The sequence below is a fragment of the Bradyrhizobium sp. 137 genome (genome assembly GCF_023074095.1).
In the GTDB taxonomy this organism is placed as follows: Bacteria; Pseudomonadota; Alphaproteobacteria; order Rhizobiales; family Xanthobacteraceae; genus Bradyrhizobium.
Window position 1 is genome coordinate 1 of sequence record NZ_JADPKU010000102.1, and the last position, 53594, is coordinate 53594.

68 protein-coding genes (1 of these 68 running past the window's edge) are annotated in these 53594 nt (G+C 63.1%); 32 read left to right on the forward strand and 36 right to left on the reverse strand.

Features of this window, described 5'->3' with window-relative positions:
• Positions 1–548: 548 nt before the first annotated feature.
• On the forward strand, positions 549–3011 hold the full coding sequence (locus IVA78_RS27205) for an EAL domain-containing protein (protein ID WP_247280870.1): 2463 nt from the start codon (positions 549–551) through the stop codon (positions 3009–3011).
• Here the strand turns inward: IVA78_RS27205 and IVA78_RS27210 are convergent.
• The 3 genes from IVA78_RS27210 to thrS all read right to left on the reverse strand — a co-directional run bounded on the left by IVA78_RS27210 (position 2997) and on the right by thrS (position 7028).
• Complete coding sequence (locus IVA78_RS27210; RefSeq protein WP_247280871.1) at positions 2997–4265, reverse strand: serine hydrolase domain-containing protein; 1269 nt, start codon at positions 4263–4265, stop codon at positions 2997–2999. The genes IVA78_RS27205 and IVA78_RS27210 overlap by 15 nt on opposite strands.
• A gap of 63 nt (positions 4266–4328) precedes the next feature.
• A complete protein-coding gene (locus IVA78_RS27215) occupies positions 4329–4892 on the reverse strand; it encodes a nitroreductase (RefSeq protein ID WP_247280872.1) in 564 nt (187 codons plus the stop codon).
• Positions 4893–4985: 93 nt separating this feature from the next.
• On the reverse strand, positions 4986–7028 hold the full coding sequence (gene thrS / locus IVA78_RS27220; protein ID WP_247280873.1) for a threonine--tRNA ligase: 2043 nt from the start codon (positions 7026–7028) through the stop codon (positions 4986–4988).
• 186 nt (positions 7029–7214) lie between these two features.
• On the opposite strand from thrS, the gene IVA78_RS27225 reads away from it, so the two are divergent.
• Both IVA78_RS27225 and IVA78_RS27230 read left to right on the forward strand, forming a co-directional pair.
• Complete coding sequence (locus IVA78_RS27225; RefSeq protein WP_247280874.1) at positions 7215–8390, forward strand: MFS transporter; 1176 nt, start codon at positions 7215–7217, stop codon at positions 8388–8390.
• A gap of 91 nt (positions 8391–8481) precedes the next feature.
• On the forward strand, positions 8482–8859 hold the full coding sequence (locus IVA78_RS27230; protein WP_091889385.1) for a hypothetical protein: 378 nt from the start codon (positions 8482–8484) through the stop codon (positions 8857–8859).
• A 41-nt stretch (positions 8860–8900) separates the two neighbouring features.
• Here IVA78_RS27230 and IVA78_RS27235 read toward each other — a convergent pair whose 3' ends face one another.
• Positions 8901–10220, reverse strand: a complete 1320-nt coding sequence (locus IVA78_RS27235) for an alpha/beta hydrolase (protein ID WP_247280875.1) — start codon at positions 10218–10220, stop codon at positions 8901–8903.
• 321 nt (positions 10221–10541) lie between these two features.
• On the opposite strand from IVA78_RS27235, the gene IVA78_RS27240 reads away from it, so the two are divergent.
• Entirely contained in the window at positions 10542–11915 is a 1374-nt protein-coding gene (locus IVA78_RS27240; RefSeq protein WP_247280876.1) for an amino acid permease, read from the forward strand.
• Positions 11912–13123, forward strand: a complete 1212-nt coding sequence (locus IVA78_RS27245; RefSeq protein ID WP_247418122.1) for a hypothetical protein — start codon at positions 11912–11914, stop codon at positions 13121–13123. The genes IVA78_RS27240 and IVA78_RS27245 overlap by 4 nt, the downstream gene beginning before the upstream one ends.
• Here IVA78_RS27245 and IVA78_RS27250 read toward each other — a convergent pair whose 3' ends face one another.
• Positions 13124–13333: a hypothetical protein gene (locus IVA78_RS27250; protein ID WP_247280878.1), complete on the reverse strand. Its 210-nt coding sequence runs from the start codon at positions 13331–13333 to the stop codon at positions 13124–13126.
• An 83-nt stretch (positions 13334–13416) separates the two neighbouring features.
• Positions 13417–13755, reverse strand: coding sequence for a membrane protein insertion efficiency factor YidD (yidD, locus tag IVA78_RS27255; RefSeq protein ID WP_247280879.1), 339 nt, complete (start codon positions 13753–13755; stop codon positions 13417–13419).
• Between the two features lie 249 nt (positions 13756–14004).
• Here yidD and IVA78_RS27260 point away from each other — a divergent pair, with 249 nt between their 5' ends.
• Positions 14005–14916 (forward strand): hypothetical protein, encoded by a 912-nt coding sequence (locus tag IVA78_RS27260; RefSeq protein ID WP_247468743.1) that lies wholly within the window; start codon positions 14005–14007, stop codon positions 14914–14916.
• Positions 14917–15066: 150 nt separating this feature from the next.
• Here IVA78_RS27260 and IVA78_RS27265 read toward each other — a convergent pair whose 3' ends face one another.
• Positions 15067–15522, reverse strand: a complete 456-nt coding sequence (locus IVA78_RS27265) for an iron-sulfur cluster assembly scaffold protein (RefSeq protein ID WP_247280880.1) — start codon at positions 15520–15522, stop codon at positions 15067–15069.
• A 241-nt stretch (positions 15523–15763) separates the two neighbouring features.
• Here IVA78_RS27265 and folE point away from each other — a divergent pair, with 241 nt between their 5' ends.
• From folE to IVA78_RS27285, 4 genes are all read left to right on the forward strand, one after another.
• Positions 15764–16456 (forward strand): GTP cyclohydrolase I FolE, encoded by a 693-nt coding sequence (gene folE / locus IVA78_RS27270; RefSeq protein ID WP_247280881.1) that lies wholly within the window; start codon positions 15764–15766, stop codon positions 16454–16456.
• A 29-nt stretch (positions 16457–16485) separates the two neighbouring features.
• Complete coding sequence (gene hisI, locus IVA78_RS27275; protein ID WP_247280882.1) at positions 16486–16908, forward strand: phosphoribosyl-AMP cyclohydrolase; 423 nt, start codon at positions 16486–16488, stop codon at positions 16906–16908.
• 187 nt (positions 16909–17095) lie between these two features.
• Positions 17096–18157, forward strand: coding sequence for a lytic transglycosylase domain-containing protein (locus tag IVA78_RS27280; protein ID WP_247280957.1), 1062 nt, complete (start codon positions 17096–17098; stop codon positions 18155–18157).
• Between the two features lie 288 nt (positions 18158–18445).
• A complete protein-coding gene (locus tag IVA78_RS27285) occupies positions 18446–19621 on the forward strand; it encodes a DUF2336 domain-containing protein (RefSeq protein ID WP_247280883.1) in 1176 nt (391 codons plus the stop codon).
• Positions 19622–19736: 115 nt separating this feature from the next.
• On the opposite strand, the gene IVA78_RS27290 is transcribed toward IVA78_RS27285, so the two are convergent.
• The 3 genes from IVA78_RS27290 to IVA78_RS27300 all read right to left on the reverse strand — a co-directional run bounded on the left by IVA78_RS27290 (position 19737) and on the right by IVA78_RS27300 (position 21765).
• Positions 19737–20315 (reverse strand): Hpt domain-containing protein, encoded by a 579-nt coding sequence (locus IVA78_RS27290; protein WP_247280884.1) that lies wholly within the window; start codon positions 20313–20315, stop codon positions 19737–19739.
• 27 nt (positions 20316–20342) lie between these two features.
• A complete protein-coding gene (locus IVA78_RS27295) occupies positions 20343–20888 on the reverse strand; it encodes a response regulator (protein WP_008549760.1) in 546 nt (181 codons plus the stop codon).
• Between the two features lie 97 nt (positions 20889–20985).
• On the reverse strand, positions 20986–21765 hold the full coding sequence (locus tag IVA78_RS27300; RefSeq protein ID WP_247280885.1) for an NAD kinase: 780 nt from the start codon (positions 21763–21765) through the stop codon (positions 20986–20988).
• A gap of 257 nt (positions 21766–22022) precedes the next feature.
• Between IVA78_RS27300 and IVA78_RS27305 the strand changes: the two genes are divergently transcribed.
• A complete protein-coding gene (locus IVA78_RS27305; RefSeq protein ID WP_247280886.1) occupies positions 22023–23591 on the forward strand; it encodes a peptidase S10 in 1569 nt (522 codons plus the stop codon).
• Here IVA78_RS27305 and IVA78_RS27310 read toward each other — a convergent pair.
• Both IVA78_RS27310 and IVA78_RS27315 read right to left on the reverse strand, forming a co-directional pair.
• Positions 23578–24966, reverse strand: coding sequence for a serine hydrolase domain-containing protein (locus IVA78_RS27310; protein ID WP_247468717.1), 1389 nt, complete (start codon positions 24964–24966; stop codon positions 23578–23580). The genes IVA78_RS27305 and IVA78_RS27310 overlap by 14 nt on opposite strands.
• Positions 24967–25067: 101 nt before the next feature.
• Positions 25068–25610: a tetratricopeptide repeat protein gene (locus IVA78_RS27315; protein ID WP_247280888.1), complete on the reverse strand. Its 543-nt coding sequence runs from the start codon at positions 25608–25610 to the stop codon at positions 25068–25070.
• A gap of 251 nt (positions 25611–25861) precedes the next feature.
• Between IVA78_RS27315 and IVA78_RS27320 the strand changes: the two genes are divergently transcribed.
• The 4 genes from IVA78_RS27320 to IVA78_RS34655 all read left to right on the forward strand — a co-directional run bounded on the left by IVA78_RS27320 (position 25862) and on the right by IVA78_RS34655 (position 28376).
• A complete protein-coding gene (locus IVA78_RS27320; RefSeq protein WP_247280889.1) occupies positions 25862–26230 on the forward strand; it encodes a hypothetical protein in 369 nt (122 codons plus the stop codon).
• Positions 26231–26493: 263 nt separating this feature from the next.
• Entirely contained in the window at positions 26494–26889 is a 396-nt protein-coding gene (locus IVA78_RS27325) for a hypothetical protein (protein WP_247280958.1), read from the forward strand.
• Positions 26890–27174: 285 nt separating this feature from the next.
• Positions 27175–27882 (forward strand): outer membrane protein, encoded by a 708-nt coding sequence (locus IVA78_RS27330; protein ID WP_247280890.1) that lies wholly within the window; start codon positions 27175–27177, stop codon positions 27880–27882.
• Between the two features lie 251 nt (positions 27883–28133).
• Positions 28134–28376, forward strand: a complete 243-nt coding sequence (locus IVA78_RS34655; RefSeq protein ID WP_346015482.1) for a hypothetical protein — start codon at positions 28134–28136, stop codon at positions 28374–28376.
• A 37-nt stretch (positions 28377–28413) separates the two neighbouring features.
• Here IVA78_RS34655 and IVA78_RS27340 read toward each other — a convergent pair whose 3' ends face one another.
• Both IVA78_RS27340 and IVA78_RS27345 read right to left on the reverse strand, forming a co-directional pair.
• Positions 28414–28668 carry a hypothetical protein gene (locus IVA78_RS27340; RefSeq protein WP_247280891.1) on the reverse strand — a complete coding sequence of 85 codons (255 nt, stop codon included), beginning with the start codon at positions 28666–28668 and terminating at the stop codon, positions 28414–28416.
• A 303-nt stretch (positions 28669–28971) separates the two neighbouring features.
• On the reverse strand, positions 28972–29334 hold the full coding sequence (locus tag IVA78_RS27345; RefSeq protein ID WP_247280892.1) for a hypothetical protein: 363 nt from the start codon (positions 29332–29334) through the stop codon (positions 28972–28974).
• A 101-nt stretch (positions 29335–29435) separates the two neighbouring features.
• On the opposite strand from IVA78_RS27345, the gene IVA78_RS27350 reads away from it, so the two are divergent.
• The gene (locus IVA78_RS27350; RefSeq protein WP_247280893.1) at positions 29436–29600 is read left to right on the forward strand and encodes a hypothetical protein; all 165 of its coding nucleotides are present in this window, start codon (positions 29436–29438) and stop codon (positions 29598–29600) included.
• 3 nt (positions 29601–29603) lie between these two features.
• On the opposite strand, the gene IVA78_RS27355 is transcribed toward IVA78_RS27350, so the two are convergent.
• Positions 29604–29822 carry a hypothetical protein gene (locus tag IVA78_RS27355; RefSeq protein ID WP_247280894.1) on the reverse strand — a complete coding sequence of 73 codons (219 nt, stop codon included), beginning with the start codon at positions 29820–29822 and terminating at the stop codon, positions 29604–29606.
• Between the two features lie 160 nt (positions 29823–29982).
• On the opposite strand from IVA78_RS27355, the gene IVA78_RS27360 reads away from it, so the two are divergent.
• The 5 genes from IVA78_RS27360 (at position 29983) to IVA78_RS27380 (ending at position 32909) form a co-directional block, all read left to right on the forward strand.
• Complete coding sequence (locus tag IVA78_RS27360) at positions 29983–30702, forward strand: class I SAM-dependent methyltransferase (RefSeq protein ID WP_247468719.1); 720 nt, start codon at positions 29983–29985, stop codon at positions 30700–30702.
• Positions 30699–31112, forward strand: coding sequence for a GFA family protein (locus tag IVA78_RS27365; protein ID WP_247280896.1), 414 nt, complete (start codon positions 30699–30701; stop codon positions 31110–31112). Before IVA78_RS27360 ends, IVA78_RS27365 begins: the two co-directional genes overlap by 4 nt.
• A 233-nt stretch (positions 31113–31345) precedes the next feature.
• Entirely contained in the window at positions 31346–31819 is a 474-nt protein-coding gene (locus IVA78_RS27370; protein ID WP_247418139.1) for a hypothetical protein, read from the forward strand.
• A 41-nt stretch (positions 31820–31860) separates the two neighbouring features.
• A complete protein-coding gene (locus tag IVA78_RS27375; protein ID WP_247468722.1) occupies positions 31861–32700 on the forward strand; it encodes a hypothetical protein in 840 nt (279 codons plus the stop codon).
• Positions 32701–32711: 11 nt separating this feature from the next.
• The gene (locus IVA78_RS27380; protein ID WP_247280899.1) at positions 32712–32909 is read left to right on the forward strand and encodes a hypothetical protein; all 198 of its coding nucleotides are present in this window, start codon (positions 32712–32714) and stop codon (positions 32907–32909) included.
• A 304-nt stretch (positions 32910–33213) separates the two neighbouring features.
• On the opposite strand, the gene IVA78_RS27385 is transcribed toward IVA78_RS27380, so the two are convergent.
• Positions 33214–33831, reverse strand: coding sequence for a hypothetical protein (locus IVA78_RS27385; protein WP_247280900.1), 618 nt, complete (start codon positions 33829–33831; stop codon positions 33214–33216).
• Between the two features lie 56 nt (positions 33832–33887).
• Here IVA78_RS27385 and IVA78_RS27390 point away from each other — a divergent pair, with 56 nt between their 5' ends.
• From IVA78_RS27390 to IVA78_RS27410, 5 genes are read left to right on the forward strand one after another with little or no spacing between them, the layout of a single operon-like run.
• Complete coding sequence (locus tag IVA78_RS27390) at positions 33888–34352, forward strand: hypothetical protein (protein WP_247280901.1); 465 nt, start codon at positions 33888–33890, stop codon at positions 34350–34352.
• Complete coding sequence (locus tag IVA78_RS27395) at positions 34337–34762, forward strand: hypothetical protein (RefSeq protein ID WP_247280902.1); 426 nt, start codon at positions 34337–34339, stop codon at positions 34760–34762. Before IVA78_RS27390 ends, IVA78_RS27395 begins: the two co-directional genes overlap by 16 nt.
• 13 nt (positions 34763–34775) lie before the next feature.
• Positions 34776–35534 (forward strand): TIGR02391 family protein, encoded by a 759-nt coding sequence (locus IVA78_RS27400; RefSeq protein WP_247280903.1) that lies wholly within the window; start codon positions 34776–34778, stop codon positions 35532–35534.
• A 16-nt stretch (positions 35535–35550) separates the two neighbouring features.
• Positions 35551–36204, forward strand: coding sequence for a hypothetical protein (locus tag IVA78_RS27405; RefSeq protein ID WP_247280904.1), 654 nt, complete (start codon positions 35551–35553; stop codon positions 36202–36204).
• A gap of 59 nt (positions 36205–36263) precedes the next feature.
• Positions 36264–36704: a hypothetical protein gene (locus IVA78_RS27410; RefSeq protein ID WP_247468723.1), complete on the forward strand. Its 441-nt coding sequence runs from the start codon at positions 36264–36266 to the stop codon at positions 36702–36704.
• Between the two features lie 1222 nt (positions 36705–37926).
• On the opposite strand, the gene IVA78_RS27415 is transcribed toward IVA78_RS27410, so the two are convergent.
• Together IVA78_RS27415 and IVA78_RS27420 are read right to left on the reverse strand one after the other, a co-directional pair.
• On the reverse strand, positions 37927–38106 hold the full coding sequence (locus tag IVA78_RS27415) for a hypothetical protein (RefSeq protein ID WP_247280907.1): 180 nt from the start codon (positions 38104–38106) through the stop codon (positions 37927–37929).
• Positions 38107–38181: 75 nt separating this feature from the next.
• On the reverse strand, positions 38182–38478 hold the full coding sequence (locus IVA78_RS27420) for a hypothetical protein (protein ID WP_247468724.1): 297 nt from the start codon (positions 38476–38478) through the stop codon (positions 38182–38184).
• Between the two features lie 21 nt (positions 38479–38499).
• Between IVA78_RS27420 and IVA78_RS27425 the strand changes: the two genes are divergently transcribed.
• The 5 genes from IVA78_RS27425 to IVA78_RS27445 all read left to right on the forward strand — a co-directional run bounded on the left by IVA78_RS27425 (position 38500) and on the right by IVA78_RS27445 (position 41081).
• Complete coding sequence (locus IVA78_RS27425) at positions 38500–38943, forward strand: hypothetical protein (RefSeq protein ID WP_247280909.1); 444 nt, start codon at positions 38500–38502, stop codon at positions 38941–38943.
• A complete protein-coding gene (locus tag IVA78_RS27430; protein ID WP_247280910.1) occupies positions 38940–39179 on the forward strand; it encodes a hypothetical protein in 240 nt (79 codons plus the stop codon). Before IVA78_RS27425 ends, IVA78_RS27430 begins: the two co-directional genes overlap by 4 nt.
• Positions 39180–39511: 332 nt before the next feature.
• Entirely contained in the window at positions 39512–39874 is a 363-nt protein-coding gene (locus IVA78_RS27435) for a hypothetical protein (protein ID WP_247280911.1), read from the forward strand.
• 259 nt (positions 39875–40133) lie between these two features.
• Entirely contained in the window at positions 40134–40718 is a 585-nt protein-coding gene (locus IVA78_RS27440; protein ID WP_346275318.1) for an RNA ligase family protein, read from the forward strand.
• 39 nt (positions 40719–40757) lie between these two features.
• A complete protein-coding gene (locus tag IVA78_RS27445) occupies positions 40758–41081 on the forward strand; it encodes a low affinity iron permease family protein (protein WP_247280959.1) in 324 nt (107 codons plus the stop codon).
• A gap of 639 nt (positions 41082–41720) precedes the next feature.
• Here IVA78_RS27445 and IVA78_RS27450 read toward each other — a convergent pair.
• Positions 41721–41972: a hypothetical protein gene (locus tag IVA78_RS27450; protein ID WP_247280913.1), complete on the reverse strand. Its 252-nt coding sequence runs from the start codon at positions 41970–41972 to the stop codon at positions 41721–41723.
• A gap of 16 nt (positions 41973–41988) precedes the next feature.
• Here IVA78_RS27450 and IVA78_RS27455 point away from each other — a divergent pair, with 16 nt between their 5' ends.
• Positions 41989–42507: a hypothetical protein gene (locus IVA78_RS27455; protein WP_247280914.1), complete on the forward strand. Its 519-nt coding sequence runs from the start codon at positions 41989–41991 to the stop codon at positions 42505–42507.
• Positions 42508–42613: 106 nt separating this feature from the next.
• Here IVA78_RS27455 and IVA78_RS27460 read toward each other — a convergent pair whose 3' ends face one another.
• The 17 genes from IVA78_RS27460 to IVA78_RS27540 form a co-directional block, all read right to left on the reverse strand.
• Entirely contained in the window at positions 42614–43042 is a 429-nt protein-coding gene (locus tag IVA78_RS27460) for a hypothetical protein (protein WP_247468726.1), read from the reverse strand.
• Between the two features lie 120 nt (positions 43043–43162).
• Complete coding sequence (locus IVA78_RS27465) at positions 43163–43498, reverse strand: hypothetical protein (protein ID WP_247468727.1); 336 nt, start codon at positions 43496–43498, stop codon at positions 43163–43165.
• An 8-nt stretch (positions 43499–43506) separates the two neighbouring features.
• The gene (locus tag IVA78_RS27470; protein ID WP_247468729.1) at positions 43507–43869 is read right to left on the reverse strand and encodes a hypothetical protein; all 363 of its coding nucleotides are present in this window, start codon (positions 43867–43869) and stop codon (positions 43507–43509) included.
• Positions 43870–44005: 136 nt separating this feature from the next.
• The gene (locus IVA78_RS27475; protein WP_247280918.1) at positions 44006–44290 is read right to left on the reverse strand and encodes a hypothetical protein; all 285 of its coding nucleotides are present in this window, start codon (positions 44288–44290) and stop codon (positions 44006–44008) included.
• Positions 44291–44292: 2 nt separating this feature from the next.
• The gene (locus tag IVA78_RS27480; RefSeq protein WP_247468731.1) at positions 44293–46653 is read right to left on the reverse strand and encodes a phage tail tape measure protein; all 2361 of its coding nucleotides are present in this window, start codon (positions 46651–46653) and stop codon (positions 44293–44295) included.
• 154 nt (positions 46654–46807) lie between these two features.
• Positions 46808–47080, reverse strand: coding sequence for a hypothetical protein (locus tag IVA78_RS27485; RefSeq protein WP_247280920.1), 273 nt, complete (start codon positions 47078–47080; stop codon positions 46808–46810).
• A gap of 204 nt (positions 47081–47284) precedes the next feature.
• Positions 47285–48181, reverse strand: coding sequence for a hypothetical protein (locus IVA78_RS27490; RefSeq protein WP_247280921.1), 897 nt, complete (start codon positions 48179–48181; stop codon positions 47285–47287).
• Positions 48182–48520 carry a hypothetical protein gene (locus IVA78_RS27495; protein ID WP_247280922.1) on the reverse strand — a complete coding sequence of 113 codons (339 nt, stop codon included), beginning with the start codon at positions 48518–48520 and terminating at the stop codon, positions 48182–48184.
• Positions 48521–48541: 21 nt separating this feature from the next.
• Positions 48542–48736: a hypothetical protein gene (locus tag IVA78_RS27500; RefSeq protein WP_247280923.1), complete on the reverse strand. Its 195-nt coding sequence runs from the start codon at positions 48734–48736 to the stop codon at positions 48542–48544.
• A 67-nt stretch (positions 48737–48803) separates the two neighbouring features.
• Positions 48804–49247, reverse strand: a complete 444-nt coding sequence (locus IVA78_RS27505; RefSeq protein ID WP_247280924.1) for a hypothetical protein — start codon at positions 49245–49247, stop codon at positions 48804–48806.
• A 39-nt stretch (positions 49248–49286) separates the two neighbouring features.
• The gene (locus tag IVA78_RS27510) at positions 49287–49793 is read right to left on the reverse strand and encodes a hypothetical protein (RefSeq protein ID WP_247280925.1); all 507 of its coding nucleotides are present in this window, start codon (positions 49791–49793) and stop codon (positions 49287–49289) included.
• A gap of 231 nt (positions 49794–50024) precedes the next feature.
• A complete protein-coding gene (locus tag IVA78_RS27515; protein WP_247468733.1) occupies positions 50025–50195 on the reverse strand; it encodes a hypothetical protein in 171 nt (56 codons plus the stop codon).
• Positions 50196–50788: 593 nt separating this feature from the next.
• Positions 50789–51541, reverse strand: a complete 753-nt coding sequence (locus IVA78_RS27520) for a hypothetical protein (RefSeq protein ID WP_247468734.1) — start codon at positions 51539–51541, stop codon at positions 50789–50791.
• On the reverse strand, positions 51538–51897 hold the full coding sequence (locus IVA78_RS27525; protein WP_247280928.1) for a DUF6074 family protein: 360 nt from the start codon (positions 51895–51897) through the stop codon (positions 51538–51540). The genes IVA78_RS27520 and IVA78_RS27525 overlap by 4 nt, the downstream gene beginning before the upstream one ends.
• Complete coding sequence (locus IVA78_RS27530) at positions 51894–52214, reverse strand: hypothetical protein (RefSeq protein WP_247280929.1); 321 nt, start codon at positions 52212–52214, stop codon at positions 51894–51896. The genes IVA78_RS27525 and IVA78_RS27530 overlap by 4 nt, the downstream gene beginning before the upstream one ends.
• A gap of 124 nt (positions 52215–52338) precedes the next feature.
• Complete coding sequence (locus tag IVA78_RS27535) at positions 52339–52605, reverse strand: hypothetical protein (protein WP_247468736.1); 267 nt, start codon at positions 52603–52605, stop codon at positions 52339–52341.
• A gap of 636 nt (positions 52606–53241) precedes the next feature.
• On the reverse strand, positions 53242–53594 hold the 3' end of the coding sequence (locus IVA78_RS27540; protein WP_247468738.1) for an integrase arm-type DNA-binding domain-containing protein. It continues 964 nt past the right edge of the window; only the last 353 of its 1317 coding nucleotides appear in the window; its start codon lies beyond the right edge, outside the window — the gene reads right to left on this strand; the stop codon is at positions 53242–53244.

Here is a 53594-nt window from a genome sequence, read left to right on the forward strand (position 1 = left end):
TCACGGCCTTTGAGCGCGACCGGGCTCAGATCCAGCAACGGGCGGTTTTGCGAGAACCGCCCGTTTGCACATTCTGGCAGATTTCCCAGACACAAGAGCGCGACATAAGCCGTTCCAACCATCCGCGCAGGGAAGGCCGGGATGTCTCCGGTTGCCCTGTTGTCCGCTATGCATGAAGCACACGCAATCTGCTCTTGGCATGGCGGTCCATCGGAGCCAACCGGCTCCCGGTCTTCCCTGCGCCTTCTTTCATGAGAGGGCAAGGCATCGAGACAAAGCTCGGGCGAACAAGCCGCGAGGATGCGAAGATGTGTCTGCGATTGAGCTGGGCGTTAGAGGTCGCAATGCCGACGTTGATGCAGTTGCGCGACGCCGCGTCCACTTCAGCATGCGTAGAAGCGCAACCGTCATAGTCTCTAACGCCCACTAACCAACACCTGACTTAAAACTGTCATAATCACCGAACGGAACCTGCGCCTGTGCGCTCTTTACACGCCGTTAAGCGCACCTGCATTGGGATGCGCCCGCATAGTGCGTTGGGGACTGCCATGAGTGCCGCAAAGAAAGTGCCGGGAAAACCGGCCGCCGAAATGTTCGATGACATCCCGGTGCTTCAACGCAAATGGCGTGCCGCGTTGAAGCCGGGCGAACGGCTGCCGCGTTACGAGGACGTGATGCTCGGCAGCCTCGGACGACTCGCCGACCATATTGCGCTGCTGAAAGGTGACGGCGCGCTCGAACTGTCGCGCAGCGGACGTTACGTGCAGAAATGGCTCTGCGAGGAGCGCTGGGACATTCCCGTCGCGGAGCTGTCGCCCGACTGCGCCACAGCGCTGACGGAAGCGGCCGCGATCGCGCTCGCAACGGGGCGGCCGCATCACGCGAGCGCGCATTGCGTGCGCGACGGCATGGTCAGGACCTACGATCTACTGGCGCTGCCGACCGCCTCGCGCTGGAGCGCGACGCTGGTCGGCACCTACATCAACGAGCGCGGGACGCAATATAATCTCCTCGACGCAATTTTTTCCGCGACCGATGACGCGGTCGTCTCGCTGACGACGCTGCGCGACGCAAGCGGCAAGCCGTTCGATCTCCAGATCGTGCACCACAACAAGAGTGCGAGCGCGCTGCTGAAGGCCGCGACCGGAAGCCTGCTATGGCGGCGGGTCAGTGAGGCAGGCACGCTGCTGGCCGCGCCCGAGATTATGGACTTCCTGCTCAAGGCCGTCTCGGGCGGCCGCTGCGAGCAGCTCGAGATCGAGAGCGACGGACGACACCTGCGCCTCGGCACCACCGCCTTCGCCGACGTGGTCTCGTTGACGATCTCCGACGTCACCGCATTGAAGCGGCGCGACGCCTCGTTCCGCCTGCTGTTCGACAACAACCCGATGCCGATGTGGGTGTTCGACGCACAGACTAAGCAATTCCTTGGCGTCAATGACGCCGCGGTCCAGCATTACGGTTACAGTCGCGCCACCTTCCTGCGCATGAAGCTGCACGAGATCTGGCCCGAGGACGAGTGGAAGAGCCACGCCGAGGCGCTCGAGCGCGTCGGCGATGCCTATCATTCCTCGCGCAACTGGCGGCACTTACGCGCCGACGGCAGCGAGATCGAGGTGCTCACCTTCGGCCGGCGCGTCGCCTTCGACGATCGCGACGGCTATCTGGTCGCGGTGGTCGACATCACCGAACGGCGCAAGGCCGAGGCGCGGATCGCCCACATGGCCCATCACGACGGGCTCACGGACCTGCCGAACCGCGAATATTTCCAGGAGCGGCTGAAGCAGGCGCTCGACCAGGCCGGCGGAAAGCGGGTCGGCGTGCTCTACATCGATCTCGACCTGTTCAAGAACATCAACGATTCCTTCGGGCATCCGGCGGGCGACCGCCTGCTCAAGCAAGTTGCCGAACGCCTGACCAATGCGGTTCGCGGTGCCAATCTCGCGGCGAGGCTCGGTGGTGACGAGTTCGCCGTCATCCTGGCGGCCGACGTCTCGCCGAACGAGGCCAGCGCCTGCGCGACCCTGCTGATCGACATGTTGAAGGCGCCCTATGAGATCGATGGCCAGGAGATGGTGATCGGCGCCAGCATCGGGATCGCGCTGTCACCGGGGGATGGCATGACGTCCGAGGAATTGATGCGCAACGCCGACATGGCCCTGTACCGGGCGAAGTCCGACGGCGGCTGCGTGCACCATTTCTTCGAGCGCGAGATGGACCTTCAGGCGCAGAAGCGCCGCGACATGGAGCTCGACCTGCGCCGCGCCTTTGCCAATGGCGAGTTCGAGCTGCACTACCAGCCGTTGGTGTCGATCGCATCCGACCGCATCTCCGGCTTCGAGTCGCTGTTGCGCTGGCGGCACCCGGACAAGGGCATGATCTCGCCCGCCGAGTTCATTCCGGTCGCCGAGGACATCGGCCTGATCACCCAGCTTGGCGAATGGGTGTTGCGCGAGGCCTGCGCCGAAGCCGTCAAATGGCCTGGCGACGTCAAAGTCGCGGTCAATCTGTCGCCGGCGCAATTCCGCAGCCGCAATCTGGTTCAGGTCGTGATCTCCGCTCTGGCGCAGTCCGGCCTGTCGTCGAGGCGGCTCGAGCTCGAGATCACCGAGTCGATCTTCCTGGCGGAGACCGAATCCAACCTCGCCACGCTGCATCAATTGCGCGAGCTCGGCGTCGGCATCTCCATGGACGATTTCGGCACCGGCTATTCCAGCCTCAGCTATCTCCGCAGCTTCCCCTTCGACAAGATCAAGATCGACCGTTCCTTCATCAAGGATCTGGCGCAGCGGCCCGATTGCGGCGCGATCGTGCGCGCGATCTCCGGTCTTGGCCGCAGCCTCAACATCACCACCACGGCGGAAGGCGTCGAGACCGAGGATCAGCTCGACTGGCTGCGCGCCGAGGGCTGCAACGAGGTGCAGGGCTTCCTGTTCAGCGCAGCGCGGCCCGCCGCCGAGATCGCAAAGCTGCTCGCCGATTTCGGCCAGCGCGCCTCACGGGCGGCGTAGATCCGGAGGATAGCAATCGTAGACCAGTGCCTTGAAGGCGGGTGTGATGCGGCTGCGCTCGTTCTGGGTCTGCTGCATCATGAGGTAGGCCATGTCGAGCTTGGGATCGACGCCGAAATAGGTGCCGCTGCCACTGTCCCATTTCAACTCGCCGATCGAGCCCGGCGGCGGCGGTTTCGCGTTGCCGGGATCGGTGCGCACCGCAAGACCGTAGCCATAGCCGAAGCCGTCGCCCGGGAAATAGAAATAGTCGCGTCCGACGCCGGACCCTGGTCCGATGTGGTCGGTCGTCATGGCCTTGAACGCAGCCGGGCTCAGATAACGCTTGCCCTCGAACTGGCCGCCGTTGAGCAGCATCTGCGCGAAGCGCTGATAATCGGTGATGGTCGAGAGCAGCCCACCGCCGCCGGACTGCCATTCGGGATGGTCGAGGCGCTCGCGCTCGGCGGCGAGCAGGATGAAATCGTTCGGCAGCGGCCGCGCCATCCGCGCCAGCTCGTCCTCCGTCGCCAGCGCAAATTTGGTGCTGCTCATGCCGAGCGGATCGAAGATGCGTGCTTTCAGGAATTCGTACAGCGTCTGGCCCGAGATGATCTCGATGACGGCGCCGAGCACGTCGGTGGAATGACCGTAGCGCCACAACGTTCCCGGCTGCCGCGCCAGCGGCAGCTTCGCGATCCGATCGGCGAATTCCCTGTTGTTGAACTGACCTTCGAAGATATTGGCGGCCTTGTAGGCCTGCTCGACCCATTTGCCGCCAATATAATCGTAGCTGATGCCCGAGGTGTGCCGCAGCAGGTCCTCGATGTTGACGGGACGGACCGGCGGCACGAGATCGAGCTCCAGCTTGCCGTCGGGCTTGGTAATCTCGAGGCCCACCTTGGTATCGGCGAAGAGCGGGACGTATTTCGACACGGGGTCGGTGAGCGCGAGCTTGCCCTCATCGATCAGCATCATCGCGCCGAGGCATGTGATCGGCTTGGTCATCGAGTGGATGGCGAAGATCGTGTCCGGCGTCATGGCAAGGCCGGTCCGGACGTCGCGCACGCCGAACGTCTTGAAATAGACCGGCTTGCCGTGCTGCTGGACCAGGATGACGGCGCCCGGCAGCCGGCCGCTCGTTACCTCGTTGTTGAAATATGCGGTGATGCGATCGAGCCCGTCGGGCGACGGGGAAGGGATGTCGGCGGCGCGACCTCGCGCCATCGAGCCGGCGAGCACCGCGGCTCCGACCAGAAACTCACGCCGTCTCATCCGGGCTTCCTCCCTCGGCGGGATCAAAGCCGCAAGACGCCAAGGGCGTCAACAAGACATCGATTAAAAACGCGTCACGATCTCCGCAAGGAACGGTCGCGGACGGTCTTCGCTTGGCTTGGTCGGCGTGCCGATATGGACGAAGCCGGCGAGCTTTTCGTCCGGCTTGAGGCCGAGGCCGTCCAGCACGTCGCGATCGAAGGCGAACCAGCCGGTCAGCCAGCAGGCGCCGTAGCCGAGGGCGGTTGCGGCCGTGACGATGTTCATGGCGCTGGCGCCCGCCGACAATTCCTGCTCGAAGGCCGGCACCTTCGGATGCGGCTTGGTGAAGCTGACGACGCCGATCACCAGCGGCGCGTCGGTGAGGCGCTTGCGCTCGATCTCGATGTCGGCGGTGGGCGCGCCTGGATTCTTCCGGGCAAAGACTTTTGCGATCACCTCGCCGGCGCGCTGGCGGGCATCGCCCTCGAAAATGATGAAGCGCCAGGGCGCCAGCTTGCCATGATCAGGCACGCGCGCGCCGATGGTGAGGATGGTCTCGAGCTCGGCTGCGGAGGGGCCGGGCTCGGTCATTTCGCGCGGCTTCACCGAGCGGCGGGTCTTCAGGAGTTCGATGGCATCGGGCACTGCGATATCCTCTTCAGCTGGTCGGCGAACGTGCACACCCGAGATAGGCATGCACGCCCGCAACCGGAAGCGAATTTAGATCGATTTCAGGGATCAGAGGGCGCCACGCGCCCGCTGGACGTCCGGCGGCGTTGCCTCGTGGACCAGCGCGGCGATCGCCTCCTGCGTCGTCATCACCTTCTGGCCGTCGCTGCCGAGCCGGCGGACCGAGACCGAATGCGTCTCGGCTTCCTTCTTGCCGACCACGAGCAGCGCCGGGATCTTGGCCAGCGAGTGCTCGCGGACCTTGTAGTTGATCTTCTCGTTCCGCAGGTCGATCTCGACCCGAAGGCCTGCGCGCCGCGCCTGCTCAACGACCTGCTTGGCATATTCGTCGGCTTCCGAGGTGATGGTGGTGACCACCACTTGGACCGGCGAGAGCCAGAGCGGGAAGCTGCCGGCATAGTGCTCGATCAGGATGCCGATATAGCGTTCCATCGAGCCGCAAATCGCGCGGTGCACCATCACCGGCGGTTTCTTGCCGCCGTCATGGTCGATGTAGAACGCGCCGAACCGCTCGGGCAGGTTGAAGTCGACCTGGGTGGTGCCGCACTGCCAGTCGCGACCGATGGCGTCGCGCAGCACATATTCGAACTTCGGGCCGTAGAAGGCGCCTTCGCCCGGATTGATCTCGGTCTTGATGTGGTTGTTCTGCGACTGGATCTCGCGCAGCACCGTCGCCATCACACGCTCCGCGTGATCCCACATCGCGTCGGTGCCGACGCGTTTCTCCGGCCGGGTCGAGAGCTTCACGGTGAGATCGCCGGTGAAGCCGAAGTCGGCGTAGGTCGACAGGATCAGGTCGTTGATCTTCAGGCATTCCTCGGCGAGCTGATCCTCGGTGCAGAAGATGTGCGCATCGTCCTGGGTGAAGCCGCGCACGCGCATCAAGCCGTGCATGGCACCGGAGGGCTCATAGCGATGCACCACGCCGAACTCGGCAAGGCGCAAAGGCAGGTCGCGATAGCTTTTCAGGCCGTGCTTGAAGATCTGCACGTGACCGGGGCAGTTCATGGGCTTGAGCGCAAACCAGCGCTTATCCTCGGCCTCGTCGCCGGCCGACTGCGCCGCGAACATGTTCTCGCGATACCAGCCCCAATGGCCCGAGGTCTCCCACAGCACCTTGTCGAGGATCTGCGGCGCGTTGACCTCGCTGTAGTCGCCGGTCAGGCGTCGCCGCATATAGGCGATGAGCTGCTGGAAGATGGTCCAGCCCTTCGGGTGCCAGAACACGACGCCCGGACCTTCCTCCTGGAAATGGAAAAGGTCGAGCTCGCGTCCGAGCTTGCGATGGTCGCGCTTCTCGGCCTCCTCGATCTGCTTGAGGTAGGCGTCGAGGTCCTCCTGCTTGGCGAAAGCGGTGCCGTAGATGCGGGTCAGCATCGGGTTATTGCTGTCGCCGCGCCAATAGGCGCCGGCGACCTTCATCAGCTTGAAGGCATTGCCGACCTTGCCGGTCGAGGTCATGTGCGGGCCGCGGCAGAGATCGAACCAGTCGCCCTGGTAGTAGATCTTGATCGGCTCGTTGCCGGGAATGGCGTCGACCAGCTCGACCTTGAAGGCTTCGCCCTTGTCGCGGAACACCTGTTTGGTCTTTTCGCGATCCCACACCTCCTTGGTGAAAGGTTTGTCGCGCGCGATGATCTCGCGCATCTTCTTTTCGATCGCGGCAAAATCTTCCGGGGTGAACGGCTCGTTGCGGAAGAAGTCGTAGTAGAAACCGTTCTCGATCACCGGGCCGATCGTGACCTGGGTGCCCGGCCACAGCGATTGCACGGCTTCGGCCAGCACGTGCGCGCAGTCGTGGCGGATCAATTCGAGCGCGCGGGGATCATCGCGATGGACGAACTCGATCCGGGCGTCGGCCTCAATCGGGTCGTTGAGGTCGGCGAGCGTGCCGTCGAGTGCCATCGCCACAGTGCGCTTGGCCAGCGACGGCGAAATGCCCTTGGCGATATCGAGGCCGGTGATGCCCTTGTCGAACTGACGCTGGGCGCCGTCGGGGAAGATGAGGGTGACTCTGGGGGCGGGGGTCGCGGGCTTCAGATTGGAGAGGCTGTACTGGAAGCCGGACTCGGATTTGGGCTGGTCGGTCATTGCTTTACTCCTGAGGCTCACTCCTGCGAACGAGCGCAGGTAAGCGGGAACGAGCGATATATCAGCCGATTCGGCCTGCGCAATCCGGCAATTCCAAGAAAGTGGCGCGCAAAAGCCGGGACGGTGCACCAACTATTTCAGACCGTGCCCTTTAACAGACCGCAGCTCTGCTCTACATGCACTTGCATGGAAAGATCGCCTGCTGTCCGCCGCTTCGCGCCAACCGCTCTGATGCTCGGCAACATCGTCACCGGCTGCTCGGTGCTTGCGCCGGCGGGCATGCTGCCGGAATTGGCGACTGGGCTCGACGTCAGCATCCATGCGGCCGGGCTCCTGATCACCTTTGGCGCCATCACGCTGTGCATTGGTTCGCCGCTGACGGCCTGGCTCACCAGTCGCATCGAACGGCGGACGCTGCTCACGACGACGCTGGCCGTGCTTGCTCTCGGCAATCTTGCCTCGGCCTTTGCACCCGATTATGCGAGCCTCCTTGCAATCCGTCTGGTGATGCTCGCGATCGGCGCGCTCTATACGCCGCAGGCTGCCGGCACGGCGGCGCTGATCGTGCCGGTGGAGCGACGCGGCAGCACCATCGCCTACATCTTCCTCGGCTGGTCGCTCGCTGCCGCCGTCGGCCTGCCGCTGATCACCTTCATCGCCAGCCGCTATGGCTGGCGCGCCGCCTATGGCGAGATCGGCGCGCTCGGCTGCATCAGCTTCCTGTTGCTGCTGCTGCGCCTGCCGGCGGGCCTGAAGGGCGCGCCGGTGGACATCAAGACTTGGGCCGAGGTCGCCCGCAGCAGGGCCATCCTGCTCCTGCTCGCGATCACCATGCTGCAAATGTCCGGGCAGTTCGTGGTGTTCACCTTCATGGGCCCGCTGCTCAAGAAGCTCACCGGCGCCGGACCCGATGCCATCGGCATCGTGTTTGCCCTGTACGGGGTCTGCGGCTTCCTCGGCGTCGCCATCGCGACTCGCATCGTCGATACCTGGGGGCCTTATCGCACCTCGCTGCTGTTCACCTGCCTCCTGCTTGCGGGGGTCACGGGCTGGGCGCTCGGCGCCGGCACGCTTGTCTTGATGGCGGGCGCGGTCGCGGTCTGGGGCCTTGGCTTTGCCTCGACCAATTCGATGCAGCAGGTGCGGCTGGTCGCGGCCGCGCCATCACTGGCGTCGGCGACCGTCGCCCTCAACACGTCCGTCCTCTATATCGGTCAGGCGGTCGGCTCGGCCATCGGCGGATTACTGTTCGCCCGCGAGCTCCTGCACACGCTCGGCTTCGTCGCGGTCGGTTTCGTGGTGCTGGCGCTGCTGCTGGTGTTCCTGACCAGGCCCCGGCGAGCCGCCGCCGCAACAGCCTGAATCTCGCAGCTTCCTATGCGCAAGGTGCTTGGCAAACCGAGCATGAGGGCGCTAGAACGCCATGCATGGGGACCAAAGAGAGTTGACTGAAATGAGGATGATTCTGGCGGTTGCCGCGGTGCTCTATTCAGCCTCCGCATTTGCGCAAGCCGACAAGCCACCGATGGTGGGGGACAAGCCGCTGGTGCAGGTCAAGCCCAAAGGGACCAAAGAGGCTGCGGCCAAACCCGCTGCGGCGGCGAAGGGTAAGCCGCAATCGATCGCGGCGCGGCTCCAGGCCTGCCTCGAGATCGACGACGGCACCAAGGACCGCCTCAACTGCTACGACGCCGTGATCCCGCCGGCGCCGAAGCCGAAGCCGGCGAAGGCCAAGGGCTACGCAGACTGCCGTTTCTTCAAGGAAGAGGACGAGCGGCTGGCCTGCTTCAACGGCTTTGCCGAGAGCATTCCGAAGCTGCCGAAAACCTAAGCGAGAGACCGGGCCCCTCGGCGCCTTAGAGTCACGTCCGTTTAGCGGCTCGATGCGGGTGGATTGGTAGAGGCCACGCGCGTGAGCGCGGGCGTCGCCGACATCTTCACCAGCACGTCCTTGAGCGGATCCCGCGTCCAGGCCCTCGTCACGTAGTCGCGATGGGTGATGCCCTCGCCAGTCTCGACGAACACCACGCTGCCGGGCCGCAATGGCTCGTCCATGTCCTCGGAGACGCTGATGCCCTTCTGCCGCAGCAGGCTCATCAGCTCGCGGTCGCGCCGCGCGGTGTAGCGGGTGTAGGCGCTGACGAAGAAGCCGGAACGGTGGCTCTCGATCCAGGCCGCGAACTTGTCCATTTCGCCATAGACGGCGTCGAGCAGCACGACGCCGCGGACGCGGTCACTGATGCCGCCGACCTCCAGGCTCCAAGCCGTCGGCAGGAAGCCGCCGCTATAGCCGACGATCACGATCGGCATGTTGGCGAAGGCCCGCGCGCTGTTGGGATCGCCGGTCAGGCGGGCGAGGTGGTTGGCCGATTCCTCCATGAAGCGCTTGAAGCCGCCCGCCTGCCAGAATTTGCCGGCGCTGGAATCGGCGGCATCGACTGCCATCTGCGGCGCAAGCAGGACGGCATTGGCGCCGGAATCGGTGATCTGCTTCGGCACCAGCTGCCGGTCGCGCACATCGCGCTCGAGCGTGGCGCCATTGCCGTGGAAGAACACCACGATCACGCCCGGCTTGCGAACGTCGAAATGCTCTGGGACGTGCACCAGCACGCGGCTGTCGCTGTAGGTTTCGTCCTGCCAGTAGACGCGCCCCGAATAGCTGCGGTGGCCGCGGCGGTCACCCTTGGAGATGTTGAGGAAGGGTGCGTCGGAGGCGGGGTTGTTGCCGAAATAGGGAAAGGCCGACGACTTCATGCTGACGAGCGTCGTCAGGTCCTCACGGGGCGGGCGCTTGTAGGGGAGCTGCGGCTCGAGCGAAGCGACCTTGTAGGGCGCCTGCTCAGCCTGGGGCTGCTGCTGGACGGCGCGCTTGGGCGAGAAGTCCGACATCTGCCGTTGCAGCAAGCTCTCGCTCGCCGAGGGGAAACGCTCCTTGAACTGCGGGGCCGGAAAGCGATCTTCGAACGTGTCGCCGCTTGCCACCTGCGCATTTGTCTTTGCGACGACCTGCACGTTGGCCTGCGAGTTCGCCGCGAGCGCCGCCGGATTGGGGGCCTTGCCGCATTGAACCAGCGTCAGCGACAGCGGCACCAGGGCTAGAATCAAGCCGACCCGGAGCACACGACCGCGCGCGCCGGACGTCGTCCGATCGGCACGCGCGTTCGCTCTCAGTTTCGGAACGGCCCCGACCATCCACCCATGACCCCAAGTCACGTCCATCGGCAATTTCAAATCAATTCAGCCGACTGGCGTTTAGGTGACGTTAAGCGTCCAGAGAAATTTCCCCACATCCGGAACCGTCAAAGGGACCATACAATCGTGTCGTGATTGTGGGGAAGGGAAAAGGGATTCTCGGGGGTGGTGCAGCTTTATCGCCCAAGACCGTGCGTGAAAGGTGTCAACATACCCGTCACGCCTGCCTCATTTAACCCTTGTTAACCCTGCTTGAATTGACTGGATCAATCTGCACGATGCCTCCCGATGAGGCGTGACGCCTGAGGCTTGAGAACCCCGATGACGGCATCAGATGCGGGTACCGCGCCCTGGACTGGCCGGCTGACCGAAAGCGGGTCGGGGGTCTCTGTTCTGGTCGCAACCGCCATCGTCATTGCCGACATGATTGGGGTCGGCGTCTTCACCAGCCTCGGCTTCCAGGTCAAGGACATCCCGTCCGGCTTCTCGATCCTGCTGCTCTGGACGGTCGGCGGCATCGTCGCGCTGTGCGGGGTGTTCTCCTACAGCGAGTTGGGCGCGATGTTTCCGCGCTCGAGCGGGGAGTACAATTTCCTCGGCCGCGCCTATCATCCCGCCTTCGGCTTTCTCGCCGGCTGGGTCTCGGCCACGGTGGGGTTTGCGGCGCCAGTCGCGCTCGCCGCGATGGCGTTCGGCGAATATGCCAAATCGGTCGCGGACGATCTGCCTCCGATCCCGCTCGCCATCGGCGTGGTGTGGCTGGTCTCGCTCGTGCAACTGACCGGCGTCAGGCACTCCTCGACGTTCCAATTGATCTCGACGATTTTGAAGGTCGTGCTGATCGTCGCCTTCCTGGTGGCCGGCTTCGTCATCGGCGTGCCGCAGCAGATCGCCTTCACGCCGCAGCCGGGCGATCTCGCCCACATCGTCAGCGCGCCCTTCGCGATCGGGCTCGTCTTCGTGATGTACTCGTTCTCGGGCTGGAATGCCGCGACCTACATCATAGGCGAGATGACCACGCCGCAGCGGAGCCTGCCGCGCGCATTGCTTGTGGGCACGCTGATCGTGCTCGTCCTCTATGTCGCGCTGAACGCGGTGTTCCTCTACTCGACGCCGGTCAGTGCGCTGGCGGGCCAGCTCGACGTTGCCAGCGTCGCCGGCAGCGCCATCTTCGGCGGCCTCGGCGGCCGGATCGTCGGCGCGATGATCTGTGCTGGTCTGATCTCCTCGATCAGCGCGATGATGTGGATCGGCCCGCGGGTGATGATGACGATGGGCGAGGACATTCCGGCGCTGCGCGTGTTCTCGCAGCGATCGGCGAACGGTGCGCCGGCCTATGCCATCCTGTTTCAGCTCGCCGTCGCGACCCTGCTGCTGTTCACGCGCAGCTTCGAGGCGGTGCTCGACTTCATCCAGTTCGCGCTGCTGTTCTGCTCGTTCTTCACCGTCGCCGGCGTCATCAAGCTCCGCATCACCGATCCCGATTTGCCGCGGCCCTATCGCGCCTGGGGATACCCGTTCACGCCGCTCGTTTTCCTGCTCGTGACCGCGTTCATGATGTACTACCTCTTGATCGAGCGGCCGGTGCAGTCGCTGTCGGGGATGCTCGTCATGCTCTCGGGTCTGTTGATTTATGTCGTCTTCCGCAGGCGGCCGGTGGCCGCTGCCGCTTCACCACATCGCGAATCGACATGATCCGACCCCTGAGAATTGCGGCCGTCGCTCTTGCCTTGCTGGCTGCGGCTGTCTCGTCCGCACGCGCCGCCGACGTCACCTTCGACGACACTGCGCGCTTCCTTGCGGGCATGCAGCCGTCGGCGGACTCGCCGCTGGTGCCGCTCACGAAGGATCCAGGCTGGCAGCGTCATGCAAAATTCTTTGACAGCGCCTTCGCCCAGCTCGAGCAGCGGCAGCTCTCGAAGATCCGCAATTGGGCCGACGTCAATCTCGCCGCGCCGCGGCCAACCATGTTCTACATGTTCAGCGGCCCGGACTTCCTCTACGCCAATGCCTTCTATGCCAACGCCAGCACCTACGTGCTTGGCGCGCTGGAGCCGGTGGGAGCGGTGCCCGAGCTGACGCGGCTGCCGCGTAGTTCGATCGGCGCTGCGCTCTACAACGTCGAGCGCTCGCTCGGCTCGATCCTGAGCTTTTCCTTCTTCATTACCAAGCAGATGAAGGTCGACCTGCACGCCAATCAGGTCAACGGTACGCTGCCGATCCTCTATGTTTTCCTCGCGCGCTCCGGCAAGACCATCCGCAATGTCGAGATGATCGCGCTCGACAACAAGGGCGGGGTTCACACGGCCGGCGACAATCCGGGACCCAACGCGACGCATGGCGTCCGCATCACCTTCGCCGGCAGCGACGGGGAAGCGCGCACGCTGTATTATTTCTCTACTGATCTTTCCAATTCCGGTGCGCGCGCGGCCGGCTTCCTGAAATTCTGCGAGACGCTGGGCCCCGGCAACAGCCTGCTCAAGAGCGCGTCCTATCTGCTGCATTCCGGCAATTTTACCCTCGTGCGCGACTGGCTCCTCGCCAACAGCGCCACCATCATCCAGGACGATTCCGGCATTCCGCTCGCGAACTACAATGCACGGCAATGGCGGTTCTTTCCGTTCGGCCGCTATCTCGGTCCGATCGATGAATTCGCAAGCCGCTACCAGGAGCGCTATGCCGAATTGTTCACGCGCGCCCAGCCGATCGATTTCGGCGTGGGCTATCGCTGGCGGACGCACGAATCGAACTTGCTGCTGTCGGTGAAGGTGCCGGGCAGCGAGATCGCGCCGGCGGAGACCACCTCGTCCGCCGAGCCGTCGTCAAAGCCGCCGCGACCGAAGCGGCTACGCCCGCCGGAGTCGATCCCGCCGCAGTCCGGACGTTTCTTCTGGTTCCGCTAGCTACCAGTGCACATTCTGGCTCGGCACGATGAACGCCGTCGTGCTTGGCGGCGTGGCGAAGCTCGTCGCCAGATACCAGCCGGAGCCGAGCACGAACACCAGTAGGGCGACGATCGCGAGCAGATCGATGATTCTGGGATCGTGATGGCCTCTCCGACCAGAATTGAGACCAGGTCCGGAGGGAAAATGACGGCTGATTTTCCAGCGCATTGTTGTTTCCTCCCGATGGGAGCATCACATCAACGCGAGGCGAGAGTTCCGGTTCCGACCGCGACGGCACAGCACCGCAGCACTCAGGATGCGTTGACCCCGCGCCAGCGGCCGTAGCGCCAGGGCACATACCAGCGCGCGCCTTGCGGTGCGGTGAGCGGTACGTTGTCGATGCCCGAGGTGCCGAAGGGATTGCAGCGCAATAGGCGCGCGAGTGTCATCCAGCCGCCGGCCCAGAGTCCGAACCGTTCGATCGCTTCGTCGCCGTAGACGGAGCAGGTCGGCAGGTGCCGGCAATTGTAACCAACCAGAGGCGACAACGTGTGCCGATAGAGCCAGATCAGCGCGCGGCCGAATCGGCGCGGGAGCCGGAGCGCGCCCGCGACCGGGCTGGAACAGTGCTCGCAGGCTGAATGCTTCATGTGCGCTTTGCTGTCAGGTTAAGCGAAGTATTGCTCAGTTCCGCAGCAGGGAACTGTAAGCTGTTGTTTGCGCGCCATATTTTGCCTGCTTTCTGGGAGCAGTGCAGCAAGTATCTGTGGACGATCTGTATTCGCCCGGATACCATTTTTATGACGCCCGTGTGTAGAAACATACGCCTGTATGATGGACTCAGAGGGCGCTACCGGGGATTGTTGGGGGACCTTTTAGGGCTTGGGGAAGGAACCAGATTGAGACTTCTGAACTCCCTTAATCTTCGCGGCTGGTTGCTGGTGGGAACCGCCGTGTGTGGAGTCGCGCTGGCTGGCGCCGTCGCGACCCTTGGAACGTCAGCTCGAGCCGGTGCTGCGCTCGAAGAGCGCAAGCTGCCGATGAAGTTCAGCTGGGTGGCCTGCGAGCCGAACTGCCGCGGCTGGGTCAGCGCGGTCGGAATCATCACCGCCGATACGCCGAAGGCTTTTGAGGAGTTTTCTCGCGGGCGCCAGCTGGGCGGCGCCACGGTGGTGCTCGACTCCAGCGGCGGCTCGGTCAACGACGCGATCACGCTCGGCCGGCGCTTCCGCAACCTCGGATTTCTGACCACGGTCGGAATCAGCGTTCAGAACCGCGGCGGGCAAGGCGCCCGTCCGGCGGTCGCGCCGGGGGCCTATTGCGAATCGATGTGCGTGTTCCTGCTGCTCGCCGGCAAGAAGCGCTATGTGCCGGAAGCTGCCCATGTCCGGGTCCACCAGATCTGGATGGGCGACCGCGCTGACGATGCCAAGGCTGCGAGCTACAGCGCCCAGGACCTGATGATCGTGGAGCGCGACATCGGCCGGCTGGCCAAATACACGTTCGACATGGGGGGTGCCGGCGATCTGCTGTCGCTCGCACTCAGCGTGCCGCCGTGGGAAGATTTGCATGAGCTCGACGCCGGAGAGCTTAAGCTCACCAATCTCGTGACCACCGACCTCGTGGCCGACGTGTTGCCGCATGTGGACATCTCCGCACCGGCGATGGCGGAGCTTACATCGAAGACGCAGGCCAGGTACGGCGCGGAACCGGAGCAGCCGCAGCAATCTGCCAAATCAACCAAGACCGCGGAAGCCCTGGTGCCGACGGCCGGCGGCGTGGCGACACCAGCGGCGGCGGCGCAGAAGTAAACGATATGCTTTGATGGGTCATTCCGTGGCGCGCGACAGCGCCAGCCCGGAAGATCGGCAATCTCTGGATCCGGGTTCGATGCGGAGCATGTCGTCGACCCGGCCAATACGCCGGGTCCGGTGGCATCGCCCCGGAACGACGGAGAGCACTCAGCCCTGAGCCGCCGCCGGCTGCTTCGCCTTGGCCTCGATCTGGCCGATAGCATCGACCACCGCATCGAAGGTGAGAAGGGTCGAGGCATGCCGCGCCTTGTAGTCGCGGACCGGCTCGAGGAACTTGATCTCTTCCCATTTTCCTTCAGGAGGCGCACCGTTCTCCTTCAGCATCTTGCGAACGGTTTCGCGCAACTCACGGAGTTCGCTCGCAGTCGACCCCACGATCCGACTTGCCATGATGGACGAAGAGGCCTGTCCCAAGGCGCAGGCCTTCACGTCATGGGCGAAGTCGGTGACGGTGTTCCCGTTCATCTTGAGGTCGACCTTCACGGTCGAGCCGCACAGCTTGGAGTGGGCAGTGGCCGAGGCATCGGGGTCCGACAGCCGCCCGAGCCGCGGAATATTCCCGGCCAGTTCGATGATCCGCTTGTTGTAGATGTCGTTCAGCATGTGATGGAGTCCAGCACTTCCGCACCCGATCGGCCTTGGCGGGCGGCGTCCAGGGTCCTATATAGGGTCGGAACTCGCGGAAAAACAGTCCAGCGGCCCACCGGCGGTGATCCAGAATGGTGCGGCCGGCGTGGCGACGAGCGGACCTTTTTCGCCGAGACTGTTCTGTTCAGGCGTCCGGCGGCTTGCCGCCCCGTCTGCCGGTGACACTCCGGCCGTAAGGCCGTCGAACGGAGTCGATATGGACGCTGCAATCAAATCCATCCGCCCCAACAAGCCCTCGGACCGCCAGCCCGAGAGCCGCCCGGCCGAGCTTGATCCCGCTGAATTTCTCGCGGCCGCCGTCCGCGCCGACCAGCCGCGCCCTGCGCGCGCCGAGGCGGAAGCAGCGGTGAAGACGCTGCTCGCCTATATCGGCGAGGATACCGAGCGCGAAGGCCTGCTCGACACGCCGCGCCGCGTGGTCGAGGCCTTCGACGAGCTCTATCAGGGCTACCATCAATGCCCGGCCGAGGTCCTGGACCGCACCTTCGGCGAGACGGCGGGCTATGACGATTTCGTCCTGGTGCGGGATATCGAGTTCACCTCGCAATGCGAGCATCACATGATGCCGTTCTACGGCAAGGCGCACATCGCCTATACGCCGGTGGAGCGCGTCGTCGGCCTATCCAAGCTCGCGCGCCTGACCGATATCTTCGCCCGCCGGCTCCAGACCCAGGAACATCTGACGGCGCAGATCGCGGCCGCCATCGACGAGGTCCTCAAGCCGCGCGGCGTGGCCGTGCTGATCGAGGCCGAGCATACCTGCATGTCGGTGCGCGGTGTCGCCAAGCATGGCGCTTCCACCTTCACCAGCCGCTTCACCGGCATGTTCCGGGACAATCCGGCGGAACAGGCCCGTTTCCTGTCCCTTGTGCGAGGCCTGCAGCGCTGACCTCGCCAACGTTTTAAGCGAGGACGCTCGTGTCCGCCCACTCTCACGAAGTCGAGGAAGGTCTCGCCTTCCTGCCGAAATTCGACGCCGCGGGCCTTGTGACGTGCGTGGCAACCGACGTCGTCAATGGCGACGTCCTCATGGTCGCGCACATGAATGACGAGGCGCTGCGCAAGACGATCGCGACCGGCGAAGCCTGGTACTTCAGCCGCTCGCGCAACGCCTTGTGGCGAAAAGGTGAGACATCGGGTCAGACCCAGCGCGTGGTCGAGATACGCACCGATTGCGACCAGGACGCGGTCTGGATCCGCGTCGAGCAGATCGGCGCGGCCTGCCATACCGGGCGACGTTCGTGCTTCTACCGCAAGGTCGAGGCCGAGGGCGGCGGCGCTAGGCTCGTCTTCGTTGATGCCGAGCGGCTGTTCGATCCGGGCGACATCTACAAGAAGTAGCCATCCGTCATTCTGGGGCATGTGAAGCACGAGCCCGGAATCGATCGTGCGATATCATGTGCGGTGGAATGGATTCTGGGGCTCGCAGCTTCGGTGCGCCCCCGAACGACTCGGTTCGGCAGGGCGAGAGCCAAATTTACCCCGCATTAACCATACCTGTTCCACGGTGAGACGACTGGGCGCCGAATTGCCGGCGCCGCTCAATGCCGCGCGGGGCGGGCACTTCATCATGTCGGTCGACAAGTTCAGTGCGACGCAGACGGCCGGTCTCGATCCGTCGCGGGCGCGCGTCGCCGGCGCGATCAAGCAGGCCTCCAATATCTCCGGCGTCGGCTTCCAGTACATGTTGACCACCGCCAAGATGGAATCGGATTTCAATCCGACGGCCGGTGCCACCACCTCGTCCGCGCACGGGCTCTATCAGTTCATCGATCAGACCTGGCTTGGCACAGTGAAGGAGGCGGGCACTCAGCTCGGCTATGGCAGCTATGCCGACGCCATTACGAAGACCGCGTCGGGCAGCTACATCGTCGATGATCCGATGATCAAGCGGTCGATCATGAAGCTGCGCGACGATCCCGAGGCCGCGTCCAGCATGGCGGCGGCGCTGACGCAGTCGAACAGTTTCAAGCTCACCGGCCTGCTCGGGCGCAGGCCGAGCGACAGCGAACTCTACATGGCGCATTTCATGGGTGTCGGCGGCGCCGCGAAACTGATCGCCAATGCCGAGGACAATCCGCAAGCCGTCGGCGCGCGGCTCTTTCCGAACGCGGCCGCCGCCAACCGCTCGATCTTCTACGCCAATGACGGCCGGGCGCGCAGCGTCTCCGAAGTCTACTCGGTGCTGGACGCGCGCTATGCCAGCGCGGCGAATTCCAAGATCACCCGCAGTGCGATGGCGATGTATGGCGGCACGCCCTCGACTACGCAGGTGGCGGGCGCCAACGGCGTACAGCCGACAGCGCCGGTGATCGACAACGCCGCTTATCTCCAAACCTTCCCCAATACCCGCGCCGTGACGCCCGTCAGTGCGACGTCACCTACGACGCTCGCGGACAATGCGCCGACCACGCCGGCGTTTCGTTCGATCTATCAGCCTGGCGACGCCACGCAGCCGGTCTCGACCGCTGTGCAGAAATTGTGGGGCAACAACGCCACGCTCACCTCGGTGGCCTCAGCAACGCCGGACATGCGTCCGCCGCAGCCGCTCGATCTCTTCAGCGATCGCAGCGGCACGTTCTCGAGCTAGCATCTGCTCTCGTGCCCGGACGCTCTGCAGCGTACAACGCTTGCGGCGCTGAGCTGGGACCCAGGCGCAGCAAATCCTTCCGAACAAATAGGCCCGGCTTAGCGGCGCAGCGCTCGCGCGCCGCACCGTGTGCGGGATACAAGAAAAGCGCGGCTTTGTTCCCTTAACAAAACGTCAATAAAACCAGCCAGTTATGGTGAACGCTTTGTTAAGCGTCGTGGTTTATTTTGTGTTGCAGGTGACAAGCCGTCACTATTTTTCGTTTTCGTTGCGTAGGCCGGAAGCACCATGATTGTTCGGCAGTTCATCAATTGGATCAGGACGGCGTCCGCGGGCGAGCGGGCCGAGGCGACGCGGGCGTTGGCCCGGGCCTGGCTGATTTCAGACCTTTCTCATGATGACCGCGTCGCCGCCGAAGGCGCGCTTTTGATGTTGCTCGACGATCCCTCGCCGCTGGTGCGGCGGGCGATGGCCGAGGCCTTTGCGCGCAGCACCGAGGCGCCGGCTGCAATCGTGCGGGCGCTGTCGGCGGATCAGCCGACGGTTGCGCTGCCCGTGCTCGAACATTCTCCGCTGCTGATCGATGCCGATCTCGTCGACATCGTCGCCACCGGCAATGACGAGGTGCAGTGCGCGGTCGCCCGCCGTATCGCGCTGCCGGTCTCGGTCTGCGCCGCCATCGCCGAGGTCGGCTGCGCGGCGGCCGCGCTGGAGCTGATCGAAAATCCCCATGCCGAGCTCGCGCCGTTCTCGTGGAATCGTATCGTCGAGCGCCACGGCCACCTCGCCGCGATCCGCGAAGCGATGCTGGTGCTGGAGGATCTGCCGGCCGCAACGCGCGCGGCGCTGGTGGCCAAGCTTTCCGAGACCCTTGCGCAATTCGTCGTGGCCCGAAACTGGCTGAGTGCCGATCGTGCCGAACGCATCACGATCGAGGCGCGCGACCGCTCCACCATCAACATCGCGGCGCGCTCGCGCGGTGGGGACATGCAGGGCCTGGTGCGGCACCTGCGCATCACCGGCCAGCTCACGGCGGGTCTGATTTTGCGCGCGCTGCTGTCGAGCAATCTCGACCTGTTCGACGCGGCGCTCGCCGAACTCGCCGATCTGCCGCTGGCGCGCGTCTCGGCGCTGCTGCACGAGCGCGGCGGCAACACCCTGCACGCGTTGCTCCGCCGCGCCGGGCTGCCCGAGGCGACATTTGCGGCATTCCAAGTCGCGCTCGACGCCTGCCACGAGCAGGGTTTTGTCGACACCGATGACCGCGCGGTACGGCTGCGCCGTCGCATGGTGGAGCGCGTGCTCACCCATTGTGAGACCGACCGCGGCGCTACCGAACCGTTGATGGTCCTGCTCCGCCGCTTCGCCACCGAGTCCGCGCGCGAAGAGGCGCGGCTGTTCTGCGACGAGCTCGTCGCCGAGGACGCGGTCGATCCGCTCTATGACGATCTGATCGCGGCGTAGCAGGTCCTGCGAATTCCGTCACTGCGAGCGCAGCGAAGCAATCCAGAGTCTCACCGCGGAGACAGTTCTGGATTGCTTCGCTGCGCTCGCAACGACGAGAGGGAAGAGCTGGGCCTTATTCCGCCGGCGCAATGCTTGGCGCCAGGATCACCTCGAGATGTTCGGGGCGATCACGGTTGACATGGGCGAGATATTCGTCGGCGACCTTGCGCAGGCGCCGGCTGAGCTCCGCGGAGACGCTGATGCTGTCAAGCCTGGTGTTCTCGTGCGCGATGGCGAGGATTGCGTTGATGTGGTGCGTGAACAGCTCGGCCGGCACCTTCGAAAGATCCGGCGCATGCTCGATGATGCGGCACAGGCTCTCGGCGATTCCCGCTGCCGAAGGAAAGCCGAAAGTCGCCGCATCGCCTTTGATGTCGTGTGCGGCGTGGAACAGCTCGTCGCGCAGCTTCCTGGTGAAACCATCCTGCTGCACCTCGGTCCAGGCGGCGGACAGTCTCTCGACCTCGATCCTCATCCAGTCCTTGAATTGGCCGGACAGGCCCGCCAGCGCCTGCTCGGCGCGGGCGACCGGATCGTCCATGTCTTTTGCTTCGACCCGGCGCAGCACTTTTCGCAAGGGATTGGGCTGCGTGATGACGTGATGCGTGGCGAAGGCCTTGACCTCGATGTCCTTTGCGCTGTTCTTCGCCATGATGCCTGCCTCGTGTGAGACGCTGCGCTAGATGGAGGAGCGGGCCTTGTCGAGCAGCGAGGGCTGCTGGAGCACCTCGTGCTTTTCGCCGACGCGACGCTCCGGGCCCATATAGGCAGAGTTGGTGTTACGGCGCCGGTCCGGGCCGAAATAGGTCTTGGTCTTGATGAAGGGGCGGGGATTGGCAACCACGTTGAGGATGCGCTGGTAGAGTCCCTTGGCCGAGATCGGCTTGGCCAGGAATTCGGTGACGCCGGCATCGCGCGCGACCGTGACGCGGCGCTTCTCGGAATGGCCGGTCAGCATGATGATCGGCGCGTAGGGGTTGCCCTTGGATTCGGGCTGCCGGATCATTTGCGCGAGCTCGAGCCCGTCGAAGATCGGCATCGCCCAATCGGTGATGACGATGTCGGGCACGTAATGGCTGTACATTTCCAGCGCCGTGGCGCCATCCTCGGCCTCGTAGACTTCGCGTGCGCCGAACGAATGCAGCAGCGTCCGCAGGATGCGGCGCATGTGCGGATTGTCGTCGCAGACGAGGAAGCGCAGCTTGTTGAAGTCGATACGGAACATGACGCCCGGGCCAAAGCGGTCAACCTTCGTTAACCATATCGTGGCGGGGGTTAACGAAGGGTTGCGATCGGCCTTTTGAGAGGGGCGGGCCGGCGGCTCAGTAGCCGAACTGTTCGCGCAGGATCCGCTCTTCCAGGCTGTGGCCGGGGTCGAACAGCATGCGCATCGAGATGGTCTTGTCGGAGAGGACCTCGACACGGCGAACGTCGCGCACCTCGTCATGATCGGCGACCGCCGCCACGGGGCGCTTGTCGCCCTCGAGCACCTCGATCACGACATAGGCCGTGTTGGGCAGCAGCGCGCCGCGCCACCGGCGCGGGCGGAAGGCGCTGATCGGCGTCAGCGCGAGCAGCGCGGCGTTGATCGGCAGGATCGGCCCTTGGGCGGAGAGGTTGTAGGCGGTAGAGCCGGCCGGCGTCGCCACCATGATGCCGTCGGCGATCAGCTCGGCCATGCGCTCGCGCTCGTCGATCAGAATCCTTAAGCGTGCGGCCTGGTAGGTTTGCCGGAACAGTGCGACCTCGTTGATGGCGTGGTGCAGGTGGACGCGGTCGTTGACGTCGGTCGCGCGCATTAAGAGCGGATGGATTTCGGATTCATGCGCCGCCTCGAGCCGCGTGCGCAGATCGTGCGTCGAGTATTCGTTCATCAGGAAGCCGACCGTGCCGCGGTGCATGCCGTAGATCGGCTTTCCCGTGTGCATGTTCCGGTGCAGCGTCTGGAGCATCAAGCCGTCGCCGCCGAGCGCGACGACGACATCGGCTTCCCTGGGGTCGTAATTGCCATAATCCCGGGTGAGCTGGCCGAAGGCGGCCTGCGCCTCGCTGCTCGGGCTGGCGACGAAGGCGATCCGGTCGTATCGCGAGGGTTTGGTCATGGCTTCCCGGGCAGGTGCCGCTGGCTCGAGTAAGTTCCGCCGGGCTCGTCTATACGACCTGGGCCTGGATTGTCGAGGAGGACCGCCTTTCAAGGCAAACGGGGGATTGCCCCATCCCGATTCAGGACGAAACGGGAGCGCTTCGGGCCCGAAAGACCTCTCCATGCGCCGCCGAACCCATGATCCCCCAAACCGTCGCAATTCCTGGCTAATGATCGGTGCGCACCGGCCTTCAGAGCCGGGCACGGAGAACGATCATGGTATTGAGTTTGCCGGCGCTCCGCCACGCGATGCTGGTGATGGCGGTGTCGGCTTTCGCCTTCGCAGGATGGGCGCGCGCGGAGGATCCGCCGCAGCCGCGCTCCGAGACGACATCGCCGGCCGGACAGAAAGGCGGGCGTGGCGGTGGCGCGCAAAGCTCTGCGCCTGGTTCGCCGTCGGCGGCCGAGCTGCATCGTCTGCCGCCGGACTCCACCACGAAGCAGACGCTCGATCTGCCTGGCCGCACTCTCAACTTCGCCGCGACCGCCGGCTCGATCCGCGTGTTCGACGGCAAGGGCGACCCGCTGGCCGACATCGCCGTGACCTCCTATGAGCTCGACGGTGCCGATCGCGCGACGCGCCCCGTGACCTTCCTGTTCAACGGTGGGCCCGGCGCATCTTCGGCATGGCTCCAGTTCGGCGCCGCGGGGCCGTGGCGGCTGCCGCTCGATGGCGAAGCCCTGTCGCCGTCCGCCTCGCCCGAGGTGAAGCCGAACGCGGAGACATGGCTCGACTTCACCGATCTCGTCTTCATCGATCCCGTCAGCACCGGCTACAGCCGCTTCGTCGCCAGCGGCGAGGACGCGCGCAAGTCCTTCTATTCCGTCGACGGCGACGCCAATTCGATCGCGCTGGTGATCCGCCGCTGGCTCGAGAAGCACGACCGGCTGATCTCGCCGAAATACGTAGCAGGCGAAAGCTATGGCGGGATTCGCGGACCGAAGGTGGTGCGCCAGTTGCAGCTGCAGCATGGAGTCGGCGTCAGGGGATTGATCCTGGTCTCGCCGCTGTTCGACTTCCGCGAGTTCGCCGGCACGAGCTTGCTGCAATATGTCGCGACGCTGCCGAGCTATGTCGCGGTGGCGCGCGAAGCCAAGGCACCGGTCACGCGCGCCGATCTCGCCGACGTCGAGGCCTACGCGCGCGGCGAATTCCTGGCTGACCTCGTCAAGGGCGAGGCGGACAAGGAGGCGACCAACCGGCTGGCCGACAAAGTCGCCGAGCTCACCGGCATCGACCAGGCGGTGAGCCGCAGGCTCGCCGGCCGGCTCGACGTCGGTGAATTCCGCCGCGAGTTCGATCGCAAGAACGGCAAGGTGACGGGACGCTACGACGGCTCCGTGCGCGGCTTCGATCCCTACCCGGATTCCAGCAGCTCCCGCTTCGGCGACCCCTCGGGCGATGCACTCCAGGCGCCGCTGACGAGTGCCGCGGTCGACGTGTTGACACGCAAGCTCAACTGGCGGCCGGACGGCTCCTATGAAGTCCTGAACGGCAGCGTCGAGGGCCACTGGGATTTCGGCCGCGGCCTCAACCCGCCGCAATCGGTGTCGGAACTGCGCCAGATTCTCGCCACCGATGCAAAGCTGAACCTGCTGGTCGCGCACGGCCTGTTCGATCTCGCCACGCCCTATTTCGGATCGAAGCGCGTGCTCGACCAGTTACCGGCCTTCGTTACGCAACGCGTGAAATTCGTCGTCTATCCCGGCGGCCACATGTTTTATTCGCGCGACGGTTCGCGGCAGTCGATGCGCAGTGAGGTCGAGGCGCTTATCCGCGAGTAGGCCGCCGCTTGCGTGGCGGATACCGGCGCGCGATCTCGCGCGCCACGACGCTTGCAGGCTTGACGTTGGCACCGGCGATCCAGATGTCGCTCACCTTGCCGCGCTTGTCCCGGACGCGGCGGACCGGCTCGCCATGGCTGGAGTAACCGGCGGCCCAGGCGAGCTTGCCCCTGTCGCGGCCGGTGACCTCGATCTCGGCGGCATCCATGAATGGGTTGTTGAACTGCGGGTTGGCGACGAGCACGCGGTTGCCCGCCGGCACGAGATCTGTGGCTCCCCAGATCGTCCACCACCGGCCGGTCCAGTCGCGCACGCGCCGGTCGGGCGCGCCGCGTGTCTTGAACGCGCGCAGGATCTGCATCGAGCCGTCCATCCAGAATGGCGCCGCGCCGTCAATGGAATTGCTGAGGATGCTGATCGCGAGCTCGCAAGCGGGGATGGAGCAGGTCCGGGAGATGTAACCCTGGAAGCCGCCGCCATGGCCGAACCAGTCCCAGCCGTCGGTCTTGCCGGCGTTGACGCCTAACCCGTAATAGCCCTCGAAGCTCTGCGGGATGCGCCAGTGGTGTCGCGTCATCTCGCGGCGGCTCGCGACCGAGAGAACGCTCTTCTTCGCATTGGGCGCGAGCTGCGCGAAGAAACGGGCGGTATCGCCGGCGGTCGCGACGAAGCCCGCCGCGGACGCCATGGCGTGCGCGGGATTGTCGCCGGGGATTACGCAGCGCTCGCCGAGCGGCAGCTTTCGGGTATGGCCGCGCGCGAACGGCGTGCTCTTGGCAAGCGGCGCATCCGGTTCGGTCTCACGCAAGCCCACGGGTTCGACGATTTCGCGCTTGATCCAGACAGGGTAGGGCTCCTTGGTCACGGCTTCGATGACGAGGCCGATCAGGCCAAAGCCATGATTGGAATATTTGAAGCGGGTGCCGGGCTCGATTGCGGCCGGCAGCTTCAATTCCGCGAGCAGCTCCTTCGCATCGAGATAGGGCCGGCTATCGATGAACTGGCCTGAATCGGCGCCGTCACGCGTCAGTCCCGCGCTGTGCGAGAGCACCTGCGCGATCGTCGTCTCTGCCACGCGCGGATGCAGGCCGCCGACGTATTGACGGATCGGATCGTCGAGTCGGAGCTTGCGCTGCTCGCGCAGCTTCATGATGCCGGCGGAGGTGAAGCTCTTCGAGTGCGAGGCAATGCGGAAGCGGTGCCGCGGAGTGAGCTTCTCGCCGGTGTCGAGATTGGCAAGGCCGAATGCGTGCTCGGCGACGACCTCGCCGCGATGGGCAAAGGCGATGATGACGCCGGGCTGTTGGAATGTCCTCTGTTGGAATTCGATCCAGGAGCCGATGTAGTCGATCGCGGATCGCAGCCACGTATCCATTGCACACCAATTGCGAGGGATGCTGCGCAAGGCTAGCCGAGAAAGTGGAACGGGCACAACCCCAAGGTTGTGCGCGCTCGCTTCATTCAAATAGTGATGTCTTAGTAGACCAGCGTCGCGCCGGTAGGCCTGTCGAGCGCGGCGGCGAGCGAGCGATATTCGGAGCTGTCGGTGCCGGCGAGCGAGGCGATCTTGTTCAGGTGGTACTGCGCCTGTTCGCGGTTGCCCTGCTCGAGCTGCCAGAGGCCGTAATACTGCCAGGTGCGGACGTGGTTCGGATCGTCCTTCAGCGCCAGCTCGTAATAGGCCTTCGACGACTGGTAATCGCCGAGCTTGCGATAGGAGTAGCCGATCAGGTTCGCGACATCGGCAACGTCGTCGCGCTTGAGCGACTTCAGTTGGTCGATCGCGCCGTTGTAGTCGTGACGGTCGTAGATCGCAGTGTAGGCGGCGCGATAGGCCGCCACGAATTTGGGATCGCTGACGGATGAGCTCTTCTTCTTGCCTTTTTTGGTCGAAGTGTCCGACTTCGGCGGCGGCGAAGGTTCATCGCTGCCGGCGGCATAGGCGCTGGTCAGCGTCGGCCCGGCCGCCAGCGCCATCGAGACCAGTCCCGGCACCAGAAGCGTTGAGAGTCTGCGCATTGATGTTCTCCCGTATGAAACGTGGCGATCCTACACGATTGCCCGAAGACCGGAACACCCATGGGGCAAAAACATTCCCGCTTCGCACGATCTATTCGTCCCGGCGCAGATGACAAACTTGTCATCGAGATGAACGGGAGCCCGCAATGGGCTTCAGACTGGGTTCAGTGGCTGCTCTCTAGGCTCGGACTTACGATCGAAGGGGTGACGAGAGGGCGCCGCCTCAAGATCCTTCCCAGAGGAGACCAACCATGTTGAAGACCATTTCCGCAGCCTTGCTCGCAGCCTCCGTGATCGCAGCCCCGGCTTTCGCCGCCGAGGCGGGCAAGACCACCACGACCGCGCCGGTGATCAAGGCGGACCAGAGCCAGACCAAGGCGGCGGATACTGCGGTCAAATCGGATGCGGGCGTCAAGCCCGACACGAAGGCTTCCGACGTCAAGGCGAATGCCAAGGTGGACACCAAGTCGAACGCGATGAACGCCAACGCCGCCGCCACGCCCGACGAGCACAAGTCCGTGCGCAAGCATCGCCATCACCACAAGCAGGTCACGGCCAAGGAATCGCTGAAGGCGCAGCCGGACGTGACCAAGCCGGCGACATCGGACAAGCGCAACTGACCACTGATCCCGCGCGGCGGCATCCCTGGCATTGCCCCGCCGCCGCGTGCGGAGTTCAGGCCCGGTCCGTTCGCCATGCCTCGTGCGAAAGCCCGAGGTGTCGGCGGCGGACCGGCGCGCCGTTTGCGCCGCTGCAAGCGAATTCCCTTTGTGCAAGCTTAGATCATGCAGGCTTGGGTTCGTGGAAGCTTGGGGCTAGAACACCTCCGAGTCTGATCGAGCGGAGAGCGGTGCCTGTGGGGCGATTGGCGAGATATGCAGTGATCATGGCGTTGCCGTTGGCGCTTGCGGCATGCTTCGGCAGCGACGGTGACCGTCCAACGCTGATGGGCGGGACCCAGGCCGGAGGGCCGCAGCCGTTTCCCGACAACTTCCGCAGCGACACGCTGGCCTTGATGCGCAGCTATCTGAACAACCCGGTCGGGGTGCGCGACGCCAGCATGGCCGATCCGGTGCTGCGCGAAGTTGGCGGGCGCCAGTTCTACGTGAGCTGCCTGCATTTCACCCCGCGCGAGACCGATGGCAGCTACAAGGGCATGCGCGAGCGCGCCGTGATTTTCGTCAACGGGCGGAGCGACCGCGTTATCGATCGGACGAGCGAGCTCTGTGCCGGTGCGGTTTACGCACCCTTTCCGGAACTGGAAAAGATGACGCGGTAGCGCAAAGCCCGCCTTCATCGCCTCATGATAGGACAGACCGCGCCGGAGCCGCTGGATCACATCTTGGCGAGCTTTGAACGGGCGGTTTCGTCTCGCGACAAATCGTTACGGCTCGCCCTGCGCCGACGACGAGAACGGCCGGCGCAAGGGACGTGACGGAACAAAATCGCGTTGTTGCCAACCCGTCACAGTAACGAACGATCAACGTTCCGGCATCGCCGCGAAGCAACCAAATTCACGCCACGTTGTTTGCTGAGGGTCGAATTTGAGAGAACGGGGATGATCATGAAAACGATTTTGCTCGGTGCAGTCGCGCTGCTGGCGCTGGCCGCGCCAGCCGCTGCAGCCGACATGCAGCCGCGCCCTTACACCAAGGCACCGGCCTATACGCCGCCACAGGTGATCTACAACTGGACAGGTTTCTACATCGGCGGCCATGTCGGCGGCGCCTTTGCCGGTGACAATGGCTTCCAGTCGAGCGATGCCCGCTTCCTCGGCGGCGTGCAGGGCGGCTTCGACTACCAGTTCGCGCCCAATTGGGTGGTGGGTATCGAGGCCCAGTATTCCTGGCTGCCGACCAACAACAACGGCGTCACGTTCCCGCTGGGCACGCAGGTGACGTCCAACACCGACCAGCTCGGGTCGGTGACCGGTCGCATCGGCTACACCTGGGGACCGACGCTGCTCTACGCCAAGGGCGGTTATGCCTGGCGCAATAACGGCCTTGGCGTGAACATCGCCGGGGTGCCGCAGGCCTTCACCACCACCGGCAACAGCAAGGACGGCTACACCGTCGGCGCCGGCCTCGAATACATGTTCGCGCCGAGCTGGTCGGCCAAGGCCGAGTATCAGTATTACAACTTTGGCAGCACCACCTTCACCTCCGGCCCAGCCGATATCGTCGGCGTCCGCGGCCGGGAGGATGAACATACCGTCAAGGTCGGCGTGAACTACCGGTTCGGCTGGGGCGGTCCGTCGGCGTCGCGCTACTGACCTCTGCCAACGACGCGATCTGACAAGGCCGGCTTTCCCGCCGGCCTTTCGTTTGCCCGCCTCTTGCTCGCCGGCCTGTTGTTCGGTTTGCGTCAACCATCTGGCGCATCGCTTGCAAGCAAACGTTCCGGCGCGCGTCTTCTCACGCGCGTCATGGCCGCGGGGTAAAGCAAAAATAATTTTTGCCGCTTACGGAACTCGCGCTCCGGAACGCGTTATATGAGAATTGCCGGGCTGGTGGGACGACGAACATGCGTATCTTGGTGTCGGCAGGGGTGCTCGCGTGCGTCATCTGCTTGCCGTGCTCTGCACAGACAATCCTTAAATCCGAGCCTCTGATGCTGGCGCCCTACGAGGTGGCCTTCGTCAAGGACGCTTCCTGTCCGTCGGGCAAGGTGCTGAAGGTCACCGGCGCGATCCGCGGGCTGCATCGCCGGAAGGCCTGCGTGGCCCTGGCGGGCGAGCAGGCGTCTCTCGCGACCGCGACGCCCTGAGCCTTCGCTCAGGTTTCCCGCCCCGGAGCTCCGGACCTCAAGTGTTCAGCTCAAGCTCCATCCTCGACTGCTGCTCGGCCTCAGCTTTGTTCTTGGCGGGGTCCTCGCCCTGGGCTGCCTGGCAGGGCGCGATCTCGTAGTCATTGTCGAGCACCCGGCGCGGTCCCGGCCGCTCGTCGTCCGCGGTCACGTCCACGACGAGACCACTTCGCTGCGCGAGTTTCCAGACGTCGGACTCGCTCGGATAGGCCTTGCTGATCTGGGCGTCGTTGCAGAACAGGGCGTAGGGCATTCTTCCCGCTCCAGGAAAGCCCGTTAACGACTTTGCGCGGAACGGGTTCCGGCCGGCTGGTCGATCACGGCGCCGTGATCGGGCAGTTCGTGTCCTGAGTCGTAAACGAGTCCTGAATCCGTAAAAAAAGAATCCCTGGGACTCTCCGGCTGGAATCAGCGGATGTTTTCGGCCATGACGAGCGACCTGAAAACCTCCTGCGGGCACATGCTCCTGCCCCTGACGTTGGCGCTGTTTGGCGCCTGCGCGGCCAATCTCTGGCTGGTGTGGTCCTGGCTGTAAGCCCCGATTGGAGCGCCGGCCCTACTTTTCGGCCGGTGGGCGGGGGGAGGCGTCGCTCATGGCGGCGCGCAATTTGCTCAGGGTGGCCGCGCAATACTCCTCGCGCTCGCGCGCGAACCGCTCCTGATGCTTGCGGAAATTGGCGATCCGGGCCTGCATCTCGCTGCGAAAATCGCCGCTTGTCCGTGCCGGCGGGAGCTTGACGAACTGAGCCTGCGGAGCGGGCTGGAGCGGTCCGATCTCGACCGGGGCGGTCTCGACGGTCGCCGCCGGCGAATCCGACAGCGCGGCCGGCTGAAGGAAATCATCCTTTTTGCCCGTCACCGATTGAACGAAGGCCAGTGTCTGCGCGATCAGTGCGTCGCGTTCCCTGATCCACTTCATGATCCACCTCTGCCGCGCTCCATTCCAGCAAAGCGGCCGCGCCGAATCAAGGTCGTTTGAAAGGGATTGCATATTTTTCCCGATCGCCCGACATTGGTCGGATGAATGACGAAGACGAACGGGTGGACGAAGCGGAGGGCTTAAGGCTCGTCCGCGCGTTCCTGTCGCTGCCGCCCGACAAGCGGGCGGAGGTGATCGCGTTCGTCGAGGAATTGGCGCGGGCCCATGGCCGGCCCGAGAAGGGCACGGAGGCATCGCCGACGTGATGGTTATCGCTGGCGCGGATTGACGTTGGGCTCGAAGGGTGCGCCGACCACCCGAACCGGTGTCGGAGCGGTGGCGTCGATTGCCATCCGCTCGGCCACCTGCTTTGCAGGAGTCGGTGCTGGCGCCGGTTCGAACAGCGCAACTGTGCCGGCCACGACGCCACAGCACAGCGTCACGCTCGCCAGCAAAAATATGTTTCGATTTTCTTCCCTGATCCGCATGGGTCGAGAACGAGCGACGCACGGCTTTGGTTCCGACCCCCATCGGATCAGCGTCTCCGACTCTGCCCAACGCTAACGATCAGATCGGATGGCACGCTGCGATTCCGGAGGCTCGAATCGCCTGTACACTGGGCTTCCGACTTGCCTAGAGGCTCACCCGATGACCGCCCACCGTCCTCCCGTGCTCGCCCAACAACGTTTCCTCGCCGACCGCGAGAATTTCGCGGACCTCGATCTCGCCGCCCGGTTCGAACGCATCGAGCGGACCAACCTTTGGGGCGCGCCAACTTCCGTCTCCGGCCTCGGCTCTGAGGACCCAGCGACCGCCGCGATCCGAGAGGGGCTTCCTCCACTGCTGCAACGCCTCGGTGCCCGCTCGCTGCTCGACGCGCCCTGCGGCGATGCCGGCTGGATCAGCCGCATGACGCTCGATGTCGATTACACCGGCATCGACATCGTGCCGTCGCTGATCGAGGCCAACCGCCGGCGTGTGGCAGGCGGGTCGTCGGGCCGGTTTCTCGTTGCCGACATCACGCGCGATGCACTGCCGCGTGCGGATGTCATTCTCTGCCGGGACTGTCTGGTGCATCTGAGCTTTGCGAATATCGATCGCGCCCTCGCGCAATTTCAGATGAGCGGCGCGCGCTTCCTGCTCGCCACCACCTTTCCGGAATGGGAGGCAAATCGCGATTGCGAGGATGGCGACTGGCGGGCGCTGAACATGGAGAAGCCGCCGTTCGACTGGCCGGCGCCGCACGCGCTGATCAGCGAGCGTTGCGAGGAGGGCGGTGGCGGCTGGCGCGACAAGAGCCTCGGGCTCTGGCAGCTGGATCAATTGCCTGATCGTGTCTGCCTTGCCACGGAGGAGCGTTTTCGATGATTGATGCCAGATGCAGTTGTGGCGCGCTTGCGCTGTCGCTTCCGGGGCCGTCGCGTCTCGTCGTTGCCTGTCACTGCACCGACTGCCAGCGCCGAACCGGCGCGCCGTTCGGCGTCGGCGCCTTCTATCCAGCTGACGCCGTCACGTTCTCAGGGACGCCGAAGGAGTTCGTCCGCGCTGCCGCAAGCGGTGGCAAGGTCCGCAGCTATTTCTGCACCGACTGCGGTTCGACGGTCTATTGGAAAGCCGACAATCTACCCGCGATGATCGCCGTTGCCGTCGGTGCGATCGCGGACCCGAACTACCCCGCTCCCGTCAGATCGGTGTTCGAGCAGGCGAAGCATGTGTGGGTGAAGATCGCTGACGCCGAGCACTTCCAGCAAAGCAGCGCGCCGAAGAATTCGAGGTGAGAGCCGTGCGGCAAAAGCTGGTGCGGCTGAGGGGATTGCTAAATCGATCTAAGGCATTGAATTTTATTGTAAAGTCTATTCTCGAATTGCCCGTCTACCAACGGAGCTACCAACATCTTCCGGACGCTAGCGGAGATTTGGGCGGGGATAATGGTGTCGGGAGCATGCCCGGACAGCGACGCTGCGGGTATTGTTGAGCAGCACCAACCCTGAAAGGAAGGCGCGCCAGTCCAATGCGAACGACAGTTCCGGCCGCCGTTCTGACCGCGGCAGCACTCGCCTTGATGCCCTGTTCAACGGCCTTTGCGGCAGAAGACGGCCCTGAGTGCTTCTCCCAATACACCAAGACCAACGTTTGCGACTACGCGCGATCGGCACAAGCCGCGGTGGCACCGACACTGCCGATGAAAGCCAGCGCGAACCTCACCATAGTGTCGGTGGCGGCTGCGGGACCGCGCCTCGTCTACGTGGCTGCAATGAGTTCATCCGCTGCCGAAGCAGAGGCGACGGCGACGGCGCGTGGCATAACCATGCAAGACTGGGCTGCGCAGGTGGAAGAGTACACGCGAAATTCGGTGTGCAGCATGGAAGCACTCGCAGCGTTCGTCGGGTTGGGCGGTGAGGTGCAGTATTTCTACAAGGGCGCGGACGGGCGAGTTCTGTTCTCGCCGCTGGTTGGGCGCAACGATTGCTTGAAGCGCCGGTAAACGGGAAGTTCCGGCGACCGGATACCGAAGGTTGGAGTTCGATGAAGGCTGATCGCTTTCCCTATGAAGCGTCGCGATGGTCGCCGGCGCAGCCGGACGAAGCCAGACGCTGGTTCGAAGAACTGGAAACGCAAAGTCCCCTGAACGTCCGCAATAGGCTGACGCAAACCGACGCCGGCCCTGCCGGCACGGTTACGATCGGCACGACGCAAATGACGATCGGCTTCGCCGAAGACTGGCTGGCTTGGCACGATCGCAGGCGTGAGGCATCGGAAGGCAAGCCAAAGAAGCACTGGCTCGATTGGGCTGGTTGGGCAATTGCGGTGATATCCCTGTGCATCACCGGGTTCACGGCCTACCGCACGCTGCTAATCCAACGCGACGACATCCGGGTCGTTGTCGACGGCACGCTGGCAGTGCGGCCCGATAAGGGCGATTTGCTGCTGGATCAGGATCAGCAATTCACGTTCATCAATTCGGGAAACCGCGCGGCGGTCATCACCGAAATCTATGGAGAATTGGTGCTGGTCACCGATCCTAAGACTGGATGCGATGGCCGCTTCGCCAAATCGATCGTCTTCAACCCGACCCAGATCGTCGTAAAGCCGGGAGACATTTTGCCTGTGCACGCGAACGTGGTGGAGCGTTATCCTTGGGTGAAGGACGGCAACGCACTCCGGTTTCGGCGGAGCAAGGGAGAACAGAACGACAGCTACATCCTCTGCCTACAGCTGTACGTGACGACACCGGACAGTACATCGATCCGGTGGGTTCAAAAGCTGTATTCGGTCCCGACGAAGGACGACCAGTCCCCGGACGCCCCCGATAGGGGCCGGCCGCCGTTGAACGTGATCCAACAGATGCACTGGGGCTCAAACTGACAAAGCGGGTCTTGAGTTCGATCCTCACGCTTCTGCTGTGGCCGATCTTCATCACCAAGAATGCTGCGGTCTACGCGAGTTTGTATCCCAGACGGCTCGCAAAGGTCGCTGTCTTCGTCGTGTTCATTCCACTAATTGCGATCACCTCGCTGATGTGGGCCGGTCTCTGGATCGTCGGGGTTGGAAGGGCGATGAACTTGTTCAGGTAGTCCGCTGACGGCCGCGAGCGCCGGCGTCGGGTCGTATTGAAGCCCCCCAGCCGGTCCCTGAGATTTGACGTGGAAAACGGCACCGGGAGCATGCCCGGTTCGCGGTATCGCGTGTAGTATCGGTGCCTGCAACCGGGGGGCAAGTCATGGCGCGGACGCGGGTCACAGAAGATCAGTTTCGGGTCGACGAAAACGGGGTGACCCATACCCCGACCAACGCCCGCTGGACGGCCTATCCCGGCCGCCCGGAGCCAGCCGTCTACTCTTCCGGCATGCTGGGAAGCGTCCTTCCGAACGGTGATGACTACTGGCGCGAAGACGTCGAACCGATCGCGCTGAAGCTTCTCGCCGCGCGGCCCGCGGCATCAGAACCATGACCCATCGCCTTGGGACCGCCGATCTGATCGAGTACGCCAATCGGAAACGCGCGTGGATTGCTGCTGCCCGAATGGCCTTCGAACCTAGGCGTCGCGAGGCCTGCTTTGTTTGCGGCAAGTTTCAGTCCATCGCTCAGGCTCACCATGTCGTACCATTGGGGGAACAGTTCGACCGTGGCTTTCCCGCCGCTGACCACGAGCACGAGTTCCTTTGCCCGAACCACCACTTCATCCTCCATCTCTGGATCGATGATGACATCTCCCACCAGCGGCGCGGCCGGCGCGCCGCTCCCACCGTCGACGATCTGACGAACGAAGAAATCGAGCGAATGCTTCAGCTGTCGGGCCGCGCCGACGTTTAGAGGAACAGAATGAACCGACTTCAAAAATTCGTGGAACGGGGCGCTTTTGGTGAAGGCACCGGACGCGCTGCGTACGTGCTTGATCCGACGAAGCTGCCAGAACCTGGCAGCGGCTTCGATTGGCAGATCGTGGATGACTTCCTGCCGGGCGATGCCGTCCTTGCCGACCCGGGCCTGAAGCAACTATTCGAGGTGGCATTGAAACGCGGCTGCGCAGTGGTGGCGCGAGCTACAGAAGCATGACGTTCGGGTTAGGCATTATCACGACGATCGTTGCCATCGCCGGCGCGGCGATTGCCTACTTCCAATTTGTCACGGCTCGCCGGAAGCTGATGCTTGATCTTTTCGACCGCCGGCTGAAGGTGGTTGAAATGGTTGAACGGGCCGTCGGAGCGTTCCAATCGAGCGGAAAGGTCACCGGTCAAAACTTCAACGACTTGCTGACCGCGAAAGCTGGCGCGCGTTTCCTATTCGGCAGCGACGTCCAAGATTACTTGAACTCCCTGCATCGGGACTTCGCTTTTTGCCTAACCTACTCCGATGCGATGCTTGCTGATCTTGCAACGGCTAACCGAGATGCGCTGATCGATCAGAAATACCAGATCGAACTGCGGCTGGCCCAACAGCCCGCGCAGCTGACGGTCGCCTTCGGGCCTTATCTGAAGTTCACCGACAAGCAGACGAAGCCGTGGCTGCCGTGGTGAAAGGGGGCCTCACCCGGTCAGGTGCGCGCGAAAAGAAGAAAGGCGAGAAGTTGGAAACAGACGACGAAAGAACGCGGCGCCAAAACGCGGAGCGAGAAGCCGAACTGGAACGCGTGCCCCTTCAGACGATCGACAAGAGCCAGTGGCCAAAGGGCGTTAGACCTATCGCGCTTTCCGAAACGAACGGTCTTGGCATCGACAACGACGGGCGTTTGCACTGGAATGGAAAGCCGGTCGAAATCATTGGGCGTCGAGTTGATCTGACCCGCGGCCAATCCGCGTTCGCCATTGTAGTTGCTATCTTCACGATCTTCGGCGCGATCGGCGCAGCCGCCCAGGGTTGGGCGGCCTACCACGATTGGGCTTGCAAAAATAAGCAGCCAGCGCTGCTAAGTTGCCCCTCGAATTGAGCCTCAGCGTAAGATGACCTCACTTCCTCAATTACTCCCTGACGTCGACTATCTACTCAGCCTAGAGGCCGAGGAACTGGCAAGCTATCTTCTGATCGCCCTTTCGGCGCAGCGGCAAAACGGAAATGTCCATGCAACGAACTTCCTGAGTGGCTTGTTCAACCACCATCCCCATTCAGGCTCGTACGCTGATCGATCCAGGCAGGATCAGATCGAATTGGCGATAGCTGAGGCTTGGAATTGGCTTGAGGTGCAAGGGCTGTTAGTCCCAGCTTCAGGGACGAACGGAAGCCACGGCTGGAAGCGCTTTAGCCGTCGCGCCGAAATCATGGCTTCGCCGTCTGACGTCACTACGTTCGCGCGTTCTCGTCGGATCGAAAGGGAGAAGTTGCACCCCCGGATCGCCCAATCCGTGTGGTCTGCCTATCTGCGCGGCGAGTACGATGTAGCTGTCTTTCAGGCGATGAAAGCAGTTGAGGTTTACGTCCGCGAGGCCGGCGATTTTTCGGCGGCTGATCTCGGCACGGATTTAATGCGGCGCGCTTTCCACGAAGAGACCGGCCCTCTGACAGACAAGTCGGTTGAAAAAAGCGAGCGGCTAGCAAGATCGGCGCTGTTTGCCGGCGCAATTGGATCGTACAAAAATCCACACTCACACCGAGACGTGGACCTGAATGATCCCAACGAAGCGATGGAGATCGTCCTTCTTGCGAACCACCTACTTCGCATTGTTGATGGTCGCGCCGCGGTCAGAGGCGCCCCTCAGGCGTGAACTCCTCAGGTTGAAAATGAGCGACAGCGAGATAGATCGAGTACCTAAGACAACTCTCGACTGTTGGAAGGCTGAGCTTTCAGAATGGATGGTCCCCGGCGCGTTCCGCAGTCGTGTCGACGCGATCATACGACCTCTTCCTCGTCATATTTTCTTTCGCCAAGGAGGGTTGGCGTTCCTGCGTGACGCTTGGATAGCTGGCAAGGTCGCGAACGCGCTTTCATCGCGACTAGTGCGGCTCGTGCCACACGCGCGGCCCGACTTCGAAGTGCAGACCGACATGCAGACGAACCAGCAATTTGAGGTAACAGAAGCTGATATGGACGGGCGTCGGCGCGGTGACGAGATCGATCTCCCTTCTCTGGAACCCGACCCGGTCGAGAACTGGCGGAGGAGGTTTGAGGCTATTCCGGCGGCCCTAGATCGTGTCGTCACAAAGAAAGTAGCGAAAGATTATTCCTCCGACGTCAGTCTGGTGATCTACTTAAATCTTAGCTGCTACGGTGCCTACACAGCCGAAGGTCTGCCAATCATCCGCGAGAGCACCTCGGCTGCACGTGAAAAATTCCGATCCGTTTTCGTCATGTGGGAGGGCATTCTCTACAAATTCTGGGAAGACGGAAAGCCGGCGACTGAGCGATGGCCAATTGCTCAGCTTGACGATTTTTGATGTGATCCGAGATGAGTTCTAAGTCATCAGCCGCCCTTCTTTGTTCAGCATTTCTGGTATTGATCGCCGTCAACGCCGTTAAGGCCGGCGAGCGCTCGGCCGAAACCCCCGAATGCAAGGAAATAACGGCGCGGATCATCGAGCGAACGAATACGCATTTCGATCACTTCTCACCGTCCGGCGGCAGCGTTTTCTTCAAGCGCCCCGACATGGTCCTGATCTGCGACCCCAAGTTCGTGACCTACGTCTCACTGAACTGGGACGCGAGCGGCTTTCCGCCGAACGAATGGTTCACTCTTGCTGCAACGGCGGGAAACGCCGTCACCGGCATCGATCCGACCACACTGGAGGCGGCGGCGCATCGGTGTCACCGCGCTGCTTTGAAGGATAAGAACGAATTGGCCAGCGTGTATCTCCACGTTGCGACGGTAGAATGTCAGGCCTTCACAAGGGACGGGGGTGGTCTCGTGATCACTTTTGCTCGGCCATTGAGCCGGTAAAGGCGCAAAAGACAATCCGGCCCTCTCGCAAACCGATCCCGGCCCATGCCTACTTCTTTTTCGCTTTTCGGCGTGGCTTTCGGGCCGGCACAGTTTGACGTAGAGTGGCGCTTTTTCAGTAAGTTTCGCCTCCAGCGCAGGCGCAACGAAAGTTCGATGAACGAAGTGCTCTAGGATATCAACCATCGTTGACAAATGGGACGGCGTTGGGACCCAGCCACGATGCATTGAGGCGCTGCCAGCCTCCGTCAAAGCCTCTAAGCGTTCGCGATCGACGGCGTTGATACGACTTGATGCGACCAGTTCATCAAGCTTTTCTTTGAATGTCAGATCGGCATTCACACCGAGTAGTTCGGACGCAATGTCAAAAACAGTCCTCACGCCCGCGGATGCCAATCGAACTAGGTCGTTATCAAGCGCGACATACAGCTCTCTCATCGCGTCATACAAGCGATCATGAGCGCCGATAAATCCGATTGGGCCGAACCAGTCCGGTGACTTGCGCTTAGAGATGGCAGGCCAATAGGCTATCTTCTCGTCGTAGACCAAGACATCTTGCTGGGTCGCAGCATCCCATTCGTGATTATAGTCCTCAGAGAAGACTTTGACCGTTTGACAAAAGACGTGCTCACACCCCCTGCATTGTAAGATGGACCATGTGGTCTGCCCCCAGACCATTCCGCCGGCATCATCCCAGCTTTCGACCATACTGCCCTTAGTATCGCAATTCCGTTCACCCCCGCATTGTGAACACATGGCCTTCTGTACCGTTATGGGTTCACTTGTCTCCGTACCTTGCGACGTCATCTTTACTCTCCGATGGATGGCATAGCGCTACCTACTCGGCTGCTCGCTTTATCAGGATTATCGCAGTTGTCAGCCCATCAACAGTAAGGCTGTGGACCGCTTCGGTCCCGCAGCTCCCGCGCCGTTCGCACTCAACGAAGAGCGAGCAGCAGCACAGGCCCGCCGCGTTGTTGCCCGCGAAATAACCAGAGCCTGCCAGAATTGGTTAGCGGGTTGTTAATCGGTGGTCGGCAGGCTTGCCGTCAAGCGCCGCCTGATTACCCCCAGCCCAAAGGCAGCGCGAAGCGATGGCCGGCGGCAGTGATGCCCGCCGGCCATTCTTAAGGATGCCGTCGAGCGCGTCCGCCAACGTGCCGAGAAGAATTTGATGCCAGCCGTCGTCCGCCGGCACCTGCCACTGCCTCAGGCCGGCGACTTAGCTGGTCAGTGCCATGACGCCACCGATCGTCGTCGGTTCTAAACGGATCAGCACGGCTGCATGATCTTGGAGAGCTTGGCTGCTTTGCGCGCTGACGTCGTCGACCGCGACGATCGTCCCGTCGGCTTCGACGACGACCGCCGCGATCCCGGCACAGTGCATGAAATGGATCGGCATGTTCGCGGTTCAGTCCCCAGACTTTCGGCAGCAATCGCAATGCCGTTCCGGAAACGTTTTTCACCTTTCTGGAAACTACTTTCCGGCGTGAACGTCGGCGGAACGCAATAAGGCGACCGCGTCGACGTGCGCCTTGATCTCCGCTTCCTCATCCAACTGAACCGCGCTGCCCGGGCCGCCCATAGGCTTCACCGTGAACGGCTTGAAAGCGTCGACCAAGCCGCGAAGGGCGGCGCGCAGGCGCAGGTTTTCCGCCGCGACTTGGCTGTCCCGATCCATCCCATGGCTGATCGCAAAACTATCCACACCCCCAAGGTCCAGTAGTTCAGCCGCATACCGCCCCACGATCGATTGATAATTTGCCGGCCTCATTAGATGGCGCTTTGATGCGATATGCCCAATCTTACCCGCCGCCGCAGCAAGGACGATCCAGATCGCGAAACGTGGCTGATCTGTTTCGGCGACGTGCGGGTCGGCATTATCGGCCGGCGCGCTGGCGTTCCAAATTCAGCCCCGCAATGGGGGTGGTCTTGCGGCTTTTACCCCGGCATTGACCCGGGCAAACATCGAACTGGGATCGCCGAAACGTTTGACGGGGCACGCGCCGACTTCCACGCCGCGTGGGAGGAGTTGGCGGGCACGCGTACGGAGGCCGATTTCGAGGCGTGGCGCCGCGAGCGAGACTGGACGACTTGGAAACACCAAATGCACGATCTGGCGCTACCGTTGCCCACACAGCGCCCGGAAGGGATTGCGCGCTGCTTCTGCGGCGAGGTAGTTACCACTCGCACTCTCGACGCCCACGTCCGCACCGCTCACCGCCTGACCGCCGCATGAAGCTCACCACCGAACGTCCTTTCGCCGATCCGGAAGCCGCTGCCCGCAAGCTGGTCGAGATTACCGCCGGCATCGAGCCCGTCCAGGACGGTCGCATCCATATCGAGAAGATCAACGCCCCGTTCCTCTACGCGCTGAAGGCTAGCGGCGAGGAGTTTGGCGCAGGGATCAAGCATGCGGTAGAGAGGGGCTGGCTGGAACTGCACGAGAGCGGTAGTTATGTCCGCCTCTTGTAATCGTAGACTTTCGCAGGCGGGACCTTCACTCGTAACGGTCGAAAATGCCACGCCTGTGCAACGCGCTTTCGGCAAGCTTGTCCCACTCGGCCGCTAGGCGCAGCCATGCTCCCTTGTCCTCTTCGCTAATGGCCTCCTCCGCCAAACGGCGGCATTCCTCAGCCCTGCCTTTGAACCGGTCGGCGTCAGATTGAACCACGGCACTTCCTCAGCTTCACGCTCAACTTGCCAGAACAAGTGCGCGTTCCCGGGATGCGCTATTCTGACGGCTACCTCTGGGGAACCCCGCACCTCGCACAGTCGTTGGCTTTAGTCAGCAGTGGAGTTGCGTAATGCGTCACGGCCCCTCGATCGTGCCTTCCGATCGTCTCGATCGGGACATCTATCTCGTGTTGGAAGATTTCGGCGCCCGCGCAGGCTGCGCCTGGCGCGAGACCGACGAGGCCGAGACCGACCGGGAGACCGTGCTGAGCGACATCCTCGCGGGCCAGTACGCCTATCCCTTGCGGATCGTCGCGTTCAACGCCGTCGAGGGCTGGTCGCGAGATGCCACGGCCGATATCGCTGACGAGCTCGCGCAACGAGCCACGGACAGCGCAATCGACGTCTCACCTGCGCTGCAAGCCTTTATCGAGGGTAATGCGACACGGCCCTTTGCCGTGCAGCTTGCGCTGCCACTGCGCCAAAGCGCTTGATCCGTGAAGCTCTGCGCACGATGGGGCGACAGCCGGTGGGTTCGCGAAGCACACCTGACCGGCCATTCTGGGGTAGCGAGAGCCGGCCCTGTCGGCGCTCCCGGCTAACAGTGCCCAGTCTGCAATCGGATGGACCCCGGCAATCCCGACGATGTGCCGCAGATGCCGAACGCCTTCGTCGTCGATGCAAAAAGGGAAGCTCTAATCGGGGTTCCTGCCTCGCAAACTAGCCGCAAACACCTATTTCTGGTCCATGCGTATGGCATACGAACTCTGCCTGGCAACGGCCGGCAAGCAGGTCCCATCGGGCCCGGACTGGCTCCATGAAGTAAAGCACGATGGCTACCGAATGCTGGTCATTCGGGAGGACAAGCGCGTGCGTCTACTCTCCCGCAACGGGACCGACTGGACCAAGCGCTATTCCTGGATCGCCGAGGCCGCGCTGAAGAACCGCCAGAAGCACTTCGTCATCGATGGTGAAGCCGTGATCCTCGGCGTCGACGGTATCTCTGATTTCAATGCGCTGCACTCCCGCAAGCACGATCACGAAGTCCAGTTCTACGCTTTCGATGTTCTCGCGCTGGGCGGCGACGACCTGCGCGACCTACCGCTCCATCTACGGAAGACGAACCTCGCGCGGCTGCTGGCGCGCCGGCCGGACGGCATCACCGTTGCGCCGTTTGAGCGCGGCGAGATCGGCCCGGAGCTATTCCGGGCCGCCTGTCGCATGGGCCTTGAGGGGCTGGTCTCAAAGCATCGCGAGCGGCCGTACCGCGGTGGGCGTCAGAAGCACTGGACCAAGGTGAAGAACCGCAGACATCCGGCAATGGATCGCGAGTTGTAAGCTTTCTGGAACCGACCAAGGCAGCGCCAGTTGATCGTCATGGCCCTGAAGGAAGTCCGAGGCTGGTTGACAAATATCGGCGTGCTTGCCTCGCGGCCAGCCGCGTTCGTCGTCTTTCTCATTTATGCCGCGCTTTGGGTCGTCTTCGGCAATGGCCTAGAGTGGCATTCGTTTGCCACTCTCGCGACCTGGGGAATGACCCTCGTGATCCAGCGCGCCGAGCACCGCGACACGCAGGCCATTCATGCGAAGCTCGACGAACTGCTGAAGGTTCACGGCGATGCCAAGAACTCCCTAATGACTATAGACGATAAAGACGCTGAGGAAGTCGAGCGGCAACGAGCACAGGTCCGTGCGTCGTGAGCCTTGGCGGTCTGACCGGCTCGATCACGTTGAATGCTCCTGCCTCGCGGTTCCAGAATTAACCCGCCTCCGCGACATCAAGCTTAATTCCAGAGGTTGATTGCACCGAAGCTGCGGAGCGCTAGCTTCGTATGGCCGGACATTGCCCTTAGTCCGGGTCCCCAGTGGCGAAGCCGTCGCGCCATTATATTCGACGCGGCGGCTTCGTTTGGTTGCAGGCCATTCTATTTGAAACAGCAGTCAGACCACGGAAAACTTGATCTTATCGAGATGCGTCGGCAACTCACGGCCCTGCGCTCGCAACACTCGGACAACCTCGCGATAGCATCGCTACTGAACCGCTTCCTGGTAAAGGTTGCATTCCTCTCGGAGCCTACAGACCGGAAGCACGAACAATATCTCCGATCTGAGTTTGCACAGACGCTGAAGAAGGTAGAGGCGATCACCTCGCGCAGGCCAGCAGCCAAGCCACCAGCGGCCACTAAGCCCTCCAAGTAACACTAACGATCGTATCTCATTGCGCTTGCCAGGGACGGCGCCGATGCTAGATGCAGTCGCGAGGTCGTCCTTGTTTCGCGTACTGACGCCTTCGCGGCGAGGGGTCGCCGGCCCCCCGGCCGGCGGCCCCGCCCATGGGTGTCAGGGCCTGCGCTTTCTTTTATGGGCTGCTCCTAAGTTCGCGGGCTGATGCGGCGCCAGTACTTGGGTCGCGTCGCAAATGCCATATTGATGGTCGAAGAAAGCGCGGACAGCGCCCGTGTATCGACCGCCCATCAAGCCGTCGATTTTTGGGAAGCCCCGTCCTTCGAGCAAAGTAACGACGGCCCGCCAATGGGTGTATTTGCCGGGCCCTAAAAGGGCCTCGCTCAGCGACCATTCGTCGGCGAACAAGGGAAGTTGCTCAAGAGTGACTATTGATCTGCGTGCCTTGTCCTTTGCCCGGCGCTTCGGTTGCCCGCGAGCCGCGTCAGGTCCGCTCACGCGCCGACGCCTTGTCGTGATCGGTTGCGACGGCCTGCCGAGCATGTCCCCAAATCTGCGCCGTACGCTGCCTGTTTGGGGATCGTTTGTGCCGAGCGTTTCGAGCCAGGCGTCCAGCCGCGCGCGCACCCATCGATGCCCACGGCTGGACGGCGTGAACCGGATCGGCTTGACCGGCCAGACTGCCTTGAACGTGTCGACCGACAACCCGCAATGGGTCGGCCTGATCCAATCGAAGCGCTGCGGGCCAAAATGGCAGATCGGAAAAATTCGATCATGGGCGCCCCTTACTGGAAAACATCCGCCTCACTGGCCTGATCGACCGCGCAGGCCGCAGCTACCGATCACCTTTGATCAACTCCGTGACGTCGCCGTGGCAAGCGCGGCGATCGGCTGGGGTTGGACGACCTTCCACAAGGTAGCACAGGCGGTCGGGCCGGCATAACATCGACCGCTATTTCGAACAGGTCGTCGATCCGACGATCGCGGACTTCGTCGGTCCGGCATGCGTTCTTGGGCGATGTCTAAGCCAGCAGAAGGCCATCAAAGAATTACCTGCGACGGGCTTCGCTCATACGCCACCGAGCGACGGCGCCGATCGCGAGAACGACTAAAATTATTGCCGCCCAGACATACCCGTTGAGTTTCTCGCCAGACGGAAGCCGAAATTCCCCCGCTTCAAGAGCAACCAGCACAACGGCAATGACGATGCCAACAGCCGCACGGTACCAGCGAGCGAAAAGCCATTCGGCATGAGCAAGGGCACCGAACCAGATTAGAGCGCCAACTAGAAACGCGAGCGGCGCGACAATAACGATCCACCCAAAAAATGCGCTCCAGCCAGTACCACGCGTAGCGGCCCAAAACGCCGTGAGGCTGATTGTGCAGATCAAGGCCACCGTTCCCGGAAGCGAAGAATATCGCTTTCCATTCACGTGAATTTCGATCCCTTCGGCCCCAAATCGGATCGGACTTCCCATTGCAACAACCTTTAACTGTTCGCGAGCAGCGGGGGCGCATCAGGAAAGCCAAGATGCGCCGCCTAAACGTGCCGTATCAAATCGGCAATGTCGATCCCTTCGTCGCAGCCCGAACAATAATCACCGTTCTTGATATCCCGCCAGCACCGGCGCGCGATCGTAACGAAGCAGTAGGGCTTCCCACGCGCCGGGCCGGTATGACATCCGTAGCACTCTCTCAGTCGTCCATTCGACGTGCAGGACGGTCTTGCCGTCGAACCGGATGTCCAGCGCGGACGTCCGGTCCCCATCGTCGATCGGTCGCGACAGCGTGAGCCGGAATTCGTTATGACGGACTTCCGACAGCCGCCAGCGGCCGTCCGCGCGATCGATACAGAAACGCTCGCCGCACCGGCTGACAATGCCCAGCGCCAGCTTGCTGAGGGCTTTCATCCGATCGGTGCGGTCCGCTGTCATGCGCGCGTCTACAGCTGGGCGAGGCCGCGGACTTCCTGAACGAAGCGCGTCAGGTCTTGCGGCCGGTAGTGAAGCAGGTCCGCCGGATCGGCACCGCGCGACAAGAGAACTTGAGCCTGAATGGCAACGTCCGCCTTCGAAGCGAAGGGGGTGGCAAGGATCGCATCGGCGATCGCCTCCACAGCGTCATACGCTGCGTCGCATGCGGCTTCGGCCGCTTCAAGGTCGCCGGCGGCGGCTTGGTCCGCCAGAGCATAGACGCGCTGCTTTTCGCTGGCCGCGGACTGAAATTCGTTCCAAAGCAGTTCGATCGGCGTGAAGGAGTGCGCCCAAGGCCCGACAATGATATTGGTTTGTTCAGCTTGCTGCATGATCTCATCCATCGTGTTGCAGGTTAGGACCGCTGGCAGCGCGAACTGCCGGCGGTCCGCTTAGCCCTAGCGGAAAGCGAGACCGGGACACAACGGGGAAGATCGGCGGGGACAACGCGGGAATGTACCCGGTCTGTCACCGGTTCGCGCCCATCATTACCCGGACTTGTCGTTCGATCTTGTCGGCAAGTTTTGCGACGAATTCTTCCACCAATAGGACGAACGGATCATTCGGCTGATCCTCTTGAACGTGTAGGTCTCGCCGTATCTGATCAATCAACTCTGCCGAGATATTAGGGCCAGCTTTGACGCAAAGCAGGGCCAACACTTGCGTGACCATGGCTTCCGTCGCGATCTGCCGTGCCCGGAGTTGATCGATTTCGCGGATGACGCTTTCGCGGAAGGCGCTTTGATCGTCCACGCTCACCAACTCCCGCTTGCGGCGCCGCTAGTGCCCGTCGACGGTCGCGGCGAGGGCGCTGACGCGTCCGGGGACGACAGCCCGACCGATCCCGGACCGCTAGAGTTTAGCGTGCCAAACAGTTTCACCGCATTCTGCGCCTGCCTCACTACTTCCAGAAGCGTCGAGCTTGCTTCGACGATGATCTTCGCTTCGCCGTGAACTTCGGCCGATCCGGTCAGTTGCGCCTGAACCAGCTTGTCGCCGGCGACGCCGGTCCCGTAGGTCATCGTTGGCGACACTTCGGGGGAAGACAGTTCGTCGTAACCAAAGGCCCGGCGATAGACGTCGCGCATCGATCCGCGCTGAAGCCGTAGCCGCTCGCCGCTGGTCAAGCCGGAATAGCCGGCGTCCTCTACGGACTTGTGCATCGCGTAGAGCCCGCCGATGGTCGCTGCGCCGGCGCCTAGCCACGGCACGGCAGCTGCTCCTAAAGCCCACCATGACGACGCGGCGGCGCTCGTTGCGGCCGGCGCAGCGTTCTTGACTGCGTCGGGAATGCTCTTGACACCCGCGGCCGCGGATAGCTCCGCGGCGGCCGCCGTGAGCGCCGCGGCGGACCCATCCAGCGCGACCGCCGACGACGACAGGCCGAAGCCGCCAAAAATGGTCTGGGCAAACTTGACGCCGCCGTAGATGCCGCCGCCAGCAGCGGCGGCGGCGCCCGCACCGACTGCCCACGGCGGAAGTTCTGCGGTGCCCTGCACGCCCTTGCCAAGCATGTCGGTGGCCCATGTCAGCGGCCCCCCTTTACCATCGTTATCGAAGGCGCGGCCGATCGCGGTTTCGAGGTTCTTTATCGAACCTTCCAGACGGGAAACGGCGCCGTCAAAGCCGGACATGCGCTCGCCGGCGATCTTCTCCGAATAGCCGGACGAATTCTTTTCGATTTCATCAATAACGTGCCGCAGCGTCCCTTCGTCGGACAGCGCGGTCGCGATGCGGCCGCCCTGCTTCGATCCGAACAGCGCGTTCGCCAGCGGCAGGTTGCCGGCCAGCTTCGGCATCAGGTCCTTGATCAGCGCGTTTGCGTCGACCGACTGGACGCTGGCGTTCCGGTAGCGCTGCGCGGCGCCCGCGATGCTTTTCAGCGATTTCGCATCGTTGCCTTCAAGGCTGTCACGAAGAAGCGACGTCACGGCGGGGCCGAACTTCGCCGGGTCCGCGATCACGTCCTTATTGCTGAAGATTTTCCCCAGACCGGCCTTCGTCGCGCCATTCAGCTTGACGCCGTACCGCGCCGCGACGTCGGCGGCGAACGGGTCGACGTCCAGATGGTCACGCATGGTCTGGTAGTTTTTGTAATCCATGCCGGCCGCGAGCAATGCGGTTTTGGCGCCGGCGGTCGGCGCCTGCGTCATCGCGGTCAGCGCGCGAAACGCGGTGCCCGCTTCGTCGCCGCGGATATTCGCCTTCTTCAAGACGCCGCCGAAGCCGAGCAGGGATGCTTCCGAGATACCCGCCAGCCGCGCCGGCGTTGCGCCGAACTTGTACAGCTGCGAGATGTCTTCCGGCGTCATGCCGGTGACTTTCGCCGCCTTGACCTGATAGTCCGCGGTCTGGCGCGCGGCCGCCAGCGCGGCTTCCTGCGTCGACGTGTCCTTCCGGAAGCCGAAGATCGCGCCTTCCATCTGCTTCACGGCGTCCGGCAGCGTCAGGTCCATGGACATGCCGAGCGACGCGGCCGGTTCCATCATGCCCATGACCTGATTTTTATTCAGGCCGCGCGCGGCAAGTTCGCGCTGCGCTTCCAGAACCTGAACGTCGTTATATTTGGTCTTGGCGCCCATGTGGATCGCCTGCGCGACAAGCGGCGCCTGTTCGGCATCGGACAGGCCCATGACCGCCTTACCGAAGCGGCGTTCCTTGTCGAACTCGCGGTAAGTATGCAGCACATTGCCGGCGCCGCGCTTGGCTTCATGCGCGAGGAAGCCGCCGGCCAGCCCGGCGGCGTTGGAAATCATCTGCCGCCGGCGCGCCGACCGTTCCGACTTCGCCGCCTGCCGGTCCAGCGCCGCGTTCGTCCGGTCGACGGCAGCGCGCAGCTTTTCTTGCTGTGAAACCGCCCGGTTGACCGGGACGCCGAATTCTTCAAGGCCACGCTTGGCGCCGACGAAGGCGGATCGCTGCCGCTCGAACGCAGCGGATGCCCGCGAGACTGCGGCTTGCGCTTTCTCATAGCTACGCGCGAGCGCGTCCGCGTCGCCCTGTCCGCGCTTCATCGCGACCGCCGCCTTTTCAACGGCGACCTGCGCTTCGCGGAATTTCGTCCGGGCGCTGGAAAAGCCGTCTTTCGCCGCGCCGAAGCGATCGATCGCCGCCATTTGCTGTTGCGCCCGGGACAGCGACTTCGTCAGCGCGTCGACTTCCTTCGATGACTTCGCCGATTTGGCGATCCCTTCGATCTTCTTCGCGATCTTGTCGAAGACCGCTCCGGTCTTGTCTTCGGCGCTGATGACCGCCTTGGCCTCGATTATCTTAGCGATTGTCGCCTCCCATTACTTCGGTCTGCGGGTCTCCACCGCTTTCGATGATGGCCAAAATCCATGCATGTCTTTGGACTTCCAGTCCGGCGGACTTAAGAGCAGCGTCCCACGCGGCGTATTTTTCTGCGGTTGCGAGCGAACTACACTCAGCACGCAAGAGCGTTTTGACATTTTCCTCGGCCGCAAAGAGGTCCCGACGTGCGCGGGACAACTTTTCATTCTGCTGTTCAAGAGCGGTCATCAGCCGTCGTTCGCTCAATGCCATCTTGGATACCTGATTTGGAGTGGAGAAAAATGGCCGCGGACGCCCTCCCGGCCTCCGCGGCCCAGCACGATGCTAGCGGCGACGGAAGCCGCTGACCGCGTGTGGGTGGGAAAAGGCTTGGGCCGCGGGTCGTTCTTGCTTCGACCCGCGGCCGTGACAGAGCATCGCCGGAACGAGACCGAGAAAACGGCGACGCTCCGAAGATCATCGTAGCGCCGAATTCCGATCGGCTTCGCTCTTTGCGTCAGCCGGCGGCCATGCTGGGTCGACTGGGACCAATTCGATTTGCGTCGACCGCGGCGTCTTTTTCCGCGGCGCCACCGCGGCGGCGACGTCAAGATCGGCAACGGCCTCAGGCACCATGAGGCTGCCGTCGAAAAGGCAACCCTGTGCGTCGAAGCGCGGCAACCGGAGCAATTCATAGAAGCTCCCGGGCCAATCGAAGGATGTAGCCGGATGAAACTCCGTCTCACGGAAGCGGCGCTTGACGCATTTCCACCGCATTGACCCGCCGAAGACGTGCACTTGACCATTAATGCCATCATCGGACGCGACTGCATCTTGACCGCCAATGATGTCCCCGCTGGTCTCAGCGACCCAGAGATCGACGGTGCGCGACGCAATATCCTTGCGTGGTTCGGCGCCGAAGTCGCGAGCGATGATGTCGGCCGCCGGGATCGGTGCTTCGCCGTCGGGCAGAGTTTCGTTCAAGCGCTTGGCATCAAGGGCCTGTTGCGCGGCGTCCTTCGCCAGCTGCAACAGTTCGGCGGCGATCCGCTGCCCGTCCGTCCTGATGCGCGCCGCCAGATCGTTCGCGGCTTTGCGAGCCGCCGCAATTTCCCGGCGCGTGGCGGCATCGGCTTCTGCCTTCCGCGCGGTCTCTGCTTCGGTTTCGTTGGTTTCAATCAGACCCGTCAAGCGATCGACTTCAAGCGCAGCGGCGTTGCGCTCGGCGCTCCACTTCGCGAAGGCAACGCTGTCAACCTGAGCGGCCACTTTGCCGGCGTCGAGGTCGGCGAGCTTTGCGCACGCGGCCTTCAATTCTGCCTGCAACGCGGCGGCGCGCTTGTCGTTCTCCGTTCGTTTGAAAGGATTTCGCATTCACTTGCCCCCGCCGACCTTCATTCCGCGCGACGCCAGAGACTTGTCCCACAGGGACGACGCGTCGGCGCCGCTGGCTTCCGCCGTCGGCTGTGCGATCGAAAGACCGAGAGGGCTTGCGCCGGCGCGGCCCGAAGCCGGAACGGCCGTCGCGGCAGCCAGAGCGGCCCGCGCTTGATCGACCGACTGGCTAGTCGTCGTGGCGAGGGTCAGCGCCAGACCTTCGCGGCCGGCGGCTTCTGGCGCGCCCATGATCGCGGCGAGCCGGCGCCGTTCGTCTGCCACCGCAGCAGCGACTGCCGCCTGAAGTTTGGATTTGGTGTAAGTTTCTTCGCTCATGAAGACGTCTCCAAAAAAATGTCAGGACAGGTCTACGCCCGAAAGGATTTCGTCCGGCGTCTCCCTAACGTGGATCGACGCGGCGTAACCCTGGTTATTGCGGCCCGCGAACATGAGCCACGATCCACCGGTTTCGTATCGGTAGATGTGCGTGACGGTTTCAAGGTTCACGAAGTACGTGGTCCCGTCGTGGTTCGTCAGTTTTCGCCAAGCCATCGCGTCCGCTCCTTCGACGCAATCAGCATCTCTGCTTCGACCATCGCCGATCAACGCGGAAGACGTCTCAACGCGTCTCAGGTCCCGGCTTTTTCGTCTCGTTACGTCTCATTCGAAGCGGCCGGCTTTGCAGAAAGCGTTCCAGGCGGGACTGGGAAATCAGGAAGCGCTGTTCGTCCACACGCCACAGCGAAAAGCCTTCTGGACTTCCGATCGGATGATCCTTGCAGAGCCGGTAGAGGGTCGGACGCGCGACACCGGTCAGGTGGACGGCGCGGCCGGGCGTGATCAAGTCGGCGATCGAGCTGTCCGAAATAGGTTCGGCGACGGTCGGGATGCGCGCTGCCGCGCGCAACGCCGCGAACCTATCGGCGATCGCCGACAGCAATTCCTGTTCTGCGGCGGTGATCAGCGCTTCGACGTCGATGATTGCCTGACAGTCGACCGCCGGCGGGTCAATCTGCGCCGCGGGGAACAGCGGCTTGCAGTGATCGGCCGCAATTTCGAACATGCGCAACCGCGCAAGTCGTGCTGAACGTTGAAACATTGCTTAGTCTCCGTCAAATGGATCGCGGCCGTTGGACAAAGCGCGCTCGGCGCGCGCGAAACGCGCGCGGCAACGGTCCATCGCGTCGTCGATTTGCTGCTGGATCGCGGTCCGGATCGCCAGATCGCGTGTCGAACCGGGCGCCACGCCCTCAAGCTCTGATCGGTACGTCCCTAAGATATCTTCGATGGCCGCCTTGGTGGCTTCAGCATCCCACAGCTGGCCTTCTTCGCGGGCCGTCCGCAGTTCGATCGCCTTCGCGCGCGCGTCTTGGACGCGCGCCGCGGCCGCCGACTGTGAGGACTTCCTCGTTTCGTCGCGCAGCCAGCGAATATAGGCGATCCGGCATGCGTCCAGATCAAGTTTCCGGCTCGGCAGCGGCTTGAACACGCCTTCGCCGACAAACTGCGCGACGCGGGGCTGGCTGATGTCGAGATGTGTCGCGATCTGCGCCTGAGAGGCACCGGGCGCGCCGGAAGGCCGCTTCGGTTTAGGCGGTTTTGAAGGCATCTTTCGTCGTTCTCCAATTACATAAACGGGAATTCAACCGGACTGGACATGCTCAGAAATCGGGGCGCTTCGTGCCGCACCTCATGCACTGGCCTCCACACGTTCCTTTGATGAGGGGGGAGGGGGGTAGGCCTTGCAGCCGCGGCCGTCTGTGCGTTTGCAGAAGCAGGCCACGGCAAAGGACCGTCGATCGGCGCGCGCATCAGCGGGCTCCCTAACGGCCCTGCCGCGCTACTGCGTCTCATCGCGGTGGCCCTGATCGTCCGCGACGGCGTCGTTCGTCCGTTCTGCCGTCGACTGGATCAGCTTGGGCGGTCGACCGCGGGGTGACGGGGCGACAGGCTTGATCGGTTCGCGGTGCTCGCCAGTTTCCCAGTCGGTCTTGTCAACGTTGGTCATCATTGTCCCTTTCGATCGCGAAGGTCTCCGGAATGTCATCGTTCATGGTGTGGTCTTCGTACCAACCGTCTTGATCCGCCGGACGCGCCGGAAGGCGCGCCGGCGCCGACGTGCAGCTTGATCGATCTTGGCTTGGACTGTGCAATGTGACGACCCACACGTCCCGACGGCTTCGGTCGCGGGTCATTGAGACCAAAGCGTCGCCCATCGTTCCAAAGAACGCGGCGTCGCCGTCTGGGGTCTTCCGCTGATAGAGCCGGAGGAGTTGGACGCCGTCGGTCATGATCTGACCGCGGTTCTGGCGGTGTCCATCTTCGGTCCGGGTGTCTGCCCGTCGCCGGCGCGCCCGAAGGCGCGTCCGGCGCTCGCAGGACCTGTTGCGACCTGATGCGGGCGAGGTGCGCGCGGCCGAAAGGTGCCCAGCGAGTTGGCAGCAATCTTCTTTAAGTAAGAAGAATTGGTGGACACGCGATTTGGATATCGATATCCGACTTGCGTGCGCAGCCTCAAATTCAGGCTGCGCACGGCTTTATGATATCGTGCGGATATCGATATCAAGAAACGTGTCCAGCCTGAAATTTGATAAGTCATAAGCATCAGCGGGCGCTTCGTTTGGCGATCTGCGCGATCGGCATCTTCGGCCCGGGTAGGACGCGCTTTTGAAGCCAGCCTTCGCTGATGCCGTGTTCGATCGCGCGATGGACGGCAGCGGCGAGGGTTTTGCCGGTCAAGCGGCCAAAGGCGATCGTCTTTCCGCGCCCCAGTTCACCGCAGATTGCCCGGACGTCGATCCATTCGCCGGGAGGCAACATCTGGCCTATCGCGTCCGCCCGGCGGGCGGCCGCGGTTACATCAGGCTTTCGGCGAAGGCGTTCGCGAAGCCGGCGCCGCTGCTCGCGTTCGCGCTGCTTTTCTTTCCGGATCGCCTTTCGCCCGGCGGCGTCGACGTCGATCGAACCGATCGTCGTGAGCCCTAACGCGGTGCGCTTGGCATATGTGATCGCGAAATCGAATGCGAGTTCGTCTGCGCCCCAGAACTTGGTCGACGCGAAAGCGGCTTCCTTCGCGGCGCTGCGCTCCGCGATCGACATCCAATGGGCGCGAAATTCCAGAAAGCTGTCCATGCGCTGCTCTGCGCCGGCCCCAGTCCGGGCCGTGTGAACCAGCCACACATGAGCGGCGTATCGGCCGTCATCGGACGGCGGCAGTACCAGGCCGTAGCTGTCGCGATAGACCTTGTTCAGATCGCGTACCCGAAGCGGCGCGATATTGTCGCGATCCGTTTCCTTGTCGGCTGCTTTGGTCGTCTCATTCGCCGGGGCAAGCCGGCGAGCGGCTGCGGTGCTCATTGTTCACCGCCCGGCGTCAGAACCTGCTTCCATAGCTCGGCGCGAACGCGCCCTTCGATGTTTCGCACCTCCCGATCGGCATCAGCCGGGTCGACACCCAGTTCGTCCAGCACGCGGCGGATGGCGAGCAGGTTCCTTTGAACGTGGGCTTCACCGCGCTCGGCGTCCAAGCTCAGCACGAATTCGACGTGACGGCGCACGTAGGCTTCATCGCGGAAGCGGCCGGGCAAGAGCACGACCTTCTTCGGCTGGGCGATGTGAACACGAAGCCTTGCGGGGTCTCCATGTTGGCGATGCGGGGCCAATTCGCGCCGCGCATCCCGCACCGCGCGCAGCACGGTTGTCTTCTCGGTCATGCCACACCCCACGCTGGCCGGTCTTGCAGCACGATCCGCCAAGCGGACCGCGCGAAGTCGCGAGTGTGACGGTCGATTTCATCGTCACCGATGCCGAGGTCGGAAAGCCGCGATGCTTCAAGCCAAAGATGGTCGAACAATTCCTGTTCGGCGCCTTCCAGCGTCGATCGCTTGCGCATCTGCCCGACAACGAATGCCACGACCTTGCGATGTCGGGCCGGAGGGACGACAAAGACCTGCGCGATCGCGGCTTTACGGCGTCGGCCGCGCCGTCGGGCGCGGCTTCGATCAGTCGGGAATTTCAGAAGATCGCCCATCTTGAACCTCGCGTCAGGGAAGGGCGGCGCGCTGGTGAAAGAGGGAAACCCGGCGCGCCGCCGGTGCGCCGCCGTACATCCGGGCGGGCAAACGCCGGCGGTCACGCCCCGCCGGCGCAGAGGGTCAGGCGCCGCGTTGGGCCTTGATCCGTTCAAGCCGATCGGCGGACACCTCGTACACCGCACTGACATTTTCCGGATCGCCGCGGAGCAGCTGATATAGGTCCTCGACCGGAACGGCCGATGACCTGCCGTTCTTGCGAAGGCGGATCGTGCCGTCTTTGACCAAGTCGTAGAACCGGGTCATGCCGATCCCGGCGACCTGACAGAACTGCTTCGGGCTAACGTTGAGTGGCAAATTGTAGATCTTGATGACGTCTGCGATCGTCATATCGCTGTTCATTTTTGTCGCTCATTTCCGCAATCACGCGCTGTCGATCGCTGAAAGGTGCAGAGCTTCGACATGAATTTCAACGGGGACAAGCCCGGGACAAATTCCTGAGTAAGCTTGGCGTTGTCGTTGTGATTTTCGCTAAAGCGTTCGATGTCCGATCAAATCAGACGGACCGCAAAAACCTGACCTGTCTTAAAATTATTTTTGTCCCCCCATAATGTCCCGCTCTTGTCCCCCCATTTGTCCCCCTAATTCCGGGAGCTTTACCGGAATTTGAGCCTCGCTCGACAGAAGGCGAAGGCGACGCAAACGTTGATTTGCGAGAAGTGACCCCGGGCGTCTAGCCGGGGTCAGGCAAACACGATGGTCGCTTGTCGGGGTAATCGCACGGGCTGGGCTAGACGCCAGCGCGTCGCCGACGGTGACGCACCGGCGGCCACGGTGGCAAACGTCCATGGTGTCGACCTTTGCGGCCTTACCTCTTTCAGCGAAGAACTTCTTCACACGCTGGACGCGTGGCATTCCCGGCATTGATCTTGCGACGACTTCCCCCGCGCTTCGTCGCCGACGTGGACGGACCATATGTCGACGACGAAAATGGTCGGTGAGAAGCTGAGCCCGGTACTTCTGAAGTCACGCCGACCGCGACCGCCGCGCCTTCGCGATCGGGACAACATTGCCGGACTTGCGCAGGTCGTCCAGATAATCCGCCCACCACTGAGCGAGACGGGCTCGGTCTGCGTCGTAAGTGGCCCGGTTGTAGATGCTGCGAATTTGGTTGCCGTCGCTGTGGGCCAGCGCTGCTTCGATAACGTCAGCATCAAAGAGCCGCGAGCTATTCGCTAGGGTCGAGAAGGACGATCGGAAGCCGTGGGGGACGTGCGTGTCGCTCGAATACCCAAGCCGGCGGAGAGCAGAACCCAGCGCGCCTTCGGACATCGGCCGCAATGCAGGTCGCTTCGACGGCATGCCATCCCTGCCGATCA

Coding starts and splice junctions, on each gene's coding strand:
- IVA78_RS27205 (WP_247280870.1), top strand. CDS start 549: ATGAGTGCCGCAAAGAAAGTGCCGGGAAAACCGGCCGCCGAAATGTTC.
- IVA78_RS27210 (WP_247280871.1), bottom strand. CDS start 4,265: ATGAGACGGCGTGAGTTTCTGGTCGGAGCCGCGGTGCTCGCCGGCTCG.
- thrS (WP_247280873.1), bottom strand. CDS start 7,028: ATGACCGACCAGCCCAAATCCGAGTCCGGCTTCCAGTACAGCCTCTCC.
- IVA78_RS27225 (WP_247280874.1), top strand. CDS start 7,215: ATGGAAAGATCGCCTGCTGTCCGCCGCTTCGCGCCAACCGCTCTGATG.
- IVA78_RS27230 (WP_091889385.1), top strand. CDS start 8,482: ATGAGGATGATTCTGGCGGTTGCCGCGGTGCTCTATTCAGCCTCCGCA.
- IVA78_RS27235 (WP_247280875.1), bottom strand. CDS start 10,220: ATGGTCGGGGCCGTTCCGAAACTGAGAGCGAACGCGCGTGCCGATCGG.
- IVA78_RS27240 (WP_247280876.1), top strand. CDS start 10,542: ATGACGGCATCAGATGCGGGTACCGCGCCCTGGACTGGCCGGCTGACC.
- IVA78_RS27245 (WP_247418122.1), top strand. CDS start 11,912: ATGATCCGACCCCTGAGAATTGCGGCCGTCGCTCTTGCCTTGCTGGCT.
- IVA78_RS27250 (WP_247280878.1), bottom strand. CDS start 13,333: ATGCGCTGGAAAATCAGCCGTCATTTTCCCTCCGGACCTGGTCTCAAT.
- yidD (WP_247280879.1), bottom strand. CDS start 13,755: ATGAAGCATTCAGCCTGCGAGCACTGTTCCAGCCCGGTCGCGGGCGCG.
- IVA78_RS27265 (WP_247280880.1), bottom strand. CDS start 15,522: ATGCTGAACGACATCTACAACAAGCGGATCATCGAACTGGCCGGGAAT.
- folE (WP_247280881.1), top strand. CDS start 15,764: ATGGACGCTGCAATCAAATCCATCCGCCCCAACAAGCCCTCGGACCGC.
- IVA78_RS27285 (WP_247280883.1), top strand. CDS start 18,446: ATGATTGTTCGGCAGTTCATCAATTGGATCAGGACGGCGTCCGCGGGC.
- IVA78_RS27290 (WP_247280884.1), bottom strand. CDS start 20,315: ATGGCGAAGAACAGCGCAAAGGACATCGAGGTCAAGGCCTTCGCCACG.
- IVA78_RS27295 (WP_008549760.1), bottom strand. CDS start 20,888: ATGTTCCGTATCGACTTCAACAAGCTGCGCTTCCTCGTCTGCGACGAC.
- IVA78_RS27300 (WP_247280885.1), bottom strand. CDS start 21,765: ATGACCAAACCCTCGCGATACGACCGGATCGCCTTCGTCGCCAGCCCG.
- IVA78_RS27305 (WP_247280886.1), top strand. CDS start 22,023: ATGGTATTGAGTTTGCCGGCGCTCCGCCACGCGATGCTGGTGATGGCG.
- IVA78_RS27310 (WP_247468717.1), bottom strand. CDS start 24,966: ATGGATACGTGGCTGCGATCCGCGATCGACTACATCGGCTCCTGGATC.
- IVA78_RS27315 (WP_247280888.1), bottom strand. CDS start 25,610: ATGCGCAGACTCTCAACGCTTCTGGTGCCGGGACTGGTCTCGATGGCG.
- IVA78_RS27320 (WP_247280889.1), top strand. CDS start 25,862: ATGTTGAAGACCATTTCCGCAGCCTTGCTCGCAGCCTCCGTGATCGCA.
- IVA78_RS27330 (WP_247280890.1), top strand. CDS start 27,175: ATGAAAACGATTTTGCTCGGTGCAGTCGCGCTGCTGGCGCTGGCCGCG.
- IVA78_RS34655 (WP_346015482.1), top strand. CDS start 28,134: ATGCGTATCTTGGTGTCGGCAGGGGTGCTCGCGTGCGTCATCTGCTTG.
- IVA78_RS27340 (WP_247280891.1), bottom strand. CDS start 28,668: ATGCCCTACGCCCTGTTCTGCAACGACGCCCAGATCAGCAAGGCCTAT.
- IVA78_RS27345 (WP_247280892.1), bottom strand. CDS start 29,334: ATGAAGTGGATCAGGGAACGCGACGCACTGATCGCGCAGACACTGGCC.
- IVA78_RS27350 (WP_247280893.1), top strand. CDS start 29,436: ATGAATGACGAAGACGAACGGGTGGACGAAGCGGAGGGCTTAAGGCTC.
- IVA78_RS27355 (WP_247280894.1), bottom strand. CDS start 29,822: ATGCGGATCAGGGAAGAAAATCGAAACATATTTTTGCTGGCGAGCGTG.
- IVA78_RS27360 (WP_247468719.1), top strand. CDS start 29,983: ATGACCGCCCACCGTCCTCCCGTGCTCGCCCAACAACGTTTCCTCGCC.
- IVA78_RS27365 (WP_247280896.1), top strand. CDS start 30,699: ATGATTGATGCCAGATGCAGTTGTGGCGCGCTTGCGCTGTCGCTTCCG.
- IVA78_RS27370 (WP_247418139.1), top strand. CDS start 31,346: ATGCGAACGACAGTTCCGGCCGCCGTTCTGACCGCGGCAGCACTCGCC.
- IVA78_RS27375 (WP_247468722.1), top strand. CDS start 31,861: ATGAAGGCTGATCGCTTTCCCTATGAAGCGTCGCGATGGTCGCCGGCG.
- IVA78_RS27390 (WP_247280901.1), top strand. CDS start 33,888: ATGACGTTCGGGTTAGGCATTATCACGACGATCGTTGCCATCGCCGGC.
- IVA78_RS27400 (WP_247280903.1), top strand. CDS start 34,776: ATGACCTCACTTCCTCAATTACTCCCTGACGTCGACTATCTACTCAGC.
- IVA78_RS27405 (WP_247280904.1), top strand. CDS start 35,551: ATGAGCGACAGCGAGATAGATCGAGTACCTAAGACAACTCTCGACTGT.
- IVA78_RS27415 (WP_247280907.1), bottom strand. CDS start 38,106: ATGCCGATCCATTTCATGCACTGTGCCGGGATCGCGGCGGTCGTCGTC.
- IVA78_RS27420 (WP_247468724.1), bottom strand. CDS start 38,478: ATGAGGCCGGCAAATTATCAATCGATCGTGGGGCGGTATGCGGCTGAA.
- IVA78_RS27425 (WP_247280909.1), top strand. CDS start 38,500: ATGCCCAATCTTACCCGCCGCCGCAGCAAGGACGATCCAGATCGCGAA.
- IVA78_RS27430 (WP_247280910.1), top strand. CDS start 38,940: ATGAAGCTCACCACCGAACGTCCTTTCGCCGATCCGGAAGCCGCTGCC.
- IVA78_RS27435 (WP_247280911.1), top strand. CDS start 39,512: ATGCGTCACGGCCCCTCGATCGTGCCTTCCGATCGTCTCGATCGGGAC.
- IVA78_RS27440 (WP_346275318.1), top strand. CDS start 40,134: ATGGCATACGAACTCTGCCTGGCAACGGCCGGCAAGCAGGTCCCATCG.
- IVA78_RS27445 (WP_247280959.1), top strand. CDS start 40,758: ATGGCCCTGAAGGAAGTCCGAGGCTGGTTGACAAATATCGGCGTGCTT.
- IVA78_RS27460 (WP_247468726.1), bottom strand. CDS start 43,042: ATGGGAAGTCCGATCCGATTTGGGGCCGAAGGGATCGAAATTCACGTG.
- IVA78_RS27465 (WP_247468727.1), bottom strand. CDS start 43,498: ATGACAGCGGACCGCACCGATCGGATGAAAGCCCTCAGCAAGCTGGCG.
- IVA78_RS27470 (WP_247468729.1), bottom strand. CDS start 43,869: ATGCAGCAAGCTGAACAAACCAATATCATTGTCGGGCCTTGGGCGCAC.
- IVA78_RS27480 (WP_247468731.1), bottom strand. CDS start 46,653: ATGGCGGCGATCGATCGCTTCGGCGCGGCGAAAGACGGCTTTTCCAGC.
- IVA78_RS27485 (WP_247280920.1), bottom strand. CDS start 47,080: ATGGCATTGAGCGAACGACGGCTGATGACCGCTCTTGAACAGCAGAAT.
- IVA78_RS27490 (WP_247280921.1), bottom strand. CDS start 48,181: ATGCGAAATCCTTTCAAACGAACGGAGAACGACAAGCGCGCCGCCGCG.
- IVA78_RS27495 (WP_247280922.1), bottom strand. CDS start 48,520: ATGAGCGAAGAAACTTACACCAAATCCAAACTTCAGGCGGCAGTCGCT.
- IVA78_RS27500 (WP_247280923.1), bottom strand. CDS start 48,736: ATGGCTTGGCGAAAACTGACGAACCACGACGGGACCACGTACTTCGTG.
- IVA78_RS27505 (WP_247280924.1), bottom strand. CDS start 49,247: ATGTTCGAAATTGCGGCCGATCACTGCAAGCCGCTGTTCCCCGCGGCG.
- IVA78_RS27510 (WP_247280925.1), bottom strand. CDS start 49,793: ATGCCTTCAAAACCGCCTAAACCGAAGCGGCCTTCCGGCGCGCCCGGT.
- IVA78_RS27515 (WP_247468733.1), bottom strand. CDS start 50,195: ATGATGACCAACGTTGACAAGACCGACTGGGAAACTGGCGAGCACCGC.
- IVA78_RS27520 (WP_247468734.1), bottom strand. CDS start 51,541: ATGAGCACCGCAGCCGCTCGCCGGCTTGCCCCGGCGAATGAGACGACC.
- IVA78_RS27525 (WP_247280928.1), bottom strand. CDS start 51,897: ATGACCGAGAAGACAACCGTGCTGCGCGCGGTGCGGGATGCGCGGCGC.
- IVA78_RS27530 (WP_247280929.1), bottom strand. CDS start 52,214: ATGGGCGATCTTCTGAAATTCCCGACTGATCGAAGCCGCGCCCGACGG.
- IVA78_RS27535 (WP_247468736.1), bottom strand. CDS start 52,605: ATGACGATCGCAGACGTCATCAAGATCTACAATTTGCCACTCAACGTT.